The sequence below is a fragment of the Mycolicibacterium sp. XJ2546 genome (genome assembly GCF_053483195.1).
Genome location: NZ_JBEFRW010000007.1, coordinates 56,424 through 112,723 on the forward strand (window position 1 = coordinate 56,424; position 56,300 = coordinate 112,723).

At 67.5% G+C, this 56,300-nt stretch carries 61 protein-coding genes (2 of these 61 cut by a window edge); 45 read left to right on the forward strand and 16 right to left on the reverse strand.

Annotation, left to right across the window (positions count from 1 at the left end):
* Together efeO and ABQE44_RS13605 are read left to right on the forward strand one after the other, a co-directional pair.
* A protein-coding gene (gene efeO / locus ABQE44_RS13600) for an iron uptake system protein EfeO (protein WP_448392328.1) crosses the window boundary here: on the forward strand, positions 1–223 show its 3' portion. 701 nt of this gene lie to the left of the window's left edge; the window shows 223 of its 924 coding nt (coding positions 702–924); its start codon lies off the left edge, out of view; it ends in the stop codon at positions 221–223.
* Positions 220–1,479 (forward strand): Dyp-type peroxidase, encoded by a 1,260-nt coding sequence (locus ABQE44_RS13605; protein WP_448430293.1) that lies wholly within the window; start codon positions 220–222, stop codon positions 1,477–1,479. The genes efeO and ABQE44_RS13605 overlap by 4 nt, the downstream gene beginning before the upstream one ends.
* Here ABQE44_RS13605 and ABQE44_RS13610 read toward each other — a convergent pair.
* A complete protein-coding gene (locus tag ABQE44_RS13610; RefSeq protein WP_448392326.1) occupies positions 1,472–3,481 on the reverse strand; it encodes a prolyl oligopeptidase family serine peptidase in 2,010 nt (669 codons plus the stop codon). The genes ABQE44_RS13605 and ABQE44_RS13610 overlap by 8 nt on opposite strands.
* Before the next feature lie 64 nt (positions 3,482–3,545).
* Between ABQE44_RS13610 and adh the strand changes: the two genes are divergently transcribed.
* The 9 genes from adh (at position 3,546) to ABQE44_RS13655 (ending at position 11,201) form a co-directional block, all read left to right on the forward strand.
* Positions 3,546–5,081 carry an aldehyde dehydrogenase gene (gene adh / locus ABQE44_RS13615; RefSeq protein WP_448430295.1) on the forward strand — a complete coding sequence of 512 codons (1,536 nt, stop codon included), beginning with the start codon at positions 3,546–3,548 and terminating at the stop codon, positions 5,079–5,081.
* Positions 5,081–5,566: a DUF779 domain-containing protein gene (locus ABQE44_RS13620; RefSeq protein ID WP_448430296.1), complete on the forward strand. Its 486-nt coding sequence runs from the start codon at positions 5,081–5,083 to the stop codon at positions 5,564–5,566. The genes adh and ABQE44_RS13620 overlap by 1 nt, the downstream gene beginning before the upstream one ends.
* A 27-nt stretch (positions 5,567–5,593) precedes the next feature.
* Complete coding sequence (locus tag ABQE44_RS13625; RefSeq protein ID WP_448392323.1) at positions 5,594–5,872, forward strand: putative holin; 279 nt, start codon at positions 5,594–5,596, stop codon at positions 5,870–5,872.
* Positions 5,865–6,311 carry a hypothetical protein gene (locus tag ABQE44_RS13630; protein ID WP_448392322.1) on the forward strand — a complete coding sequence of 149 codons (447 nt, stop codon included), beginning with the start codon at positions 5,865–5,867 and terminating at the stop codon, positions 6,309–6,311. Before ABQE44_RS13625 ends, ABQE44_RS13630 begins: the two co-directional genes overlap by 8 nt.
* Before the next feature lie 74 nt (positions 6,312–6,385).
* On the forward strand, positions 6,386–7,984 hold the full coding sequence (locus tag ABQE44_RS13635) for an ABC transporter substrate-binding protein (RefSeq protein WP_448430298.1): 1,599 nt from the start codon (positions 6,386–6,388) through the stop codon (positions 7,982–7,984).
* Positions 7,968–9,008 (forward strand): ABC transporter permease, encoded by a 1,041-nt coding sequence (locus ABQE44_RS13640; protein ID WP_448430300.1) that lies wholly within the window; start codon positions 7,968–7,970, stop codon positions 9,006–9,008. Before ABQE44_RS13635 ends, ABQE44_RS13640 begins: the two co-directional genes overlap by 17 nt.
* Positions 9,005–9,829: an ABC transporter permease gene (locus tag ABQE44_RS13645; RefSeq protein ID WP_448430302.1), complete on the forward strand. Its 825-nt coding sequence runs from the start codon at positions 9,005–9,007 to the stop codon at positions 9,827–9,829. Before ABQE44_RS13640 ends, ABQE44_RS13645 begins: the two co-directional genes overlap by 4 nt.
* On the forward strand, positions 9,823–10,599 hold the full coding sequence (locus ABQE44_RS13650; RefSeq protein WP_448430523.1) for an ATP-binding cassette domain-containing protein: 777 nt from the start codon (positions 9,823–9,825) through the stop codon (positions 10,597–10,599). Before ABQE44_RS13645 ends, ABQE44_RS13650 begins: the two co-directional genes overlap by 7 nt.
* Entirely contained in the window at positions 10,596–11,201 is a 606-nt protein-coding gene (locus ABQE44_RS13655) for an ABC transporter ATP-binding protein (protein WP_448430304.1), read from the forward strand. The genes ABQE44_RS13650 and ABQE44_RS13655 overlap by 4 nt, the downstream gene beginning before the upstream one ends.
* Here the strand turns inward: ABQE44_RS13655 and ABQE44_RS13660 are convergent.
* Positions 11,198–11,860 carry a TetR/AcrR family transcriptional regulator gene (locus ABQE44_RS13660; protein ID WP_448430306.1) on the reverse strand — a complete coding sequence of 221 codons (663 nt, stop codon included), beginning with the start codon at positions 11,858–11,860 and terminating at the stop codon, positions 11,198–11,200. The genes ABQE44_RS13655 and ABQE44_RS13660 overlap by 4 nt on opposite strands.
* Before the next feature lie 132 nt (positions 11,861–11,992).
* Here ABQE44_RS13660 and ABQE44_RS13665 point away from each other — a divergent pair, with 132 nt between their 5' ends.
* Genes ABQE44_RS13665 through ABQE44_RS13680 form a run of 4 tightly spaced genes read left to right on the forward strand, consistent with a single transcriptional unit; the run spans position 11,993 to position 16,958 of the window.
* The gene (locus tag ABQE44_RS13665) at positions 11,993–12,379 is read left to right on the forward strand and encodes an MmpS family transport accessory protein (RefSeq protein ID WP_427072687.1); all 387 of its coding nucleotides are present in this window, start codon (positions 11,993–11,995) and stop codon (positions 12,377–12,379) included.
* Positions 12,376–15,288, forward strand: coding sequence for an MMPL/RND family transporter (locus ABQE44_RS13670; RefSeq protein WP_448430308.1), 2,913 nt, complete (start codon positions 12,376–12,378; stop codon positions 15,286–15,288). The genes ABQE44_RS13665 and ABQE44_RS13670 overlap by 4 nt, the downstream gene beginning before the upstream one ends.
* A gap of 9 nt (positions 15,289–15,297) precedes the next feature.
* On the forward strand, positions 15,298–16,692 hold the full coding sequence (lpdA, locus tag ABQE44_RS13675) for a dihydrolipoyl dehydrogenase (protein ID WP_448430310.1): 1,395 nt from the start codon (positions 15,298–15,300) through the stop codon (positions 16,690–16,692).
* Positions 16,689–16,958, forward strand: coding sequence for a hypothetical protein (locus tag ABQE44_RS13680; protein WP_448392314.1), 270 nt, complete (start codon positions 16,689–16,691; stop codon positions 16,956–16,958). Before lpdA ends, ABQE44_RS13680 begins: the two co-directional genes overlap by 4 nt.
* A gap of 64 nt (positions 16,959–17,022) precedes the next feature.
* Here ABQE44_RS13680 and ABQE44_RS13685 read toward each other — a convergent pair whose 3' ends face one another.
* Positions 17,023–17,574 (reverse strand): carboxymuconolactone decarboxylase family protein, encoded by a 552-nt coding sequence (locus ABQE44_RS13685; protein ID WP_448430312.1) that lies wholly within the window; start codon positions 17,572–17,574, stop codon positions 17,023–17,025.
* 10 nt (positions 17,575–17,584) lie between these two features.
* Complete coding sequence (gene ramB / locus ABQE44_RS13690; protein WP_448392312.1) at positions 17,585–19,000, reverse strand: acetate metabolism transcriptional regulator RamB; 1,416 nt, start codon at positions 18,998–19,000, stop codon at positions 17,585–17,587.
* Positions 19,001–19,101: 101 nt separating this feature from the next.
* On the opposite strand from ramB, the gene ABQE44_RS13695 reads away from it, so the two are divergent.
* Positions 19,102–19,920 carry an acyl-ACP thioesterase domain-containing protein gene (locus tag ABQE44_RS13695; RefSeq protein WP_448392311.1) on the forward strand — a complete coding sequence of 273 codons (819 nt, stop codon included), beginning with the start codon at positions 19,102–19,104 and terminating at the stop codon, positions 19,918–19,920.
* A 238-nt stretch (positions 19,921–20,158) separates the two neighbouring features.
* The gene (gene aceA / locus ABQE44_RS13700; RefSeq protein WP_448392310.1) at positions 20,159–21,445 is read left to right on the forward strand and encodes an isocitrate lyase; all 1,287 of its coding nucleotides are present in this window, start codon (positions 20,159–20,161) and stop codon (positions 21,443–21,445) included.
* A 74-nt stretch (positions 21,446–21,519) separates the two neighbouring features.
* Here aceA and ABQE44_RS13705 read toward each other — a convergent pair whose 3' ends face one another.
* Together ABQE44_RS13705 and ABQE44_RS13710 are read right to left on the reverse strand one after the other, a co-directional pair.
* Positions 21,520–22,356: a polyphosphate kinase 2 family protein gene (locus tag ABQE44_RS13705; protein WP_448430314.1), complete on the reverse strand. Its 837-nt coding sequence runs from the start codon at positions 22,354–22,356 to the stop codon at positions 21,520–21,522.
* Positions 22,353–23,069, reverse strand: a complete 717-nt coding sequence (locus tag ABQE44_RS13710; RefSeq protein WP_448392308.1) for a TetR/AcrR family transcriptional regulator — start codon at positions 23,067–23,069, stop codon at positions 22,353–22,355. The genes ABQE44_RS13705 and ABQE44_RS13710 overlap by 4 nt, the downstream gene beginning before the upstream one ends.
* Positions 23,070–23,171: 102 nt before the next feature.
* On the opposite strand from ABQE44_RS13710, the gene ABQE44_RS13715 reads away from it, so the two are divergent.
* The 8 genes from ABQE44_RS13715 to ABQE44_RS13750 all read left to right on the forward strand — a co-directional run bounded on the left by ABQE44_RS13715 (position 23,172) and on the right by ABQE44_RS13750 (position 30,532).
* Entirely contained in the window at positions 23,172–24,512 is a 1,341-nt protein-coding gene (locus tag ABQE44_RS13715; RefSeq protein ID WP_448392307.1) for a DUF445 domain-containing protein, read from the forward strand.
* A 90-nt stretch (positions 24,513–24,602) separates the two neighbouring features.
* The gene (locus ABQE44_RS13720; protein ID WP_448392306.1) at positions 24,603–25,016 is read left to right on the forward strand and encodes a helix-turn-helix domain-containing protein; all 414 of its coding nucleotides are present in this window, start codon (positions 24,603–24,605) and stop codon (positions 25,014–25,016) included.
* Positions 25,017–25,079: 63 nt separating this feature from the next.
* Positions 25,080–25,739 carry a heparin-binding hemagglutinin gene (locus ABQE44_RS13725; protein ID WP_448392305.1) on the forward strand — a complete coding sequence of 220 codons (660 nt, stop codon included), beginning with the start codon at positions 25,080–25,082 and terminating at the stop codon, positions 25,737–25,739.
* Between the two features lie 48 nt (positions 25,740–25,787).
* Positions 25,788–26,069: a DUF2516 family protein gene (locus ABQE44_RS13730; protein ID WP_448392304.1), complete on the forward strand. Its 282-nt coding sequence runs from the start codon at positions 25,788–25,790 to the stop codon at positions 26,067–26,069.
* The gene (locus ABQE44_RS13735) at positions 26,069–26,485 is read left to right on the forward strand and encodes a DUF2599 domain-containing protein (RefSeq protein ID WP_448430316.1); all 417 of its coding nucleotides are present in this window, start codon (positions 26,069–26,071) and stop codon (positions 26,483–26,485) included. Before ABQE44_RS13730 ends, ABQE44_RS13735 begins: the two co-directional genes overlap by 1 nt.
* 2 nt (positions 26,486–26,487) lie before the next feature.
* A complete protein-coding gene (gene deoC, locus ABQE44_RS13740) occupies positions 26,488–27,177 on the forward strand; it encodes a deoxyribose-phosphate aldolase (protein WP_448430318.1) in 690 nt (229 codons plus the stop codon).
* Positions 27,178–27,449: 272 nt separating this feature from the next.
* The gene (locus tag ABQE44_RS13745; protein ID WP_448430320.1) at positions 27,450–29,084 is read left to right on the forward strand and encodes a S53 family peptidase; all 1,635 of its coding nucleotides are present in this window, start codon (positions 27,450–27,452) and stop codon (positions 29,082–29,084) included.
* Positions 29,081–30,532 (forward strand): zinc ribbon domain-containing protein, encoded by a 1,452-nt coding sequence (locus ABQE44_RS13750; protein WP_448392300.1) that lies wholly within the window; start codon positions 29,081–29,083, stop codon positions 30,530–30,532. The genes ABQE44_RS13745 and ABQE44_RS13750 overlap by 4 nt, the downstream gene beginning before the upstream one ends.
* 4 nt (positions 30,533–30,536) lie before the next feature.
* Here the strand turns inward: ABQE44_RS13750 and ABQE44_RS13755 are convergent, their stop codons facing one another.
* The 4 genes from ABQE44_RS13755 to ABQE44_RS13770 are packed head-to-tail and all read right to left on the reverse strand — an operon-like array spanning position 30,537 to position 33,372.
* Positions 30,537–31,442, reverse strand: coding sequence for an LmeA family phospholipid-binding protein (locus ABQE44_RS13755; protein ID WP_448430322.1), 906 nt, complete (start codon positions 31,440–31,442; stop codon positions 30,537–30,539).
* Positions 31,439–32,266 carry a carbon-nitrogen hydrolase family protein gene (locus tag ABQE44_RS13760; RefSeq protein ID WP_448430324.1) on the reverse strand — a complete coding sequence of 276 codons (828 nt, stop codon included), beginning with the start codon at positions 32,264–32,266 and terminating at the stop codon, positions 31,439–31,441. Before ABQE44_RS13760 ends, ABQE44_RS13755 begins: the two co-directional genes overlap by 4 nt.
* A 58-nt stretch (positions 32,267–32,324) precedes the next feature.
* Positions 32,325–32,837, reverse strand: a complete 513-nt coding sequence (locus ABQE44_RS13765) for a DUF2505 domain-containing protein (protein ID WP_448430326.1) — start codon at positions 32,835–32,837, stop codon at positions 32,325–32,327.
* 22 nt (positions 32,838–32,859) lie between these two features.
* The gene (locus tag ABQE44_RS13770; RefSeq protein ID WP_448430328.1) at positions 32,860–33,372 is read right to left on the reverse strand and encodes a DUF2505 domain-containing protein; all 513 of its coding nucleotides are present in this window, start codon (positions 33,370–33,372) and stop codon (positions 32,860–32,862) included.
* Between the two features lie 26 nt (positions 33,373–33,398).
* Here ABQE44_RS13770 and ABQE44_RS13775 point away from each other — a divergent pair, with 26 nt between their 5' ends.
* Entirely contained in the window at positions 33,399–34,454 is a 1,056-nt protein-coding gene (locus tag ABQE44_RS13775; RefSeq protein WP_448392295.1) for a UDP-N-acetylmuramate dehydrogenase, read from the forward strand.
* A 15-nt stretch (positions 34,455–34,469) separates the two neighbouring features.
* Positions 34,470–35,765: a L,D-transpeptidase gene (locus tag ABQE44_RS13780; RefSeq protein ID WP_448392294.1), complete on the forward strand. Its 1,296-nt coding sequence runs from the start codon at positions 34,470–34,472 to the stop codon at positions 35,763–35,765.
* Between the two features lie 56 nt (positions 35,766–35,821).
* Here ABQE44_RS13780 and ABQE44_RS13785 read toward each other — a convergent pair whose 3' ends face one another.
* The 3 genes from ABQE44_RS13785 to ABQE44_RS13795 are packed head-to-tail and all read right to left on the reverse strand — an operon-like array spanning position 35,822 to position 37,273.
* Positions 35,822–36,568: an SDR family oxidoreductase gene (locus tag ABQE44_RS13785; protein ID WP_448392293.1), complete on the reverse strand. Its 747-nt coding sequence runs from the start codon at positions 36,566–36,568 to the stop codon at positions 35,822–35,824.
* A gap of 45 nt (positions 36,569–36,613) precedes the next feature.
* Positions 36,614–37,042, reverse strand: coding sequence for a TA system VapC family ribonuclease toxin (locus ABQE44_RS13790; RefSeq protein WP_448392292.1), 429 nt, complete (start codon positions 37,040–37,042; stop codon positions 36,614–36,616).
* Positions 37,043–37,273: a CopG family transcriptional regulator gene (locus ABQE44_RS13795; RefSeq protein ID WP_448392291.1), complete on the reverse strand. Its 231-nt coding sequence runs from the start codon at positions 37,271–37,273 to the stop codon at positions 37,043–37,045.
* A 99-nt stretch (positions 37,274–37,372) separates the two neighbouring features.
* Between ABQE44_RS13795 and mshA the strand changes: the two genes are divergently transcribed.
* From mshA to ABQE44_RS13820, 5 genes are all read left to right on the forward strand, one after another.
* Positions 37,373–38,704 (forward strand): D-inositol-3-phosphate glycosyltransferase, encoded by a 1,332-nt coding sequence (gene mshA / locus ABQE44_RS13800; RefSeq protein WP_448430330.1) that lies wholly within the window; start codon positions 37,373–37,375, stop codon positions 38,702–38,704.
* A complete protein-coding gene (locus ABQE44_RS13805) occupies positions 38,701–39,207 on the forward strand; it encodes a type III secretion system chaperone family protein (RefSeq protein WP_448392289.1) in 507 nt (168 codons plus the stop codon). The genes mshA and ABQE44_RS13805 overlap by 4 nt, the downstream gene beginning before the upstream one ends.
* 87 nt (positions 39,208–39,294) lie before the next feature.
* Positions 39,295–40,044 (forward strand): phosphoglyceromutase, encoded by a 750-nt coding sequence (locus ABQE44_RS13810; protein ID WP_448392288.1) that lies wholly within the window; start codon positions 39,295–39,297, stop codon positions 40,042–40,044.
* Between the two features lie 130 nt (positions 40,045–40,174).
* Positions 40,175–41,350 (forward strand): sensor histidine kinase, encoded by a 1,176-nt coding sequence (locus tag ABQE44_RS13815; RefSeq protein WP_448430332.1) that lies wholly within the window; start codon positions 40,175–40,177, stop codon positions 41,348–41,350.
* On the forward strand, positions 41,347–42,033 hold the full coding sequence (locus tag ABQE44_RS13820; protein ID WP_448392286.1) for a winged helix-turn-helix domain-containing protein: 687 nt from the start codon (positions 41,347–41,349) through the stop codon (positions 42,031–42,033). The genes ABQE44_RS13815 and ABQE44_RS13820 overlap by 4 nt, the downstream gene beginning before the upstream one ends.
* A 76-nt stretch (positions 42,034–42,109) precedes the next feature.
* On the opposite strand, the gene ABQE44_RS13825 is transcribed toward ABQE44_RS13820, so the two are convergent.
* The gene (locus tag ABQE44_RS13825; RefSeq protein WP_448430334.1) at positions 42,110–42,886 is read right to left on the reverse strand and encodes a DUF3109 family protein; all 777 of its coding nucleotides are present in this window, start codon (positions 42,884–42,886) and stop codon (positions 42,110–42,112) included.
* Between the two features lie 32 nt (positions 42,887–42,918).
* Here ABQE44_RS13825 and ABQE44_RS13830 point away from each other — a divergent pair, with 32 nt between their 5' ends.
* The 9 genes from ABQE44_RS13830 (at position 42,919) to ABQE44_RS13870 (ending at position 50,500) form a co-directional block, all read left to right on the forward strand.
* A complete protein-coding gene (locus ABQE44_RS13830; RefSeq protein ID WP_448392284.1) occupies positions 42,919–43,899 on the forward strand; it encodes a Ppx/GppA family phosphatase in 981 nt (326 codons plus the stop codon).
* Positions 43,900–43,924: 25 nt separating this feature from the next.
* A complete protein-coding gene (locus tag ABQE44_RS13835) occupies positions 43,925–45,022 on the forward strand; it encodes an Rv0497 family membrane protein (RefSeq protein ID WP_448392283.1) in 1,098 nt (365 codons plus the stop codon).
* A 17-nt stretch (positions 45,023–45,039) separates the two neighbouring features.
* Positions 45,040–45,885: a sugar phosphate isomerase/epimerase family protein gene (locus ABQE44_RS13840; protein WP_448392282.1), complete on the forward strand. Its 846-nt coding sequence runs from the start codon at positions 45,040–45,042 to the stop codon at positions 45,883–45,885.
* A gap of 28 nt (positions 45,886–45,913) precedes the next feature.
* Positions 45,914–46,723 carry a thioesterase family protein gene (locus tag ABQE44_RS13845; protein ID WP_448392281.1) on the forward strand — a complete coding sequence of 270 codons (810 nt, stop codon included), beginning with the start codon at positions 45,914–45,916 and terminating at the stop codon, positions 46,721–46,723.
* A gap of 29 nt (positions 46,724–46,752) precedes the next feature.
* Complete coding sequence (proC, locus tag ABQE44_RS13850; RefSeq protein WP_448392280.1) at positions 46,753–47,613, forward strand: pyrroline-5-carboxylate reductase; 861 nt, start codon at positions 46,753–46,755, stop codon at positions 47,611–47,613.
* A 142-nt stretch (positions 47,614–47,755) separates the two neighbouring features.
* Positions 47,756–48,019, forward strand: a complete 264-nt coding sequence (locus tag ABQE44_RS13855) for a helix-turn-helix domain-containing protein (RefSeq protein WP_427059206.1) — start codon at positions 47,756–47,758, stop codon at positions 48,017–48,019.
* A 150-nt stretch (positions 48,020–48,169) separates the two neighbouring features.
* Positions 48,170–48,271, forward strand: coding sequence for a 30S ribosomal protein bS22 (locus tag ABQE44_RS13860; protein WP_003402602.1), 102 nt, complete (start codon positions 48,170–48,172; stop codon positions 48,269–48,271).
* A 31-nt stretch (positions 48,272–48,302) separates the two neighbouring features.
* Positions 48,303–49,400, forward strand: coding sequence for an SDR family oxidoreductase (locus tag ABQE44_RS13865; protein WP_448430336.1), 1,098 nt, complete (start codon positions 48,303–48,305; stop codon positions 49,398–49,400).
* A gap of 38 nt (positions 49,401–49,438) precedes the next feature.
* On the forward strand, positions 49,439–50,500 hold the full coding sequence (locus ABQE44_RS13870; protein WP_448392278.1) for a lysophospholipid acyltransferase family protein: 1,062 nt from the start codon (positions 49,439–49,441) through the stop codon (positions 50,498–50,500).
* A 63-nt stretch (positions 50,501–50,563) separates the two neighbouring features.
* Here ABQE44_RS13870 and ABQE44_RS13875 read toward each other — a convergent pair whose 3' ends face one another.
* Positions 50,564–51,094, reverse strand: a complete 531-nt coding sequence (locus tag ABQE44_RS13875; RefSeq protein WP_448392277.1) for an FAS1-like dehydratase domain-containing protein — start codon at positions 51,092–51,094, stop codon at positions 50,564–50,566.
* A 14-nt stretch (positions 51,095–51,108) separates the two neighbouring features.
* Positions 51,109–52,023 (reverse strand): HAD family hydrolase, encoded by a 915-nt coding sequence (locus tag ABQE44_RS13880; RefSeq protein WP_448392276.1) that lies wholly within the window; start codon positions 52,021–52,023, stop codon positions 51,109–51,111.
* A gap of 39 nt (positions 52,024–52,062) precedes the next feature.
* Between ABQE44_RS13880 and ABQE44_RS13885 the strand changes: the two genes are divergently transcribed.
* The 4 genes from ABQE44_RS13885 to ABQE44_RS13900 all read left to right on the forward strand — a co-directional run.
* Positions 52,063–52,317 (forward strand): glutaredoxin family protein, encoded by a 255-nt coding sequence (locus ABQE44_RS13885; RefSeq protein ID WP_448430338.1) that lies wholly within the window; start codon positions 52,063–52,065, stop codon positions 52,315–52,317.
* A gap of 110 nt (positions 52,318–52,427) precedes the next feature.
* Positions 52,428–53,771, forward strand: coding sequence for a glutamyl-tRNA reductase (locus tag ABQE44_RS13890; protein ID WP_448392274.1), 1,344 nt, complete (start codon positions 52,428–52,430; stop codon positions 53,769–53,771).
* A gap of 3 nt (positions 53,772–53,774) precedes the next feature.
* Complete coding sequence (gene hemC / locus ABQE44_RS13895) at positions 53,775–54,725, forward strand: hydroxymethylbilane synthase (RefSeq protein WP_448392273.1); 951 nt, start codon at positions 53,775–53,777, stop codon at positions 54,723–54,725.
* A 16-nt stretch (positions 54,726–54,741) separates the two neighbouring features.
* On the forward strand, positions 54,742–56,300 hold the 5' portion of the coding sequence (locus ABQE44_RS13900; protein WP_448430340.1) for a bifunctional uroporphyrinogen-III C-methyltransferase/uroporphyrinogen-III synthase. 115 nt of this gene lie beyond the right edge of the window; only the first 1,559 of its 1,674 coding nucleotides appear in the window; it begins with the start codon at positions 54,742–54,744; its stop codon lies off the right edge, out of view.

Genomic DNA, 56,300 nt, shown 5'->3' on the forward strand with positions numbered 1-56,300 from the left:
ACTCGGCAAGATCGACGCGGGCATCAACTCGGTGTTCGACACCATGCGACCCCTGCGTCGCGGCGACGGCTGGGTGTTGTTCTGCACCGAGAACGATCCCTACCCGTCCCCGCGCTGCACCGGGGTGACCGTCGACCCGCCGACCATCGACAAGCTCAAGGCCGAGCTCGCCGGGCTCTCCGAGAACATGTCTCAAGTCGCGGGAGTACTGAAGCTGAAGTGAGCCCAGGGCCGCGCCGGCCAGGCATCTCGCGCCGGGCCTTCGTGACCGGGGCGCTTGGCACCGGCGCGGTCGTCGGCGCCGGCGCCGGGCTGGTCGGCTGCGCACGCGACGCCGGCCCCGCTGCCGCGCCGCAGCCGACGTTCGTGCCGTTCGAGGGCCCACACCAAACCGGCATCACCGCGCTGCCGGTGCCCGAGCAGGGGCTGGTGGCGTCGTTCAACGTGCTGTCCAAGGACCGTGCCGCGCTGGCGGACACGCTGGCCACGCTCACCGACGAGATCCGCGGCCTGATGGCGGGCAAACCGCCGGAGGTGCGCGACCCGGAATATCCGCCGGTGGACTCCGGCATCCTCGGGGACAAGCCGCCCGCCGACAACCTGTCCATCGTCGTCGGGGTGGGGGCGTCGCTGTTCGACGACCGGTTCGGGCTGGCCGACCGCAAGCCCAAAGAACTGGTCACCATGCCGTTTCTGGCCAACGACCGGCTGGACCCGACGCTGTCGCACGGCGATCTGTCGATCATCTTCGAGGCCGGCCACAACGACACCGTGCAGTTCGCGCTGCGTCAGTTGATGCGCCGCACCCGAAGCGATCTGGTGCTGCGCTGGATGGTCGACGGCTACGCCCGCGGCATCGGCGCGGGCCGGGCCTCGGAGGCGACGACGCCGCGAAACCTGTTGGGATTCAAGGACGGAACGTCCAACCTGGATGTGAACGACGCCGCTGTGATGGACCGGCACGTGTGGGTGGGGCCCGACGACGGCGAGCCGGCGTGGGCGGTCGGCGGGTCGTATCAGGCGGTGCGCATCATTCGGATGTTCGTCGAGTTCTGGGACCGCACCCAGCTGGTCGAGCAGGAGGCGATCTTCGGGCGCAGCAAGGTCAGTGGCGCGCCGCTGGGCATATCCGACGAGTTCGCCGATCCCGACTACCCTTCGGACCCCGACGGCGAGCGGATCCCGCTCGATGCGCACATCCGGTTGGCCAACCCGCGCACCACGCAGACGGACGAAAACCTGATCCTGCGCCGCGGATTCAACTACTCCCGCGGTTTCGACGGTGCCGGCCGGCTCGACCAGGGGCTGGCGTTCATCGCCTACCAGCGCAGCCTGCAGCAGGGGTTCCTGACCGTGCAGAGCCGGCTGAAGGGCGAACCGCTCGAGGAGTACATCCTGCCGGTCGGCGGCGGCTTCTACTTCGTCCTGCCCGGCGTCAGCGGCCCCGACCGGTTCCTCGGCGACCAGCTGGTCAGCTGAGCACCGACCACAGAAACTCATAGATCAAGGCCGAACGGAACGCGATCTGGGCGTTGTCCGCAGCACCCGCATGCCCGCCCTCGATGTTTTCGTAGTAGTGCACCGGATGGCCGGCCGCCTCCAGCGCCGCAGTCATCTTGCGGGCATGTCCTGGATGCACCCGGTCGTCGCGGGTCGATGTGGTGATCAACACCGGCGGATAACGCCGGCCCGCCGAAATATTCTGGTACGGCGAGTATTTGGATATGAACGCCCAGTCCTCCGGATCGTCGGGATCACCGTACTCGGCCACCCACGACGCACCGGCCAGCAGCAGATGGAAGCGGCGCATGTCCAGCAGCGGGACGCTGCACACCAGCGCGCCGAACAGCTCTGGGTACTGCGTCAACATCACCCCCATCAGTAGTCCACCGTTGCTGCCGCCCTGAGCGCCCAACTGGTCGACGGTGGTGATACCGCGCTCCACCAGATCCCGTGCCACAGCGGCGAAATCCTCGTACACCAGGTGCCTGTTCTCGCGCATCGCCTGGGTGTGCCAGCGCGGACCGTACTCCCCGCCACCGCGGATGTTGGCCAGCACATAGGTGCCGCCGCGGGCGAACCACAGCCGACCGAGTACCCCGCTGTAGCTCGGTGTGTTGGCGACCTCGAACCCGCCGTATCCGCCGAGCAGCGTCGGGCCCGACGCTTCGATGTGACGGTGGCCCACAACGAAATACGGGATCGCGGTACCGTCGTCAGACTGCGCGAAGTGCTGGGTGACCACGAGATCGGCCGCGTCGAAGAACGACGGGGCCCGCTTGATCTCGGTCAACTGGTCGCCGGCAGATCCGTGCAGCAGGCGTGATGGGGTATCGAATCCGCTTGAGTCCAGGAAGATCTCGTCGCCGACATCGTCGGCTGTGACGATCACCGTGTTGGTATTGGCGGGCAGGCCCGGCACCGGCTCGGCCTGCCACGTTCCCGGTGTCACGACCTCCACGCGGCTGGCGACGTCAGCCAAAGTCACCATGACCAGCTTGTCGCGCGTCCATGCGTACTGGTTCAGGCAGGTGTGCTCGTCGGGGGCGAACACGACCGTCAGTTCCGCAGTGCCCGCGAGGAACTCGTCGTAATCGGCGGCCAGCAGCGACCCGGCCGCATACTGCGCCGTGCCGGTGTACCAATCGGTGCGCAGCTCGATCAGTAGCCAGTTGCGGTGCGCCGAAACGGTCGCATCGGTAGGCGCGTCGATCCGAATCAGTTCCGCACCGCGCAGTTCGTAAACCTCGTCGTTGAAGAAGTCGATCGCCCTGCTGATCATGGTGCGCTCGAAGCCCGGCGTGCGGTCCACGGCCGCCGCGACGATGACGTCATCCCGGGCCCCGCTGAACACCGTCTCGGCCTCGGTGAGCGGCTGTCCCCGGCGCCAGCGCTTGACCTGGCGCGGATAGCCCGACTCGGTCAGCGAGCCCTCGCCGAAGTCGGTGCCGACCAGGACGGTGTCCTCGTCAGCCCAGGTGATCTGGGTCTTGGCCTCGGGCAGCTCGAACCCGCCGGTAACGAATTTCCGTGTCGTCATGTCGAATTCGCGCACCACCGCGGCGTCGGAGCCGCCGCGTGACAGCTCGACGAGCGCCAGCCTGTAATCGGGTTCGATCACGTCGGCGCCGGCCCACACCCAGTTCTCTTTGTCGACACGCGCAAGCTCATCAATGTCGATGAGCACGTCCCATTCGGGCTCCTCGCTGCGGTAGCTGGCCAGCGTCGTGCGCCGCCACAGCCCACGCGGGTTGGCCGCGTCGCGCCAGAAGTTGTAGAGGTGTTCGCCGCGCCGACGCACATAGGGGATGCGGGCGTCGGTGTCGAGCACCTCCAGCGCATCGACGCGCATCTGCTCGAAACGTTCGCCGCCGAACTCGGCGAGCGTCGGCTCGTTGCGCTTGCGCACCCAGTCCAGCGCGTCGTCGCCGGTGATGTCTTCCAGCCACAGGTACGGGTCATCGGTCACAGAGCCAGTCACAGATCCATTGTGGCCGCTCGGCGTAGTGTGAGGTCGGTTACACCGTCTGAGGAGGGAGTCGCTGATGACTGTTTACGCTTGTCCCGGTTCGGCGGACGCGCTGATGGCATACGAGTCGCGCTACGAGAACTTCATCGGTGGCCAGTGGGTGCCGCCCGTTGCCGGGGAGTACTTCGAGAACCCGACGCCGGTCACCGGCCAGCCGTTCTGCGAGGTCGCGCGCTCCACCGAGGACGACGTCAACAAGGCTCTCGACGCCGCCCACGGCGCCGCAGGGCAGTGGGGTAAGACCGCGCCCGCCGAACGCGCCAACATCCTCAACAGGATCGCCGACCGCATCGAAGCCAACCTCGAATCGATCGCGCTGGCAGAGTCGTGGGACAACGGCAAACCCATCCGCGAGACCCTCAACGCCGACATCCCGCTCGCCATTGACCACTTCCGCTACTTCGCAGGCGCGATCCGCGCCCAGGAGGGCTCGCTGAGCCAGATCGACGATGACACCGTCGCCTACCACTTCCACGAACCGCTCGGCGTCGTCGGCCAGATCATCCCGTGGAACTTTCCGATCCTGATGGCCACCTGGAAGCTGGCGCCCGCGCTGGCGGCAGGCAACGCCGTCGTGCTCAAACCCGCCGAGCAGACCCCGGCGTCGATCATGTACCTGATGTCGTTGATCGGCGACCTGCTGCCCGCCGGAGTCATCAACGTGGTCAACGGGTTTGGGTTCGAGGCCGGTAAGCCGCTGGCGTCCAGCAACCGCATCGCCAAGATCGCGTTCACCGGTGAGACCACCACCGGCCGGCTGATCATGCAGTACGCATCGCAGAACCTGATCCCCGTCACCCTGGAGCTGGGCGGCAAGAGCCCGAACATCTTCTTCGCCGACGTGCTGGCCAGTCCGAATGGGGAAGCCGACGACTACCAGGACAAGGCGCTGGAGGGCTTCACGATGTTCGCGCTGAACCAGGGCGAGGTGTGCACCTGCCCGTCGCGCAGCCTGGTGCAGGCCGACATCTACGACGAATTCCTGGAGCTGGCCGCGATCCGGACCAAGGCGGTGCGCCAGGGCGATCCGCTGGACACCGAAACCATGATCGGCTCGCAGGCGTCCAACGACCAGCTCGAAAAGGTGCTGTCCTACATCGACATCGGCAAGTCCGAGGGCGCCAAGGTGGTCACCGGCGGGGAGCGCGCGCAACTCGGCGGCGACCTCAACGGCGGTTATTACGTGCAGCCGACGATCTTCGAGGGCCACAACAAGATGCGGATCTTCCAGGAGGAGATCTTCGGCCCGGTCGTGGCCGTCACGTCTTTCCGCGATTACGACGACGCCATCGCGATCGCGAACGACACCCTCTACGGACTCGGCGCCGGGGTGTGGTCGCGCAACGGCAACACCGCCTACCGCGCCGGTCGCGACATCAAGGCCGGCCGGGTGTGGACCAACTGCTACCACGCCTACCCGGCGCATGCGGCGTTCGGCGGCTACAAGCAGTCGGGCATCGGCCGCGAGAACCACAAGATGATGCTCGACCACTATCAGCAGACCAAGAACCTGCTGGTGTCCTACAGCGACAAGGCGCAGGGCTTCTTCTGATGTCGGAGCGATTTCGGCGCGCAAACGCCCCCTCCGCGGCCGTTAGCGCGCCGAAATCGCCGCCAGGCTCGCCGCCGCGGGCGCTGATCACCGCCGCGGCCGCCGACCTGCTGACCAGGCTGCAGGCCAGACATGGCCCGCTGATGTTTCACCAGTCCGGCGGGTGCTGCGACGGGTCGTCGCCGATGTGCTACCCCGACGGCGAGTTCATCGTCGGGGACCGCGACGTCTTGCTCGAAATCCTCGACGTCGGCGACGGCGTGCCGGTGTGGATCTCCGGACCGCAGTTCGAGGCGTGGAAACACACCCAGCTGGTGATCGACGTCGTGGCGGGCCGCGGCGGCGGGTTCAGTATCGAAGCGCCCGAAGGCATGCGGTTCCTGACGCGCGGCCGAGCGTTCACCGACGAAGAGAACGCGCTGCTGGCCGAGCGGGCACCGGGCACCGGTGCCGAATATGCGGCAGGGCGTGCCTCAGAGGTTTGAGGCCCGATCGGAGTTAACCTGAAAAGCGTGTTACCGCTGCCGCGTCCGTGGCTGCTGACCAGCGCGATGCTGGTCGGGGCGGCGGTCGGCGTGATCGTTGGCATCGGCGCGATGCTGCTGGTCAGCGCCAGCATCCGGCCCGATATCGTGATCGGGCTCGTCATCGGCGTGCCCAGCGTGATCGGGGTGCTGACAATCCTGCTGTCGGGCCGACGCTGGGTCACCACGGTCGGCGCGTTCATCCTGGCCATCGCACCCGGCTGGTTCGGGGCGCTGGCGGCGATCCAGGTGGTGCACGGTGCGTGACACGCTGACGGGCGAACCGACCGAGCCCTACACGCCGATGTTCACCGGCGAACTGCCCGCCCAGCCGTCGGAGCCGTTGCCGGTGCCGCCCCCACCGCTCGTCGTACCCGGCAGCTACCAGTACCTCAAGCGCTGGACGTTCGTCGCGGTGGTGGCGTGCGTGTGGATCGCCGCGGCCGCAGCCGGGTGGGGCCTGTACTACTGGTGGTTTCACTCGATCGACAAGACGGCGCCAGTGTTTGTCGTGCTGATCTTCGTGGTGACCTGCACTGTCGCTGGCGTGCTGCTGGCGATGGTTCCGGATCGGCCGGCGGTCTCGGGGCTGGCGATCGCGGTGATGTCGGCGCCGTTGGCGGCGACCGCTGGCGCGGCGGTGCTACACGGCCTGAACTTCTGCGAATACGCCAGCCGATGCTTCGTCGGCCTGATCCCGTACTGACGACGGCGGCGTTGTAGAGTCGCATCCATCTGTTTACCTGTTCACTCGGACAGGCGTGGGAGGTGGGCGTCGTCGTGAATTGGGCCCCGTGGCGAGGGCTGGCCGTCGTTGTCACCGCCATCGTGATCACCGTCGCCGGTTGCTCCACGGCCCAGCCCGACGCGGAGTCCGACCAGATCGTGCTGGCCGAAGCGCAGCCGCTGGGCGACTACAACCCCGTTCTCGGCTACGGCGAAGCGGGCGTTTCCCCGATCTACGACGCGCTGTACCGCCCCGAGGCGCCCGATGACGAACAGGTGCCGGATCTGGTGCCCGCGTTGGCTTCCGCACCGCCCGAACTGGTGGAGCCGCGGCGCTGGCGGGTGCCGTTGCGCACCGATGTCACGTTCTCCGACGGCAGCGAGTTCGATTCGGCCGATGTGGTGGCCACCTACACCGCGATCAAGAACCCGGCGGTGGCATCGGAGATTTCCACACACGTCGCCCCGATCGCCGCGATCACCGCGGATGGGTCGCACGCCGTCAACGTCGAGGTCAACACCGACGCCGAGCCGACGCCGTACCTTCTTGTCGGCATCGCCCCATCGGAGGCGATCGAGAACCGGCCCGCCGCCGACTGGGCGCTGAACACCCAGCCCGTCGGCACCGGACCCTACCGTCTGGAGAGCCTGCGGCCCGATCAGGCCGTTCTGGTCGTCCGCGACGACTACTGGGGCCAGACACCGCAGGTGAAGCGCCTGGTCTACACCCACAACCCCGACGACAACGTCCGCGCCCAGCGCCTCGTGGCCGGTGAGGTCGACGGAGTCAACCTGCCGCCACGGCTCATCGACTCGATCAACGTCGAGAACGTCGCGACCGTGGCGGCCAAATCCGCGGACTGGCGCGCGGTCGCGCTGCCGGCGGGCAACGCGTTCACCTCCGATCCGCAGGCGAGGCTGGCGCTCAACATCGGCGTCGACCGCGACGCGATGATCCGTGACGTGCTGGCCGGCCACGGCCGCCCCTCGTACACCCCCGTCGCCGACGTGTACGGCGATGCGTACAACCCGGAGGCGACGTTCACCTTCGATCTGGAGCGCGCCAAGCAGATCCTGCAGGACGCCGCCTGGTCGCCCGGCGCCGATGGCATCCGCGAAAGGGACGGCGAGAGAGCGTCGTTCGCGCTGCTGTACAACGCGCAGGACTCGCTGCGCCAAGATCTCGCGGTGGCGTTCGCGGCTGCGGTCAGACCGCTCGGCGTCGACGTGCGGCCGCGCGGCACCAGCTGGGACGAGATCGACGACCGGTTCGGCGATTCCGCGGTCGTTCTCGGCGGCGGGTCGACCCCCTACAGCATCGACTCGCAGGTCTACGACACCCTGCACACGCGGGTGCCCGGCTCGTCGCCGTATTCGAACCCCGGCAACTTCACCGCGCCCGGACTCGACGAACTGCTCGAGCAGGCACGTGAATCGGCTTCGGGCCCAATTAAAGACACGCTCTACCGCGATGTCCAGGCCAGGTATGTGGCGGAGCCGTCCTACGTTTTCCTGACCTTCCTCGACCACACCTACGCGTATCGCGAACTCGGCTGGAACCAGTCCCCTCCGATCCTCGAGCCGCATTCGCACGGTGTGGCGTGGGGGCCATGGTGGGACATAGTTGCGTGGACACGTGACAGCAACAGTTGAGCGCGTCGTCGTCGAGGGGCCGGTCGAGTCCCGCGTCGACCGCCGCCGTCGACTGCGGGCTGCCGCCCGGTTGTTGGCGGTGCGCAGCGCGATCGCCGTGCCGGTGACTGCGGCGGTGTCGGTGGCGATGTTCTGGGTCGCCTCGCTGTCGCCGTTCGACCCGTTGGCGGCGTACCTGGGTAACAACTATCAATTCGCCACGCAGTCGCAGCGTGCGGCGTTCCGCGAGGCCTACCAGACCGATCTGCCGTGGTGGCAGGCGTGGTGGGACTGGGTCACCGGCCTGGCCCGCGGTGACCTCGGTTGGTCGTCGACCCAATCGCAGCCCGTCACAACGGTGTTGGCCGAGCGGGTGCCGTTCACGTTGGGGCTGTCGGGCGCCGCGTTGGTGGCTGCGGCCGTAATCGCGATCGTGCTGGGTTGCATCGCGGGTATGCGCCGCGGCGGCCTGATCGACAAGGCGTGCAACGTGTTCGCGGTGACGATGGCCGCGGTGCCGCCGTTCGTCGTCTCGCTGATGCTGGTGGCCGTTGCGGCCGTCGGCCTGCGCTGGTTTCCGACGTCGGGCGCCAGCGCGCCCGGTGCCGGCTACACCATGTCCGGCGTCCTCAATCACGCTGTGCTGCCGCTGATCGCGCTGACGGTATCGCAGATCCCGTGGCTGCTGTTGACCATGCGCACCGCCGTGGTTGACGCGTGCAGTTCCGACGCGGTGCGCGGCGCCCGCAGCCGCGGCGTCGACGGCTGGGCGCTGCTGCGCGGCCACATCGCGCCGGTGTCGGTGCTGCCGACGCTGGCCCTGCTGGGCACCCGGCTACCCGAACTGATCGCCGGTGCCGCGGTCGTCGAAACCGTGTTCGGCTGGCCGGGGATGGCTGCGGTGCTGGTGGACTCCGCTGCGGCGCTGGACTTTCCGCTGCTTGCCACGCTGACGGTGGGCGCCGCACTTGCGGTGCTGCTCGGCTCGGCGCTGTCGGATGCGGCGGCGGTGGCCGTCGACCCGAGAATCGAGATGACGGCATGACCATCGTGACCAGACCGCAGCGCCGGCTGCAGTGGCCGTGGCTGGTGCTGGCCGTCATCGCGGCGGCGGCCGTGGTGATCCCCGTTCTCGCGGGTAACCAGGTCGCCGACTTCTCCGCCGCGCTGCGCCCGCCGGGGCAGGCGCACCTGCTCGGCACCGATCACTCCGGATACGACCTTCTGATCAGATGCGCGCAGGCGCTACAGATCTCGTTGGTGGTCGCCGCGGTGTGCGCGGTCGCCGCCACCGCGCTCGGGGTGGTGATCGGTGTGGGTTCTGCGCTGATCGGCGGTTGGGTGGATTCGTTGGTGATGCGGATTGTCGACGGCTTCAACGCATTACCGCACCTGGTGCTCGGCATCGTCATCGCGGCGATGTGGCGGGGCGCGCCGTTGGCGATTATCGCCTCGATCGCGCTGACTCACTGGCCCGCGGTCGCGCGAGTGGTGCGCGCCGAACTGTTGTCGGTCTCGGAGTCCGGCTGGATCCAGGCCTCACGGTTGGCCGGGGCGTCGCGATGGTTCGTCGCGCGCCGCCACCTGCTGCCCGCGGTCAGCGGGCAGGCGCTGGTGGCGATGGTCATGTTGTTGCCGCACGCGGTCTGGCACGAGTCGACGCTGTCGTTCCTGGGTGTCGGGTTCTCCCCGGACCAGGCCAGTCTTGGCACCTTGCTGGGGCAGGCGCGCGGCGACGTGTTGCTCGGCGCCTGGTGGACACTGGCCGTTCCCGCGGTGGCGCTGATCGCTACGGCGCTGGCGTTCTCATCGGCGGGTTCGCTGATGCAACGCCGAACCCAACCGCCAGGAGGGCAGGTCTGGTGACCCCGCATTCCGTCGCGCAACTGTGCGGCCTGACCGTACACATCGCCACCCGCCACGGCAACACGTCACCGCAGGTACGCGTCCTGGACGCGGTGAACCTCAGCGTGCACGCCGGAAAGGTGACCGCGCTGATCGGCGAATCCGGATGCGGAAAGTCGTTGGCCGCGTTGGCCTTGTGCGGTCTGTTGCCGCCGGGGTCGAACGCGCGCGGTGACGTCGTGATCGACGGCGTCAGCCTCGCCGGCGCCGACGAGCGGCGCTGGTGTCAACTACGCGGCGCGCACATCGGTTTCATTCCGCAGTCCGCGGCGACGTCGTTCACCGCGGTGCGCACCGTCGGCTCACAACTCACCGAGGTCTGCCGACGCCTCGACGCGGACCGCAGCGTCGACGAGCTGCTCGCCGCGGTGCGCCTGCCCGCGGCGGTGGCGGACCGGTACCCGCACGAACTGTCGGGCGGCATGGCGCAGCGGGTGGCGATCGCCGCGGCCATCGCCGCGCGCCCGAAAGTCGTACTCGCCGACGAACCCACATCGGCGCTGGACCCCGACAACGCGGACATGGTGTGGCAGCTGCTCGGCGAGGCGGCCGCGGCAGGCGCCGGCGTGCTCGTCATCACCCACGAACTGCGGGGGCTGCTGAGCTCCGGGGTGTGCGACGACATCGCGCTGATGCGCAACGGCACTGTCGTGCAGCAGGATACGGCCGACGCCGTGACGGACAGCTCCGACGCCTACGTGCAGCGGTTCTTCGCGGGGGCGATCCGGTGACCACGCACGTCTTGGCGGCCCGGCACCTCACCGTGTGCTTCGACGCTCATCGGGTGCTCGACGACCTCGACCTCACCGTGCGCACCCGCGAGGTCGTCGGCGTTACGGGGCCGTCGGGCAGCGGGAAGACGACGCTGCTGCGGGTGCTCGCGGGTCTGCTGACGCCCGGTTCCGGTGAGGTCAGCTACGACGGCGCGCCGGTCGCGGCACCGGGGTCGATCGCCCTGGTGGCTCAGCATCCGCGCCTGGTGTGCAACCCGCGCTGGACGCTGCGTGCGCTGATCGCCGAGCCCGCGACCATCCGCCGCGAGCCGGTGGTGATCGACGAGGTGGCGCGCCGGGTCGGGCTGGCCGAACCGCTGCTGGACCGCTACCCCGGGCAGGTCAGCGACGGACAGTTGCAGCGCGCCTGCATCGCGCGAGTCCTGGTGCAGCGGCCAATGTTCGTGCTGTGCGACGAGCCGACCGCGATGCTCGACCCGATCGCTACTGCCGACGTGGTGGAGATGCTGCGTGAGATCAGCACGTATGCCGGCATCGCGCTGGTGAGCCACGACGAGTCACTGGTGGATACGTTGAGCCACAGCGTGTTCGCACTCTAGCGGCTGGCGGGCTCCCACGTGCGCATCGCCGCGTCGAGTCCCTGGTCGTCCAACGCGTCGACCGGTAACGCCGACTGGCTGCCGCCGCAACGCATCCCGTCGAGCAGGATCGCAGTGAACCGACGCCACAGACTGCTGTCGACGTGGCCCGCGAACTGGCTGACCGTGCCACCGATCAAGCTGATGATCGGCATGTCCGTGGCCGAGATTTCGGGGCGCAGGTGCCCGTCGTGCTGTGCTCGCGCAACCAATTCGGCGACCACCGGGCCGAGCCGGTCCTGTGCGGCGATCACGCGATCTCCGCCGTATGCCTTGCTGAACGCGATTTCGCGTAGGCCACGATCGGTCGCGGTCAACTCACACATCTGCTCGACGAACCACGCGAAGCCCTCCCAGGAGTCGTCGTACTTCAGCCCGGCCTGCGCCAGAGCCGTGAGTTGATCCAGCGCGTCGACGAAGATCGCCTCGAGAAGTTCGTCCTTGGTGGCGAACCGCCGGTACACCGTCCCCACCCCCACGCCGGCGTGGCGGGCGACGTCATTCAGGTTGGGCTCCAGGCCTTCCGACGCGAACAGGTCACGGGCCGCCTCGAGGACCCGCGCCCGGTTACGCTCGGCGTCCTTGCGCAGCGGGCGCCCCGTCGGCTCATGCGCGGTCACCGAACCGAGTGTAATGCAGCGCACAGATAAGCGGATTGACCTGATCCGCTTAATTCGTTAGCTTCTCTGACTAGCCCAGCCGGAAGGACGCCAACGACGATGAAGACGATCAGGCGTATCTGGCTGCCTACCATGATCGTTCTCGCCGTGGCTGTGGGTGTTCTGGTGGTGTCGCAGCTTCGGACGGTTTTCGGTTCCGAGCCTGTCCTGGTGACGCCGATCGGCGCGGATACCGCCGAGAAGTTCATTCCCAAGGTTGTGACCTATGAGGTGCTGGGTACGGGCAGCGCCGTCGTCAACTATCTCGATCTCGACGGCAAGCCGGTGCGCGCGGGGACCGTAAGCCTGCCCTGGACACTGACATTGGAGACCACGGCGCCCTCGGTGGCACCGAACATCATCGCCCAGACCGACGGTTCGTCCATCACGTGCCGGATCACCGTCGATGACGAGATCAAAGACGAGAACACCGCCACCGGTATGAACGCGCAGACCTTCTGTCTGGTGAAGTCGGCATGAGCGTTCCGGTTGACGACGCGCCGACGGCTCCGAACCCGCTCGCGCGCCCGAGACGGCCGTGGCTGCCGCGGTTGATCCGACTCTTCGCGCTGCCGATCATCCTGGCGTGGGTCGTCATCGTCGGCCTGCTCAACACCACGGTGCCGCAGTTGGAGGTGGTCGGCAAGCAGCGCGCGGTGTCGATGAGCCCGCAGGACGCGCCGTCGATGATCGCGATGAAGCGCATCGGCACCACGTTCGACGAGTACGACACCAGCAGCTCGGTGATGGTCGTGCTCGAAGGCGAGAACAAGCTCGGCGCAGAGGCGCTCGAGTTCTATGAGCAGATGGTGGCCGACCTGCGCGCCGACACCGAACACGTGCAGTACGTCCAAGACCTCTGGTCTGACTCGTTCACCGCGGCGGGCGCACAGAGCGTCGACGGCAAGGCCGCCTACACCCAGGTCTACATCGTTGGCGATCAGGGCGAGAGATTGGCCAACGAGTCGGTGGAGGCCGTCCGCGACATCGTCGACAGGCATCCCACACCGCCGGGTGTCGACGTGTACGTGACCGGTGCGGCGGCGACGACGACCGATCAGAATGCGGTGGGCGACAAGAGTATGCGCACCATCGAGCTGCTCACCTTCGGGGTCATCATCGTCATGCTGCTGGTGATCTACCGGTCCGTCGTCACGACGCTGGTGCTGCTCAGCATGCTGGGGATGGGTCTGCTGGGCAACCGCGGGCTGATCGCGTTTCTGGGCTACCACAACGTCTTTGGCCTCACAACCTTCGCCACCAACCTGGTCGTCACGCTGACCATCGCCACGGCGGTCGACTACGGCATCTTCCTGATGGGCCGGTATCAGGAGGCGCGCCGGTCCGGTGAGGACCGGGAGTCGGCGTACTACACCATGTTTCATGGGACCGCGCATGTGGTTGCGGCATCCGGGTTGACGATCGCGGGCGCCACCTTCTGCCTGAAGTTCACCCGGCTGCCCTACTTCGAGAGCATGGGCTACCCGATGGCCGTGGCGATGGTGTTCGGCATCACGGTGGCCCTGACGTTCGGTCCGGCGATGATCTCGGTGGTCAGCCGTTTCGGTAACTTGCTGGAACCCAAGGGCAACTCGTCCACCCGGGCGTGGCGGCGGGTCGGCACCTCGACCGTCCGCTGGCCGGGGGCGTTCCTGGTGGTCGCGTTGGCGGCCTGCATGGTGGGTCTGCTTGCGCTGCCCGGCTATCACACCACTTACAACGACCGCCTCTACCTGCCCGACGACATCTCGGCCAACATCGGTTACGCCGCCGCGACCCGGCACTTTTCCGAGGCCAGGATGAACCCGGATGTGCTGATGGTCGAGACCGACCGCGATCTGCGAAACGCGGCCGGGTTCTTGATGATCGACAAGATCGCGAAGGCGCTGGCAAGAGTCGACGGAGTCGCCCAGGTGCAGGCCATCACCCGGCCCGACGGCAAGCCGATCGAACACACGACGATCCCGTACATGATCGGCCAGCAGGGCGTCGGCCAGCTCATGGCCAACGACTACCAACAGGGCGTCATCGACAACATCTTGGCCCAGGCCGACGAGATGGCCCACACCATCGAGTCGATGGAGAAGATGAACGCGATCACCCAAGAGCTGTCGGTGGTGTCGCGCAGCATGGCCGACAAAATGGGCGACACGTCGGCGACCCTGCAGGATGTGCGCGATCACATGGCCGACTTCGACGACTTCTTCCGGCCGTTGCGCAACTACTTCTACTGGGAGCCACACTGTTTCAACATCCCGGTGTGCTGGTCGCTGCGTTCGATCTTCGACAGCCTGGACGGCATCGCGACCATGTCCGACGACTTCCAGGACATGGTTCCTGACATCAACCGGATGGCCGATCTGACGCTGGAGATGACCGCGGTGATGCCGGGCATGATCCAGTCGATGAAGAACCAGCGCCAGATGATGTTGAACCAGTATCAGGTGCAGCGGGCGCAGCAGGACCAGACCATCGAGCAGCAGGCAGACAGCTCTGCGATGGGGGAGGCGTTCGACGAAGCGCTCAACGACGACTCGTTCTACGTGCCGCCCGAAGCGTTCGACAACGCGGACTTTAAGCGCGGCATGGAGTTGATGATGTCGCCCGACGGTCATGCGGTCCGGTTCACGATCATCCACCAGGGCGACCCGTTGACCGAGGAGGGCATCTCCCGCATCGAGCCGCTCAAGAAGGCGGCGGCGGCCGCGATCAAGGGGACACCGCTGGAGGGCTCCCTGGTCTACGTCGGCGGTGCCGCGGCGATGTTCGACGACATGCAGGAAGGCGCCGACTACGACCTGCTGATCGCGGTGACGGCCGCGCTGTTGTTGATCCTCGTCATCATGATGATCATCACCCGGGCCCTGGTCGCCGCCCTGGTCATCGTCGGCACGGTGGCACTGAGCCTGGGCAGCGCGTTCGGGATGTCGGTGGTGCTGTGGCAACACGTCATCGGGATCCCGTTGCACTGGATGGTGCTACCGATGGCGATCATCGTCCTGGTGGCGGTCGGCGCGGATTACAACCTGCTACTGGTGTCGCGGATGAAAGAGGAGATCCACGCCGGTCTGCGCACCGGCACCATCCGCGCCATGGCCGGTAGCGGTCCCGTGGTCACGGCCGCCGGGCTGGTGTTCGCGTTCACCATGGCGACGATGGCGGTCAGCGATCTGATCGTCATCGGCCAGGTCGGAACCACGATCGCGTTGGGCCTGATCTTCGACACCTTCGTGATCCGCGGGTTGATGACACCGTCGGTGGCCACCCTGCTCGGCCGCTGGTTCTGGTGGCCGTTGGCGGTGCGCCCGCGGCCGCGCCCGGCGCCGTGGCCCAAGCCGATCCAGCGCGATCCCGCAGGACATGGCGGGCCGTTCGGCGATGCCCATTAGTGTGGGGGCGTGACCCACTATGACGTCGTCGTTCTCGGAGCCGGCCCCGGCGGATACGTCGCGGCCATTCGCGCCGCCCAACTCGGGCTGAACACCGCAGTCGTCGAACCCAAATACTGGGGCGGGGTATGCCTCAACGTCGGCTGCATCCCGTCGAAGTCGCTGCTGCGCAATGCGGAGCTGGCCCACATCATCACCAAGGAAGCCAAGCTGTTCGGCATCAGCGGTGAGCCCACCATGGACTACGGGGTGGCCTTCGACCGCAGCCGCAAGGTCGCCGACGGCCGCGTCACCGGGATCCACTTCCTGATGAAGAAGAACAAGATCACCGAGATCCACGGTTACGGGAAGTTCAAGGACGCCAACACCCTCGAGGTCGACCTGAACGAGGGCGAAAACGAGACGGTCACCTTCGACAACGCCATCATCGCCACCGGCGCCAGCACCCGGCTGGTGCCGGGCACGTCGCTGTCGGACAACGTCGTCACCTACGAAGAGCTGATCATGACGCGCGAGCTGCCGTCGTCGATCGTCATCGCAGGTGCCGGCGCGATCGGCATGGAGTTCGGCTACGTCCTGCGCAACTTCGGCGTGGACGTGACGGTCGTGGAGTTCCTGCCGCGCGCGCTGCCCAACGAGGACGCCGAGGTCTCCAAGGAGATCGAGAAGCAGTTCAAGAAGCTGGGCGTGAAGGTCCTCACCGGCACCAAAGTGGAGTCCATCCGGGATGACGGCTCGACGGTGACGGTGCAGGTCAGCAAGGACGGCAAGTCCGATGAGCTCAAGGCCGACAAAGTGCTGCAGGCCATCGGCTTTGCGCCCAACGTCGAGGGCTACGGGCTCGACGCCGCCGGGGTCAACCTCACCGAGCGCAAGGCGATCGGCATCGACGACTACATGCGCACCAACGTGCCGCACATCTACGCAATCGGTGACGTCACCGGGCTGCTGCAGCTGGCTCACGTCGCCGAGGCACAGGGTGTGGTGGCCGCCGAAACCATCGCCGGCGCAGAGACTTTGGCGCTCGGCGACTACCGGATGATGCCGAGGGCAACGTTCTGCCAGCCGCAGGTCGCCAGCTTCGGCCTCACCGAGGAGCAGGCCCGCGACGAGGGCTACGACGTCAAGGTCGCCAAGTTCCCGCTCACCGCCAACGCCAAGGCGCACGGCCTCGGTGATCCCAGCGGCTTCGCCAAGATCATCGCGGACGCCAAGTACGGTGAACTGCTCGGCGGGCACCTGGTCGGACACGACGTCTCCGAGCTGCTGCCCGAGCTGACCCTGGCCCAGAAGTGGGACCTGACCGTCAACGAGCTGGCCCGCAACGTGCACACGCACCCGACGCTGTCCGAGGCGCTGCAGGAGTGCTTCCACGGTCTCGCCGGCCACATGATCAACTTTTGAGAGCCATCTGGGTCGCCGGCATCGGCGGACTGGTGGTCGGCCACATGCTGTGGCTAGCCGGCATCTCCCTTGCCACCGCCTCCAGCACGGTCAGCACCTGGGTGCTGGTGGTGGCCGCGGCGTCGTTCGTTCTGGGCGCGGTTTGTGGCGTGCTGGGCTGGCGGGCGTATCAAGACAAGGCCGAGGTGCGGGCGGCATTCTTGTGCGCCCTGCCGGTCTCGCCGGTGCTGCTGTCGCTGGTGGTGCTTGGCGTCACCCACCTCTAGCCTCTAGTCCGGGCGATTTCGGCGCGCTTTTGGCCCCTGGCGGGGCGTCAGCGCGCCCAAATCACTAGTCGGGGAAGTCGAGCGGCACGTTGAGTGTGGTGATCGTGGCGGCCAGCCCGTCGTATTGGGCCGCCAGCAGGCAGAACTCGATCAGCTGCGGTTTGGTGAGGTGGCGAGCCAACGTCGACCAGGTTTGCGACGACACCCCGCGGGTGACGACGAACTCATCGGTGGCGGTGATGAGCGCGCGCTGACGGTCCGTCAGCCCGTCGGCGTCGGGGCCCTCGAAGATCTTGGCCTGTAACTCCGGGCTGAGGCCGCGGGTGCGGGCCAGCCGGCGGTGCTGCTGCAACTCGTACTCGCAATTGCGCAGGTGACCGACGCGCAGGATGACGGTTTCGGCGTCTTTCACCGGAAGCTTGCTCAACAGCCCGAGCAGCATTCCGCTGTAGGGCAGCCAGGCCAGAAACAGAAGCCGATGCTGGCCAAGGACATTGAACAGGCTGAACCTCGGCGCCCGGATCGCACGGGCGCCGAGCTTGGCGATGGCCCAGTTGAGCGGGCCGAGTTCCTTGAATCCGCCGGGCGCGATGCGCGCGGGTTCGATTGCGCTCATCGAAGCGAGTCTAGGGCTGTTTCACCAGATAGGGCGACACGGTGCTGCGGTGCTCGTCGAGGTCCAGTGCGCGGCCCAGCGCGGGGAAGGCGCGCTGTGGGCAGTTGTCCCGCTCGCAGACCCGGCATCCGGCACCGATCGGTGTCGCGTTGTCCCCGGACAGATCCAGCCCCTCCGAGTAGACCAGCCGGTGTGCGTGCCGCAGCTCGCAGCCCAGCCCGATCGCGAACGTCTTGCCGGGCTGGCCGTAGCGCCGAGCGCGGCGCTCGACGGTTCGCGCCACCCATAGGTAGTTACGCCCGTCGGGCATCTGCGCGATCTGCACCATGATCTTGCCCGGGTAGGCGAAGGTTTCGTAGACGTTCCACAGCGGGCAGGTGCCACCGCTGGATGAAAAGTGAAACCCGGTGGCGGACTGGCGCTTCGACATGTTCCCGGCTCGATCCACCCGGACGAACGACAACGGCACCCCGCGCATCGACGGCCGCTGCAGCGTCGAGAGCCGGTGCGCGATGGTCTCGTAGGAGACCGAGTAGTACGCCGACAACCGTTCCACGTCATAGCGGAAGTTCTCGGCCACCTCGTGGAAATGCCGGTACGGCAACACGGTTGCGGCCGCGAAGTAGTTGGCCAGGCCGAGCCGGGCCAGGATCGCGGACTCCTCGCTGGTGAACTTGCCGTCGGCGACCAGCTTGTCGATCAGGTGGCCGAACTCCAGGTAGGCCAATTCGGTGGCCATCTTGAACACCGTCTGACCGGACGACAGGTGGTTGCTGATCTGCAGGGCTCTGGTGGTCGGATCGAAGCGGTGCAGCACCGTGTCGCCGAGATCGCTTCGCCGCACGATGTGCACACCGTGCACCATGGTGAGTCTGTCGGAAAGTTGCCGGCCCAGCTCGGAGCGGTGCATTCCCATGCGGACGGTGAAATCCTCTGCAGCGGTGTCGAGTTCGTGTATGTAGTTCTGTCGCTCGTAGAAGTAGTCGCGGACTTCCTCGTGCGGCATGGTGATCGACCCTCGACCGCTGCCGTCGGAGTAGCGGTCCTCGGTTGCGGCGGCCAACTGGGTGGTGGTCAACCGGTAGCGCCGGTGCAGGTTCACCATCGCGCGGGCCAGGGCCGGATGCGCATTGACCATGTCGGCCACCTCCGTGAGGTCGACGTCGACGTCGACGTCGCGGTCGATGGTGACCTCGCGCAGTTCGGCGACCAACCGGGTGTCGTCCTCGGAGGCGAAGAACGTTGCATCCACTCCGAACACCTCGGTGATGCGCCGCAGCACCGCCACCGTCAGCGGCCGCACGTCGTGCTCGATCTGGTTGAGGTAGCTGGGCGAGATCTCGAGCATCTGCGCGAGCGCGGCCTGGCTGAACCCGCGTTCGCTACGAAGTTGACGGACCCGCGAACCGACGAACGTTTTCGCCACGTCACCACCTTAACCTCGGTGTGAAGTCCGTCTTCGCATTGTTGGCAACTTCGTCGCTATGGGAGGATTTAGCGGGGTCGGAATCAGGGGAGAACTCGAGCATGGCGGCTGACGCAGACAAGACCGGGTTGGCGAAGGTGATGATGCCGGTGCCCGACCCGCACCCCGACGTCTTCGACAGGCAGTGGCCGCTGCGGGTCGGCGACGTCGACCGGTACGGCCGGCTGCGCTTCGACGCCGCGACCCGCCATATCCAGGACATCGGCTCAGACCAACTGCGCGAGCTTGGCTACGAAGCCACGCATCCGCTCTGGATCGTCCGGCGCACGATGATCGACCTGATCAAACCCATCGAGTTCCAGGACATGCTGCGGCTGCGACGCTGGTGTTCGGGCACGTCGAACCGGTGGTGCGAGATGCGGGTACGCATAGATGGGAAGCGCGGGCGCGGATTAATGGAATCCGAGGCGTTCTGGATCAACATCAACCGGGAGACCCAGGGGCCTGCGCGCATCGCCGACGACTTCATCGAGGGCCTGCAGCGAACCACCGACGTCGACCGGTTGCGCTGGAAGGCCTACCTGAAGGCGGGCAGTCGCGAGGACGCCACGCAGATCCGCGAGTATCCGGTGCGCGTGGCCGACATCGACATCTTCGACCACATGAACAACTCGGTGTACTGGACGGTCATCGAGGACCATCTGTTCTCCACGCCCGAACTGCAGGGCAAGCCGATCCGGGTGACGATCGAACACGACGCCGCCGTCGCGCTCGGCGACAAGCTGGAGATCATCTCGCATGTGCACCCGGCCGGATCGACCGATCAATTCGGCCCGAACCTGACCGATCGCACTGTTACAACGCTCACATACGCGGTCGGCGACGAGACCAAAGCCGTCGCCGCCATCTTCGAACTCTGAGCCCGCGCGTTCAAACAGTACGTCCGTACTGACCTGCGGAAATCGGTTACCGATCGGTAACTACTGAACCGGTTCAGTGCCCCATGTGATTTGCAAACTTCGCAAATTATCGCGCGGCGTTAACGGAACTTGACAATGGAATCGACTGGACCTGCGGTTATGACGTAGGGCATGCTCGAATCATTGCGGCCGTAAGGTCGCTCGATAGTTAACAACTCTCACACATATGGAGGGGACCATGTCAACGGTCGGTAAGCCGAGGACTCCGGAAGAGATCCAGAAGGATTGGGACACCAACCCGCGGTGGAAGAACGTCACCCGGGAGTACTCCGCCGCCGACGTCGTAGCGCTGCAGGGCTCCGTCGTGGAGGAGCACACCCTGGCCCGCCGCGGCGCCGAGGTGCTGTGGAACCAGCTGCACGATATGGAGTTCGTCAACGCCCTTGGCGCCCTGACCGGCAACATGGCCGTGCAGCAGGTGCGTGCCGGCCTGAAGGCCATCTACCTGTCGGGCTGGCAGGTCGCCGGGGATGCGAACCTGTCGGGTCACACCTACCCGGACCAGAGCCTGTACCCGGCCAACTCGGTGCCGCAGGTGGTGCGCCGCATCAACAACGCGCTGCTGCGCGCCGACGAGATCGCCAAGGTCGAGGGCGATACGTCCGTCGAGAACTGGTTGGCTCCGATCGTCGCCGACGGCGAGGCGGGCTTCGGTGGTGCGCTCAACGTCTACGAACTGCAGAAGGCGATGATCGCCGCCGGTGTCGCCGGTTCGCACTGGGAGGACCAGCTGGCCTCGGAGAAGAAGTGCGGCCACCTGGGTGGCAAGGTGCTCATCCCGACCCAGCAGCACATCCGCACGCTGACCTCGGCGCGGCTGGCAGCCGACGTCGCCGACGTGCCCACGGTCGTCATCGCGCGCACCGACGCCGAGGCCGCCACGCTGATCACCTCCGACGTCGACGAGCGTGACCGCCCGTTCATCTCCGGGGAGCGCACTTCGGAGGGCTTCTACCGGGTCAAGAACGGTCTGGAGCCGTGCATCGCGCGGGCCAAGGCCTACGCGCCGTACGCCGACCTGATCTGGATGGAGACCGGCACTCCGGATCTGGACCTGGCCCGTAAGTTCGCCGAGGGCGTCAAGTCCGAGTTCCCCGACCAGATGCTGGCCTACAACTGCTCACCGTCGTTCAACTGGCGCAAGCACCTCGACGACGCGACGATCGCCCGGTTCCAAAAAGAGCTTGGCGCAATGGGATTCAAATTCCAGTTCATCACGCTGGCCGGCTTCCACGCGCTGAACTACTCGATGTTCGATCTGGCCTACGGCTACGCCCGCAACCAGATGAGCGCCTACGTCGAGCTGCAGGAGCGCGAGTTCGCCGCCGAGGAGCGCGGTTACACCGCGACCAAGCACCAGCGTGAGGTCGGCGCCGGTTACTTCGACCGGATCGCCACCACGGTGGACCCGAACAGCTCGACCACCGCGTTGCGGGGCTCCACCGAAGAGGGCCAGTTCCACTGATCTAGTACCGCCGAGCGCACGGTTGTTGCACGCAAACGTCGAGTAGACGCGTCAACAACCGTGCGCTCGGCGCGCTAGGAGTCCAAGAGCCGGCGCTTTTCGGCCTCGATGTCGAAATCGGCGGGCGGCCAGGACAAGTCGAGTCCTTCCAGCGCCGCGATCATCAGCTCGGTGACGGCCAGCCGGCTGTACCACCGCCGGTCGCAGGGCAGCACGTGCCACGGCGCGTAGTCGGTCGATGTGCGGTCCAGCATCACCTGGTAGGCCTCCTGATACGCCGGCCATTTGAGGCGTTCGTCGATGTCGCCGGGGTTGTACTTCCAGTACTTGGTCGGATCCTCGAGCCGTTCGAGCAGTTGCTCCTTCTGCTCGTCGAGCGAGATGAACATCGCGACCTTGACCAGAGTCGTTCCGGCGTCTACGAGTTCACGTTCGAACGCGTTGATTTCGTCGTAGCGCTTCTCCCACACCTCCGGCGGCACCAGGTTGTGCACGCGGACGATCAGCACGTCCTCGTAGTGAGACCGGTCGAACACCCCGATGTGCCCCGGCGGCGGCAACGCCCGCCGAATCCGCCACAGGTAGTGGTGAGCGAGCTCCTCCTTGGTCGGCTTGCCGAAGGCGGTGTAGCGCACACCCATCGGGTTGACCGCTCCCACAACGTGTTTGACGATGCCACCCTTGCCCGCGGCGTCCATACCCTGCAGCACCAGCAGCACCGAACGCTGGTCGTCGTTGGCCTTCCAGTTGGCGTAGAGCAGTGCCTGGAGGTCGGCCAGCCGCTCGCTGAGCGACGCCTGCACCGGCGCGGCATCCGACTTGGACCCGACAAAGCCCGGGGTGGCGTTGGTGTCGACGTCGGCGACCGTGACACCGGGGCGGAACCGCACAAGTGCCGGGATTTCGCTCATATGTCGTGCGGCTGCGACGGCGGCGTGGGCAGCACGGGGGACGGGTGCGGCTGCTCGCGGAACCGCTGCAACGACCCGCCGACCTCGACGATGCCGCACAGCGCGTTCCAGGACAGCATCGTCAGGTAGTCGATCAGCTCGTCGGCACTCATCCGCCGGTCGCTCATCCACGAGTGCGTGGCCAACTGCACACCGCCGACGGTGTGATAGGCCCACGGCTCGACGCCGCCGACGTCCATCCCGAACGCCAGCATCCGGCGACGCAACATCACCGCCAGCATCCGCGCGATGATCTGTTCGGACGCCGCGACCGCCTTGCTCTTGCTCGCGGAGTTGTTCGCCATGACGAACTGGTAGGGCTCGGGCTCGGCGGCCACCGTCTCGACGTAGACCCGGATGATTTCCCGGGTCAACTCGTAGCCGTCGAGGTCCGACGACAACGCCGCCGCCATGTTCGGGATCAGCGTGGTCTGCGCGAACCGCATCATCACCGCGGTGGTCAGATCGTTCTTATCGACGAAGTAGCGGTACAGCACCGTCTTGGAGACACCGATCTCGGCCGCGATCTCATCCATGCTGACATTGCTTCCGCGGCGCCGGATAGCCTCCAGGGTGCCGTCGACCAGCTCGTTTCTGCGCTCCACCTTGTGTCGATGCCAACGCCGCTTACGCCCGTCGGTCTTGACCGCAAGGGCTTCGCTCTGCTGTGTCACTTTCTCCTGGATCCGTTCCCTAGTTGCCCTCGATAGTACGGCTGATCTTGGTCCCGGGCGCTGCGATGGGTCGCCGTGGCTGTCATAGCGGATGATGGTGGGGTGGCACACAGACCCGCGCCAGGGCTCGCGGCTGGCCGACGCGCCGTAACCCGGGATCGCCCCAGTTTCGCCGAGTCGCTCGCGGGTGTCGACAGCGTCGCCGACGCCGAGCGGCGCCGCAGCCTGCGTCGGATGAAGGTCGTCGCGCTGTCGTTCCTCATCGGCGCCACGGTGATCTTTCTGGTCTGCACCTGGGCGCAGTCACGCGGCGCACCCGGCTGGGTCGGCTACGTCCGCGCCGGCGCGGAGGCCGGCATGATCGGCGCGTTGGCAGACTGGTTCGCGGTCACCGCGCTGTTCAAGCACCCACTGGGCATCCCGATCCCGCACACGGCGATCGTCAAGCGCAAGAAGGACCAGCTCGGCGAGGGCCTCGGCAACTTCGTTCGGGAGAACTTCATGTCGCCGGACGTCGTGGCGACCAAACTGCGCGACGCCGAGATCGCCGGCCGGCTGGGCAAGTGGATGTGTGAACCGGCCAACGCCGAGCGCGTCGCCGCCGAAACCTCCAGGGTGCTGAGGGTTTTGGTAGAAATGCTGCGCGACGACGACGTCCAGCAGGTGCTCGACCGGATGATCGTCAAACGCATCGCCGAACCGCAGTGGGGTCCGCCGATTGGTCGGGTGCTGGCCACGCTGCTCGCCGAGCACCGTCAGGAAGCGCTGCTGCAGCTGCTCGCCGACCGGGCCTTCCAGTGGTCGCTGAACGCCGGCGAGATCATCGAGCGCGTCGTCGAACGCGATTCGCCGACCTGGTCGCCGCGGTGGATCGACCATCTCGTCGGCGACCGCATCCACCGCGAGTTGATGGACTTCACCGACAAGGTGCGCCGCGACCCCGACCACGAGTTGCGCCGCTCGGCCACCCGGTTCTTGTTCGAGTTCGCCGACGACCTGCAGCACGACGTGACGACGATTCAGCGCGCCGAGAACGTCAAGGAACAGCTCATGGCGCGCGACGAGGTCGCCAGGGCCGCCGAGACCGCCTGGGCCGCGGCCAAGCGGATCATCCTCGAGTCGGTCGACGACCCGTCCTCGGCGCTGCGCGAACGCATCGCGGAGTCGGTGGTGCACATCGGGGACAGCCTGCGCGACGACGCCGAACTGCGTGACAAGGTCGACGGCTGGATCATCCGCGCCGCGTCGCACCTGGTCGGCGAGTACGGGGTGGAGATCACCGCGATCATCACCGAGACGGTCGAGCGCTGGGACGCTGACGAGGCCAGTAAACGCATCGAATTACACGTCGGTCGCGACCTGCAATTCATCCGGATCAACGGCACCGTGGTGGGTGCAATGGCGGGCCTGGTGATCTATTCCGTAGCCCAGCTATTCTTCTGACCTGCGCTAACTGCTGCTTGCAAAAGTTAGCACTCCGTCGTACGGTAGTGGTGTCGCAATTCGGATACCCAACGCACGAGGGGGCCTCGCATGACGCAGGATGACAACCTTGCCGTCGTCGTGTCCAGCGCTGCCCAGAGCGCTGCTCAGGACATCGGTAGCTTCATCCGCGCCCAACGTGAGGCTGCACAGGTGTCCGTGCGTCAGTTGGCCGAGAAGGCCGGTGTCAGCAATCCCTACCTCAGCCAGATCGAGCGGGGATTGCGGAAACCCTCTGCCGACGTGCTCAACCAGATCGCCAAGGCGCTGCGCGTGTCCGCGGAAGTGCTCTATGTGCGAGCCGGGATTCTCGAGCTGAGCGAGACCAGCGACGTCCGCGACGCCATCATCACCGACTCGGCGATCACCGAGCGGCAAAAGCAGGTGCTGCTCGACATCTACACGTCGTTTTGCCAGCAGAACGAAGCCGAAGCTACCCAGGCAGACGAGGAGCCGACTGATTGAGACATTCCGACTGACCATCCCACACCCCCATTGACAAGCCACTTTTCGAAAGGAACACCGACGATGGCCAAAAACACCCCGGCCAAGAACCAACCGACCGCCGATGACCTCATGGCTCCGCTGCTCGCTGCGGTGGGCGCCGCCGACCTGGCGCTGGAGCGCGTCAACGAGATCGTCGCAACCCTGCGCGAGCGCGCCGACGACGCCCGCACCGATGCCCGCAGCGCCGCCGAGGAGCGCCGTGCGCGCATCAACAAGCTGCAGGAAGAGCTGCCGTCGCAGTTCGGTGAGCTGCGCGAGCGGCTGAGCAGCGACGAACTGCGCAAGTTCGCCGAGACCTACGCCGAGGCCGCCCAGAGCACCTACAACAAGCTCGTCGAGCGTGGCGAGGTCGCACTGGAGCGGTTGCGCAGCCAGTCCGGCTTCTCCGACGCCGCAGACCGCGTCGAGGGCTACACCGACCAGGCCGTCGAGCTGACCCAGGGCGCGCTGGGCAACGTGGCCGCGCAGACCCGCGCCGTCGGTGAGCGTGCCGCCAAGCTGGTCGGCGTCGAGCTACCGAAGAAGGCCGAACAGGGCGCCGCGAAGGGCCAGGAGAAGACGCAGGCGGCGGCCAAGAAGACCCCCGCCAAGAAGGCTCCGGCCAAGAAGGCCGAGAAGCAGGGGCCGGCCAAGAAGGCACCGGCCAAGAAGGCTCCGGCCAAGAAGGTCACCCAGAAGTAGTTCGCGAGAAATTCGCCCAGAGGGCGTAACCCGCATAGGCTTGGGCTCGTGCAGCTCGAAGGCCTAGTGGGTTACGTCCTCTTCTTTTTGCAGATCGCCGTGTTGGTGACGGTGGTGTACGCGTTCGTGCACGCGGCCATGCAGCGTCCCGACGCCTACACGGCCGTCGACAAGCTGACCAAGCCGGTGTGGCTGGTAATCCTCGGCGTCGGGGGTCTGCTGTCGCTGGTGCTCGGCATCTTGGGCACGGCCATCGCCGCCGTGGCCGCCGGCGTCTACCTGGTGGACGTGCGGCCCAAGATCCTGGAAGTCCAGGGGAAGTCCCGGTAGTGCGTCCACTGTTGACGCTGGCCGTCGCGGTGGCCGGTGTGCTGGGCTGCGTCGGGTTGGCGCCGACGGTGTCGGCCGACCCCGCAGTGCCCGTTGCGCCCTATGTCGACGACGCCGAGTGGGCGAAGTGGGGGGATCTGTCGAGCCTGCGGGTCTATCCCACCGACTCCGGCCGCGAGGCCACCGGCCTGACCAGCCCCGTCGGCCCTGACGCGGCGTGGTCTGAGGTGCTGGCGCTGTCGCCCGACGCCGATCTTCCCGGCATGCGGGCGCAGTTCGAATGTCATTGGTACTACGCCGAAATCATCGAGCCGGGCAAGGCGAGTTGGAACCTGGAACCGTGGCGACCCGAGGTCAGCTTCGACGACATGATCGTCGCCGGCTGCAATCCGGGCGGCACCGAAGAGCCATTCTGACGGTGGGCAACTACAGTCGCGCGGACGTCGCCGCGCTGGTCGACCACACGCTGCTCAAACCCGAAGCCACCGAAGCCGACGTCGTGCGGTTGGCCGATGAGGGCGCACAGTTGGGGGTGTACGCGCTGTGCGTGTCCCCGTCGATGGTCGCGGTGGCGGCGCGGACGCGATCGAGTGCCCAGAAGATCTGCGCGGTGGTGGGGTTCCCGTCCGGGAAACACGTCTCGGCCGTCAAGGCCGAAGAGGCGCGCCTGGCGGTGGCCGCAGGCGCCGACGAGATCGACATGGTGATCGACGTCGGCGCCGCGGTGTCCGGTGATCTCGCGGCCGTGCGCGCCGACGTCGCAGCGGTGCGCGCGGCGGTCGGCGAATCGGTCCTTCTGAAGGTGATCGTCGAGTCCGCAGCGTTGCTGGAGCTCGGCGGAAAGGGTGTGCTCAGCGATACTTGCGTGGCGGCCGCCGAGGCCGGTGCGGAGTTCGTCAAGACCTCCACCGGTTTCCACCCGGCGGGCGGTGCGTCGGTGATTGCCGTGGCGGCCATGGCCGCGGCGGTGGGGCCGAAGGTCAAGGTGAAGGCCAGCGGAGGGATCCGTACGGCCGCTGATGCCACCGCGATGCTCGATGCGGGCGCGGAGCGACTGGGCTTGTCCGGTACGCGCGCGCTACTCGACGACATCAAGTACGATCAATGAAGCTTATTTACGCTAGCAACAATTTGCTGCCTAAGGATGGGACCAGCGCATGACCGAACTGAATCGTCGGCCCAGGCAGCTTGCTGCTGTCCTCGGCATGGGTGCCCTCATCGCCATGGGAGCGTTGACAGCAGGTTGCGCCAGCGAGGAGGAAAGCGCGCCCGAGACGACGACTCCGACGACGACCTCCGCCCCGGCGGAGACTGTTGCGCCGACCGAGAAGGCTCCTCGCATCGACCCGAGCAACCCGAATCCGTTTACCCCCACCGTCCATGCTCCGCCGCCTGAAGGCCCCACACCTGGCCGCCATCACGGTCCTCGGGGGCAGTAGCCGCCGGGTTTCGGCCCTCCTCCTCGCCGCGCTGCTGATCGCGGCGTCTGCCGCGTGTGCTACGCCCCCGTCGGCGGTGATCACCGGCCCCTATGCGGCATTGCTGGCCAGTTCGACCGATCTGGGTCCGTCACGTTCGGCCGACGTCCAGCTCACCGTCACGCTCGATGGCACGCGCCGACCCGACGCGTTGATGGACTGGGCGCAGGCCCGCGGCCTGTGGGTGCGGTGGCGCCTCGGTGACGGCTGGGCGATCGTCGAGGGCGCCGCCGAGAACGTCGCGCGTGCGTTCGACGTGCCCGTGCGCGACTACCGCGGCCCGAAGGGGCAGGTGTTCTACGCATCGGCGATGCAGCCGCCGGTGCCGCCGTCGCTGCGCGGACCGGTCACCGAAGTCGGCCGCATCATGAGCTACACACCGCATTACCCGAAGACGCCCGACTTCGTTCCGCTCGACGTGCCCATGGGCGGGTTGACGCCGCGGGGTCTGCTCGAGGCGTACAACGCGACGCCGTTGGCCGACGCGGGCTTCACCGGTGCGGGCGCGACGCTCGTGTTCTTCGCGTTCGACGGCGCCGATCAGGACGACCTCGACCTGTTCGCGGACACGTCGGGGCTGCCGCGGTTCACCCCGATCTGGGTCGGCGGGCAACCTGAAGAGTCGCATGGTGAGACGGCGATGGATTTGCAAGTGGCACACGCGATCGCGCCCGATGCGCAGCTTGTCGTGGTCAACGCCCGCCCGACCATAGTGGGCGACGGCGCCTACGAGAAGATCGGTCAGCTGTTCGAATCGGTCGATCAGCAGTTCCCCGGCGCGGTCTGGAGCCTGTCGATCGGGTGGGGCTGCGAGAAGCTCGTCACCGCAGCGGATCTCGCCCCGGTGCAGGCGGCGTTGACGGCCGCCCAGGAACGCGGGACGTCGGCCTTCGACGCCAGCGGCGACAACGGTGGGCTGGAATGTAAGGGCGGCGACGAGTGGTCGTCGCCGCCGGGCGCCGACGACGTCGGGCTGGACTCCGTCTCGTCGCTGCCCACCATGACCGCGGTCGGCGGAACCACCCTGTCGACCGGGCCGCGCGGGCAGTGGCGCGGCGAGCACGCCTGGGTGGATTCACCGCTGTCGCACGGCAGTAGCGGTGGGGTATCGCAGTTGTTCGAGCGCCCGCAGTGGCAGCAGCGGTTGTCGGTGGAGCGCGACACCGCGTTCAAGCGGCTCTCACCCGACGTCGCCGCCGTCGCGGATCCGTTCACCGGGGTGCGGTTCATCTACGGCGGGCAGGAGGTGCTCGGCGGCGGCACATCGCAAGCGGCACCGATCTGGGCCGCGTTGACCGTGCTGATGAACCAGTACGTGGTGGCCAACGGCGGCCACCAGCTCGGCAACCTCAACCCGCAGCTGTACCGGGTTGCCGCCGGATCCAACCTGCCGGGCTTTCGCGATGTGCGCCGCGGCGGCAACGCCGTCGACCTGACGCAACCCGGCTACGACCTTGTCACCGGCCTCGGCAGCCCCAACATCTACAACCTGGCGCGCAACCTCCTCGACCTGCAGAGGGGGACGGCCCCGCGGTGAGTGAGCGTCGCCGTCTGTTGAGCGCCGCGTTGGCGATCCTGGTGGTGACCGCGATCGTGTTGGCGCTGTTGCGGTTACCGGCCCCGTTGATCATGGTCAGCGTGGTTGGGGTGCCGCTCGTGTTGGCGCTGTATCTGTACGAGGCGGACGTCCACCGCGATCTGCCGGCGCGCTGGCTGGCGGTGACGACGGTGTTGGCGGTGGTCATCGGTGCCGGCTGGGCGTGGCTGATCGGTGTGGTCTCCGCGGATGCGTATGACATCGCGGTGTTCGGACCGCAGACCGACGAGCAGGCCTACCTGGTCGGCGTCGCAATACCCACCGTCGGCGCTGTTTTCATGCTTGTGCCGGTCGCGGCGGCTCGGCTGATCCGCCAACCCGACAGGAAGCCACTGGACGGCTTCGCGCTCGGCGCGTCGAGCGCGGTCGTGTTCAGCGCAGCGGCCGCCATGATCCGGTTGGCGCCGCAGTTGACGATGGGTATCACCGCACAGGACCGGCCGGTGAGCGCCCTGCTGGCGCAGGCCGGGATCGTGGGCGCGGCGATCCCGGTGACCGCCGCGGCGATCGGTGGCTTGGTCGGCGCCGCGCTGTGGTCGGGTCGACGGCGGCTGATCGCCGTCAGTGTGGTTGTGGCGCTGGGGCTTTACGCGGCTACGGGCCTTCTCGAGGTTTCGCCGCTGTTGCACGGCCAGCATTTCGCCCTGCACGCGGTGATCGCGGTGCTCGCCCTGCTGGCGCTGCGGATCGGGCTGCGGGACATGCTGCAGCACCAACCTGACGCCGCGGATCCTGACCGGCGGGTGCGCCACCTGAACCCCGCCAGGGTGCTCACGGTGCTGGGTGCGGGCGTCGGCGTCGCGGCCGCAGGCGGGGTGGCCGCCGCGGCGTTGCTGACCCCGCCGCCTGCGCCGTTCGCCTGCCCACCGGACTGCGGCATTCCGCCGTTCGGCGAGGAAGTCGAGTCCAACCCGCGCTTCGTATCCGGCGACGGCGCGTTCACCGTCCAATACCCCGGCCCCGGAACGGCTTACGAGGCGACGCTGAACCCCGACGGCGTGCAGCTGGAGTTCGTGGCCGGCGACACCGGCACGATGCACCTGTTCGGGATGCCCGCACACGAGCAGTCGGCCAAACAGATCGCCGAGGACCTGATCAGCGAGCACTTTCCCGACGCGGTAACCGATTACGAGATCCCCAACGCCATGGTGGGCTACGAACCCGGCTACGGCGTCGTCGTCGACGACTACGGACCCTTCAACCGGACACGGGCGATCGTGATGGTCGCCGTCAAGTACGACTACGCGTTGGTGGCCGCCGCGATCGGCCCCTACCGCGAGTTCACCCCCGACGATGGCCCAGGGCATCCGTCAGCGGCCAACCTCCAGCTGGCCATGGATATGGGCAAGTATGTCAACAGCTTCCGGTGGCGCGACCTGTCCGGCTGAACCGTTAGAGTTCCGCGAAACAGGGGTCTTCTTCGCCCTTCGGCATCGACGCGTTCTGCGTGGAGAACTGGCTCACCACACCGGAATCGGTGACCTGCACCGAGTCGGCGGAGATGCCCATCGGGTAGTTCTCCGTCAGCTGGGCGGTGAAGGCGTCCAGTGCCGGCTGCACCGCTTCGCGCGGCAGGGTGAAGCCCAGCCCGGTGAGCTCGGTGACCTGTAGCGAGAGCCCGTCGTCGACCACGACCGGCTTGGCCTTGATGCTGCCCAGCGTGCCTTCCAGTTCGATGGTGCCCTCGGACGGATTGGTCGTCACCCCGTTGATGAATGCGCCGACGAGCGGTACCGAATCGGCGATCGTCTGCCGGATGCCGTCGGCCGACCAGGTGATGTGGGCGACCAGCGAGCCGACCGAACCGCTGGAAGTGGCGGTGTCCTCGAGCCGCACGTCGTTGATCTCCAGGACCACCTTCATCCCCTTGGCGTCGCGGATCTGGTTGCCTGCCGTCTCGATGTGGATGTTGGTGTAGTGCCCGGTCATGTGCTGCCACAAAAACGGGGGCATGACGCCGAACGACGCGCTCGCCTTGTCCTCGACCACGCATTCCACGACGCCGGCCACCACGGTGTTGGCCCGGTTGCGTGCGTAGAGCTCACCGGCGAGCACCCCGGCGAACGTCAGGGCCAGCACGATGACGATGACGAGCACGATCGACAGCGGATCGCGCAACAGGCTGGTCAGCTTGCCCAGGATCGACGGGTCCTCATCTCCGGGGGGCGGCGGCCCGGGTGGGCCGGGTGGCGGTGGCCCGGGTGGGCCGGGTGGCGGTGAGCCCGGCGGCACGCCGGGCTGTTGCGGTGGCGGGCCGGGCTGCGGTGGCGGCTCCGGGCGGGACCACGGATCAGTCATTTGCGCGATTCTGCCTTACCCGAGGAGTTGAACTCCGCGCGGTTGTTCATCACCGCGATCGTCTCGCGGGCCTGGCGCGCGGCGGCCGGGTCGATGTCGGTGACGAGCAGCTGCGGGTCGGCGCCTGCCGACGCGATGACCTGGCCGACCGGCGAGGCAACCAGGCTGCCGCCGACACCGGTGGGACCGGCGGCAGCGATCTCGTCACCCGGGTAGGCCTGGTCGACGGCGGCGACGAAGCCGGTGGTGTCGATCGCGCGGGCCCGGGCCAAGAGCGTCCACTGGTCGAGCTTGCCGTCGCCGCTGCCCCACGAGGCGTGCACGGTGATCAGTTGTGCTCCGCGGCGGGCCAATTCCACGTAGAGCTCGGGGAAGCGGACGTCGTAGCACAGGGTGAGGCCGACGATTACACCGTCGACGTTGATCGTCACCGGCTCACGGCCGGGCGCGACGGTTCTGGATTCGGCGAACCCGAACGCGTCGTAGAGATAGATCTTGTCGTAGTGCGCATCGACGAGCCCGTCGGTGCTGGGGCCCGTCGCGATCAACGTGTTGGTCACCCGCCCGTCGGGGGCCGGTACGAACATGCCCGCGACCACGACGATGCCGGCCCGTTCGGCGATGGCCCGCACGCCCGCGGCCCACGGCCCGTCCCGCGGTTCGGCGATCGGGCCGAGCGGCACCCCGAACCGGCACATCGTGGCCTCGGGAAACAACACCATCCGCGCGCCGGCGTCGGCGGCGCGGCGGGTGTACTCCTCGACCAGCCCCAGGTTTGCCGCCGGTTCGGCGCCGCTGAGGATCTGCGCCAGCGCAATCCGCATGGTGCCGAGCCTAGACGGGCCGCCGTCGCCCAAATGGTGCGCTCGGCGGCCAGCGCGCTCAATGATGCCGCGAGATCCAGTGCGCGGCGAACTCCTCCTCCGCGTCGAAGAGGTACTTGATGTGGTGCAAGATCAGGTCCTCGAGCGCACCGCCGACCAACGGAATCGACACCTTGCAGACGCTGGCCAACCGCAACTGGCTGCCGGCGTCGGTGTCGGTCAGAACGTACTGGCCGCCGAACCGGCCGGGCCCACGCGGTATGGACGCCGCGTAGTGGCCCTTGGCCCGATTGTTCGCGTGGTCGAACGGGTCGAAATGCTGCTTGCGGGTGATGACCATGTCGGAGGGCACCACCGACCGCGCGATCGCAGGCAACTCCGAGCGCGGCACCTCTTGCACAAACACGATGTCGGTGCCCCGCTCATCGGAGGCGAACGACGTGATCTCCGACGGGCTCAGCCGCCGATAGGCGCCCATCAGGCTTTGCCAGTAGTCGCGGCTGGTGAAATCCTGATACATCTTCTCCGCGGGCACGTCGAACGCGATGGTGTACTCCATGCGACGCGACATGGCGCCTAAGTCTACTTATTGACTAGGCGTTTTCGGTGATCCACATGGTGGTGAAGCGTTGTTCGGCGATGAGCAGCTCCGTCAGCTGAGAGCCGATGAAGTTCTCGATCTTGCCGCCCACCAGTGGCACCCGAACCTCGACAGCGACGCTGAACTCGAGCCGCGAGCCGCTGCCTGAGGTTGCCGGCTTCAACACGGCGGTGCCGGACAGGCTGGCAGGGGCGCCCCCGATCGAACCGTTGACCGTCGCGCCGGCGCGTCCGTCGTGCACCGGGCTCCACGTCTCCTCGCGGATGACGCTCAGATCGCCGCGGTGAAACTGCGTGACCAGGCCGGGCAACCGGTCGGCACGCAACATCTGGGTGGTGACCACGTCGATTCCGCCGTCCTCGGTGACCGCCATCGAGTCCAGCGAGTAGTCGTCGGCGCCGGAATCGGCCAGCCGAGCCCACCAATACCGCTCGTCGCGGAAGGCCCGGTGCACCTGTTCGACGCTGCCCCCGTATTCGGCGGCCATGTCGAATGAACGCGGCATAGCTGGCCACGCTACCGTTACCGCCCGTGGTCACATCGGTCATAGGGGGCGCGTCCGTCGCCGAGGCGGTGCCGCTGGGCCCGCTGACCACGCTGCGGGTCGGTGGGGTCGCACAGCGCCTCATCACCTGCGACACCACTGAAAAAGTGGTGGACGTCGTACGTGCCCTCGGACCCGACGACGACGCGCTCGTCCTCGCCGGCGGATCCAACGTCGTGCTGGCCGATGACCTCACCGACCTGACCGTGATCCTGCTCGCCAACACCGAGGTGACCGTCGAAGACAACGTGGTGCGCGCCGAGGCGGGTGCGGTGTGGGACGACGTCGTCGTGACATCGCTGGCACATGGTCTCGGCGGGCTCGAATGTCTTTCCGGCATACCGGGTTCGGCGGGCGCCACCCCGGTACAGAACGTCGGCGCATACGGCGCCGAAGTCGCCGACACCTTGCGTCGCGTGCGGCTGCTGGACCGTCGCACCGGCGAGGACCGGTGGGTCGCCGCGCACGCGCTGCAGTTCGGGTACCGCACCAGCGCCCTCAAGCACTCGCACGACGCGATCGTGCTCGAAGTGGAGTTCGCGCTCGACACCAACGGCCGCAGCGCCCCGATGCGCTACGGCGAACTGGCCACTGCTCTGAAAGTGGAGGCCGGGGCGCACGTCGACCCCGTGCGGGTGCGGGACACGGTGCTGGAGTTGCGGGCGCGCAAGGGCATGGTGCTCGATGAGGCCGACCACGACACCTGGAGTGTGGGGTCCTTCTTCACCAACCCGGTGGTGTCACGCGCGGAGTTCGAGCGGCTGCGCACCAGCGTCGACAGCCCCGTGCCCAACTACCCGGCCGCCGACCAGGTGAAGCTCGCCGCCGGCTGGCTCGTCGAACGCGCCGGCTTCGCGAAAGGCTATCCGGGCGACGACGCCCCGGCGCGGCTGTCCACCAAGCACGCGCTGGCGATCACCAACCGGGGCGCGGCCACGGCGGCCGACGTGATCGCGCTGGCACGGACCGTACGCGACGGTGTCAGAACGACATTCGGGATCGAACTCACACCCGAGCCTGCGCTGGTCGGCTGCCGTATCTAGGTACGCTGGGAACGCGTGAGCCCCAGCCCGATTTTCGACGCCTGGCCGCCGCAGATCAGCCGGCGGCGCGCCCTGACCGCGCTGGTGGTCGGTGTCGTCGCGCCCGGGACGCTGGCGGCCTGTGCCGGGTCCAGCACGACATCGGGGGAGGCGGCCGCACCTCCGGCGCCGACGGTGACGTCGGAACCGGCCGACGCGGCCACCGACGTCTCACCGGTCGCACCGGTGCGTGTCGCGGTCACCGACGGCTGGTTCCAGCGGGTCGCGCTGACCAACGCGGACGGCAAGGTGGTCGCGGGCACGCTCAACCGGGATCGCACCGAGTTCACCGTGTCCGAGCCGCTCGGTTACGGCTCGCGGTACACCTGGAGCGGTTCGGTCGTCGGCCGCGACGGCAAGGCCGTTCCGTTGGCAGGCGCGTTCACCACGCTGGCCCCGACGAAACAGGTCAACGGCCGGTTCCAGCTCGCCGACGGTCAGGTCGTCGGCGTAGCGGCGCCCATCATCCTGCAGTTCGACGCGTCGATCAGCGACAAGGCCTCCGTCGAGGAAGCCGTCACCGTGACCACCGACCCGCCCGTCGAGGGCAGTTGGGCGTGGCTGCCCGATGAGGTCGGCGGCTCGCGGATGCACTGGCGCCCCCGGGACTACTTTCCAGCCGGCACCAAGGTCAACGTCGACTCGCGCCTCTACGGTGTGCCGTTCGGCGACGGCGCCTACGGCGCGCAGGATGCGACTCTGCACTTCGAGATCGGCCGCCGGCAGGTGGTGCGCGGGCACGCGCCGTCGCACCGCATCCAGGTGCTCGACGCCGACGACGCGGTGATCATGGACTTCGCCTGCAGCTACGGCGAGGGCGATCTGGACCGCAACGTCACCCGCAGCGGTATCCACGTCGTCACCGAGAAGCATCTGGACTTCTACATGAGCAACCCGGCCGCCGGCTACTCCAACGTGCACATGCGCCATGCCGTGCGCATCTCCAACAACGGCGAGTTCATCCACGCCAACCCGGGCAGCCTGGGCTCGCAGGGCAGCAGCAACGTGACCAACGGCTGCATCAACCTGTCGCCGGGCGACGCCGAGCAGTACTACAACAGCGCCATCTACGGGGACCCGGTCGAGATCACCGGCACCCGCCTGGAGTTGTCCTACGCCGACGGTGACATCTGGGACTGGGTGGTGCCGTGGGACGAGTGGGTCGCGATGTCGGCGCTGGACGAGAAGCCCGCACCCGAGGCGATTCCCGATTCCGCTCCCGCGACGCCCTCGGGTGGCCCGACGGGTGCGCCGCAACCGGCCGGCCGCTGAGCGGTTTGTGTGCGGTTTGTTGCGCTCACCGCGCCTAAACGCACACAAATCACCCGTCAGCGGCGGTTGAAGCGGGTGGCGCTGGCCTGATCGCGCGGGCGGATCACGATCGAATCCAGGTTGACGTGCGAGGGCCGTGACGCGACGAACCCGATCACCTCGGCGACGTCCTCGGCCACCAGCGGCGTCACCCCCTGGTACACCTTCTCGGCGCGCTGCACGTCGCCTTCGAACCGGCGCAGCGAGAAATCCGTCTTCACCATGCCCGGCGCGATCTCGGTGAGCCGCACCGGTTTTCCCAACAGCTCCCCGCGCAGCGTGCGATGCAGCGCGGCCTGTGCGTGTTTGGCCGACGTGTACCCCGACCCGTTGTCGTAGGTCTCGAACGCCGCGATCGAGGTGACGGTGACGATCAGCCCGTCGCCGGAGTCGATCAGCTTCGGCAGCAGCGCCCGCGTGACCCGCAGCGTGCCGAGCACGTTGGCCTCCCACATCCACCGCCAGTTGTCGATGTCGGCCTCGGCCACCGACTCCAGTCCGCGGGCGCCGCCGGCGTTGTTGACCAGCACATCGACGCGGTCCAGGGCCTCGGCCAGCGCCGCCACATCCTGCTCGGACGCGACGTCCGTCACGCTCGCGGTACCGCCGATCTCGTTGGCCAGCGCCTCGACACGCTCCGCCCGACGCGCCACGCAGACCACGTGAAATCCTTGTGCCGCAAGAGTTCTCGCGGTTGCCTCGCCGATGCCGGCGCTCGCACCGGTGACCACCGCGACCCGACTCCCGGTCTGTGGTGTCGTCATCTGCCCAACCTTAGTTGTCGTGCTGTTCCCACCGCATGAGCCCGATCAGCGCGCGACCGGGTTCACCCAGCGGATCTCGGTGAAGCGGGCGAAGTCGCTGTCGGCGCTGATCATCGTGAGGCCGTGCTCGATGCACAGCGCTGCCAGTACGGCGTCGGCGATGAGGTTGGCCCGAAGGTCGAGGTCGCGCACCAGCCGGCCGAGGATCTCCCGGTGCGTCCGCCCGGCCTGGGGAATCCAGGTGGTCGGCGCGTCGAGCCAGTCCTCGACAAAAGACCACGCCTCACCGGGCGTCATCGGGTTGCGGAGCGCCCGAGGATGGGTGCCGATGCGGACGAAGGCCGTCAGCGACTGCCACGGTATGGCCACCCGGCGCGTGCCGTTGAGCGCCTGCTCGAGCCAGTCGCGTGCCGGTTCATGGAAGGGGCTGTCGGTGTCATGCGCGTATAGCAGCACGTTGGCGTCGACGAGCACTCAGCGCGCCTCGACGCCTTCGAGGTCTTCTAGAGCGGCGGCCACGTTGGAGACATCGATTCGGATACCGGAGGCCCGGGTGCGCTGCTGGAACTGCGGAGCGTCGGGTCGAGGCATCAGGCCGCGACGGATCAGTTCGTTCACCGCTTGGCTGACGCCGATTCCGAGCTCCTGGCGCAGCTGCTCGACAGCCTTGGCGGTGTCCGGGTCGAACTCCACTGTCGTACGCATGGGTAAATCTTAACATCAGCGTGTAGCCGACCACGCATACGAATGCGCAGACCGACCGCCCTTGGAGGCATCCCGCGCCCGCGGTGTAGACATGAGTGTGTGCGTCTAGTCACCGATGTGCCCGGAGACGATGTCGCCGGCGGCCCGGCTCCGCGACGCGTCGCAGTTCTGTCGGTGCACACGTCGCCGCTGGCCCAGCCCGGTATGGGCGATGCCGGCGGCATGAATGTCTACGTCTTGCAGACCGCTCTGCAGATGGCGCGGCGCGGTGTCGAGGTGGAGATCTTCACGCGTGCGACCTCCTCGGCCGACGCGCCCGTCGTGCCGGTGGCGCCCGGTGTGCTGGTGCGCAACGTCGTGGCCGGGCCGTTCGAGGGCCTCGACAAATACGATCTGCCCACCCAGCTGTGCGCGTTCACCGCGGGCGTGCTGCGCGCCGAGGCCACCCACGAGCCCGGCTACTACGACATCGTGCACTCCCACTACTGGTTGTCGGGTCAGGTCGGCTGGCTGGCCCGCGACCGGTGGGCGGTGCCGCTGGTGCACACCGCGCACACGCTGGCGGCGGTCAAGAACGCCGCGCTGGCCGACGGTGACGCGCCCGAACCGCCGCTGCGCGCGGTCGGTGAACAGCAGGTGGTCGACGAGGCCGACCGGTTGATCGTCAATACCGAACTCGAAGCCCAACAACTGATTTCGTTGCATTCGGCCGATCCGGACCGCATCGACGTCGTGCACCCTGGCGTTGACCTGGACACGTTCACCCCGGGTGACCGGCGCGCAGCCCGCGCCGCGCTGGGCCTGGATCTCGATGCGCCGACGGTGGGTTTCGTCGGGCGCATCCAGCCGCTTAAGGCACCCGATGTGGTGCTGCGCGCGGCGGCCAAGCTGCCGGGGGTGCGGGTGCTGGTGGCCGGCGGGCCGTCGGGCACGGGGCTGGCGGCGCCCGACGGGCTGATTCGGCTGGCCGACGATCTGGGTATCGGCGACCGGGTGACGTTCCTGCCGCCGCAGTCGCGCGAGCAACTGGTCAACGTGTACCGGGCCGCCGACCTGATCGCGGTGCCGAGCCATTCGGAGTCGTTCGGTCTGGTCGCCGTCGAGGCGCAGGCATGCGGCACCCCGGTGGTGGCCGCCGCGGTCGGCGGGCTGCCCGTGGCCGTGCGCGACGGGGTCAGCGGCACCCTGGTGCATAGCCACGACATCGACGACTGGTCCGCGGCCCTCGGGGCGCTGTTGGAGCGGGACCCGGCCACGTTGAGCAGCGCGGCCGTCGCGCACGCCTCGACGTTCTCCTGGTCGCACACCGTCGACGCGCTGCTGGCCAGCTACGGCCGCGCGATCAGCGACTACCGCGCACGGCATCAACCCCGCGACGCCGCCGCGCGTCGCAACGGACGCATCTTCACCAGACGACGGGTACGGGCATGAACAGCGCAGACGTCGAGCAGATCATCGAGGACGCCTGCAAGGAGAGCCAACTGGTCTGTACCCGCCACGAGGGCGCACACGGCGGACTGCCCGGGATCATCGTCGAGCTGCCCGGTGAGCGTCGCCTGGTGACCAACACGATCCTGTCCATCGGTGAGCACTCGGTGCGCGTCGAGGCGTTCGTGTGCCGCAAACCTGACGAGAACCACGAGGGCGTCTACCGCTTTCTGCTCAAGCGCAACCGCCGGATGTACGGTGTGGCCTACACCCTCGACAACGTCGGCGACATCTATCTGGTCGGCCGCATGGCGCTGCATTCGGTGACCCACGACGAGATCGACCGGGTGCTGGGTCAGGTGCTCGAAGCCGTCGACTCCGACTTCAACACGTTGCTGGAGTTGGGTTTTCGTTCGTCGATCCAGAAGGAATGGGAGTGGCGGGTGTCGCGCGGTGAGTCGCTGAAGAACCTGCGGGCCTTCGAACACCTCATCGACGACGACTGATTTTCCCGCCCAAATGCCCCTTTGGGCGGGTTTGTGCGAGTCGATCCCACCATTTCGTCGAACTCGGCGCGGGCTAGTCTCGGTGCCATGGGTAACTCCACGCTCATCCTGCTGCGCCACGGCGAAAGCGAATGGAACGCCAAGAACCTGTTCACCGGATGGGTCGACGTCGACCTCACCGAAAAGGGACGCGCCGAAGCCGTCCGCGCCGGCGAGTTGATGAAGGAGCTCGACCGCAAACCCGACGTGCTCTACACGTCGCTGCTGCGCCGCGCGATCAGCACCGCCAACCTCGCGCTGGACACCGCCGACCGGCACTGGATCCCGGTGCACCGCGACTGGCGACTCAACGAACGCCACTACGGCGCGCTGCAGGGCCTGAACAAGGCCGAGACCAAGGACAAGTACGGCGAAGAGCAGTTCATGACGTGGCGGCGCGGCTACGACACCCCACCGCCGCCAATCGAACCGGGCAGCACCTACAGCGAAGACGGCGACCCGCGCTACGCCGACATCCCCGGCGGCCCGCCGCGCACCGAATGCCTCAAAGACGTCGTGGAACGCTTCGTGCCGTACTACACCGAGGTGATCGAACCCGATCTGCGCGCAGGTAAGACGGTGCTGATCGCCGCACACGGCAACTCGCTGCGCGCGCTGGTCAAGCACCTCGACGGCATGTCCGACGAGGAGATCGTCGGCCTCAACATCCCCACCGGCATCCCGCTGCGCTACGACCTGGACTCCGACCTCAAGCCCACCGTCATCGGCGGGCAGTACCTCGATCCTGAAGCCGCCGCGGCCGGTGCGGCCGCCGTCGCCGCCCAGGGCGCCAAATAGTCTGCCGAGCGGCCGTTTCGGGCGAACACCGGGTGAACAGCAGTCGAATACCTCAGATTTGCTGTGTGACTTATCCCGTTTACGCCGCACGCTGCTGGGATGACGTTCACCGAATGCGTACGCTTCTCGCGTGAGTGTCGTATCGGCGCTACTGCTTGGCGCGGTGGCGTTGCTCGCACTGGTGATCGGTGTCGGGCTCGGGGCGGGCTTTGCTCCCCGCCTGGTGGAGCGTCGACGCCGCAGGACCGCCCAACAAGCCGGCATCACCGTCTCGCAGATGCTCGAACACGTGATCTCGCAGTCTCCGGTGGGCATCGTCGTGGTCGACACCTTCCGTGACGTCGTCTACACCAACGACCGGGCGCGCAAGTTGGGTCTGGTAACCGACCGGCTGCTCGACGACCGAACGTGGCTGGCCGCGCAGCGCACGCTGACCACGGGGGAGGATGTCGAGGTCGACCTGTCGCCGCGTCGACGCAGCACGCCGGGACGGACGGCGCAGTCCATCCGCGGCCATGTGCGGCTGCTGACCGAGGAGGACCGCCGGTTCGCCGTGGTGTACGTCGACGACCAGTCCGAGCACGCACGGATGGAGGCCACCCGCCGAGATTTCGTGGCCAACGTCAGCCACGAACTCAAGACGCCCGTCGGCGCGATGAGCGTGCTCGCCGAGGCGCTGCTGGCATCGGCCGACGACCCCGAAACCGCACGCCATTTCGCCGAGAAGATGCTCACCGAGTCGAAGCGGCTGGGCAACATGGTCGGTGAGCTGATCGAACTGTCACGGCTGCAGGGCGCTGAACGGCTTCCGGATCTGGAAGCCGTCGACGTGGACACCGTGGTGTCGGAGGCACTTTCGCGCTACAAGGTGGTTGCCGACAACGCCGACATCGCGATCACCACCGACACCCCGACCGGCTACCGGGTGCTCGGCGATCAGCCGCTGCTGGTCACCGCGCTCGCCAACCTGGTGGCCAACGCAATCGCATACTCGCCCAACGGATCATCGGTGTCGATCAGCCGACGCCGACGTGGGGACAACATCGAGATCGCGGTCACCGACCGCGGTATCGGCATCGACCGCGACGACCAGGAGCGTGTCTTCGAACGCTTCTTCCGCGTCGACAAGGCACGCTCGCGAGCTACCGGTGGCACCGGACTCGGGCTTGCCATCGTCAAACATGTCGCCGCCAACCACAACGGATCCATCCGACTGTGGAGCCAACCAGGCACGGGATCGACGTTCACGCTGTCGATTCCGGCCTATCCCGATCACGAAGACGAGAGGACCGACGAAACGATATGACCAGCGTGTTGATCGTGGAGGACGAGGAGTCCTTGGCTGATCCCCTGGCCTTTCTGCTCCGCAAGGAGGGCTTTGAAGCCACCGTGGTGACCGACGGACCCTCGGCGCTGGCCGAATTCGAGCGGGCCGGTGCCGACATCGTGCTGCTCGACCTGATGCTGCCGGGGATGAGTGGAACCGACGTGTGCCGGCAATTACGTTTGCGCTCAAGTGTTCCCGTCATCATGGTGACGGCCCGCGACAGCGAGATCGACAAGGTCGTCGGCCTCGAGATCGGTGCCGACGACTACGTCACCAAACCGTACTCGGCGCGTGAGTTGATCGCCCGCATCCGGGCGGTGCTGCGCCGCGGTGCCGAGGTCGAGGATTCCGCTATCGGTGAAAGTGTGCTGGAGGCTGGTCCGGTGCGGATGGACGTGGAACGGCACGTGGTCACCGTCAACGGCGAAACGGTCACCTTGCCGCTCAAGGAATTTGACCTTCTGGAGTACCTGCTGCGCAACAGCGGCCGGGTGCTCACCCGCGGCCAGCTCATCGACCGGGTGTGGGGTGCGGACTATGTCGGTGACACCAAAACCCTTGACGTGCATGTGAAACGACTGAGATCCAAGATCGAGGCCGACCCCGCCAACCCGGTGCATCTGGTCACGGTGCGTGGCCTCGGTTACAAGCTCGAGGGCTAGCGATAACTCCCGTGAGCAGACGTGAAAGCCCCCGAAATGCCGCGAAAATGGGGGTGTTCGCGTCTGCTCGCGCTGATTACTCGGCAGCGCGGGTCGCAGGATGGATGGCGATGAGGCCTAATGCGCTGCGCCGCTTGCACATCGCGGCCAGCTCGGCGTAGGCCTTCTCGCCGAGCAGTTCGGTCAGCTCGGGTGCGTAGGACTCCCACACCGGTCGGGCGCCGACGTGAGCGTTCGGGTCGCCGGTGCAGTACCAGTGCAGGTCGGCGCCGCCCTCGCCCCAGCCCCGGCGGTCGTATTCGGTGATCCAGGTCTTGAGGATCTCCGAACCGTCGGGGCGCTCCACCCACTCCTGCACCCGCCGGATCGGCAGCTGCCAGCACACGTCGGGCTTCATCGTCAACGGCTCCACACCCAGCTTCAACGCCTTGCTGTGCAGCGCGCACCCGATGCCGCCCGAAAAACCCGGCCGGTTCAGAAAGATGCAGGCACCCTTGTACTTTCGAGTGCGAAGGTTGGGTTCGCCGTCGTACTCGTCTTCCTCGAGGTAACCCTTCTTGCCCAGCCCTTTGTCCCGGAACTGCCAGTCCTCGTCGGTGAGCTGTTTGACGGCGTCGTCGAGGCGGGCGCGGTCGTCGTCGTCGGACAAAAACGCGCCGTGCGAACAACACCCGTCGTCGGGCCGGCCTTCCACCGTGCCCTTGCAGGCGGGCGTGCCGAACACACAGGTCCACCGCGACAGCAGCCAGGTCATATCGGCGGCGATCAGATGCTCGGGGTTGTCGGGGTCGTGGAACTCGACCCACTCACGGGCGAAATCAAGTTCGACCTCTCCGGGGTGCGTGCCAGTCACGTATCCAACGGTAGACCGATTAAGTTGGGTGGGTGCGATTAGGCGTGCTCGACGTGGGCAGCAATACCGTTCACCTTTTGGTGGTGGATGCCCGCCGCGGCGGCCACCCGACGCCGATGAGCTCGACCAAGGCATCGTTGCGGCTCGCCGAAGCAATGGACAACTCCGGCAACCTGACCCGCAGGTGCGCCGACAAGCTGGTCCGCACCGTCGACGAGTTCGCCAGGATCGCGACCAGCTCCGGCTGCGCGGAGCTGATGGCCTTCGCCACCTCCGCGGTGCGCGACGCCACCAACTCCGAGGCGGTGCTCGCGCGGGTGTACGCCGAAACCGGGGTGGAGCTCCAGGTGCTGGGCGGTGTCGAGGAGGCGCGGCTGACGTTTCTGGCCGTGCGCCGCTGGTACGGCTGGAGCGCCGGACGCATCGTCAACATCGACATCGGCGGCGGGTCGCTGGAGCTGTGCAACGGCGTCGACGAGGAACCGGATGTCGCGCTGTCGCTGCCGCTGGGCGCGGGGCGGCTGACCCGCGAGTGGCTGCCCGACGACCCGCCGGGCCGACGCCGGGTCGCGATGCTGCGCGACTGGCTGGCCACCGAACTCGCCGACGCCGGGGCCGAAGTGCTCAAGGCCGGCGCCCCCGACCTGGCCGTGGCCACTTCCAAGACGTTTCGCTCGCTGGCTCGGCTGACCGGAGCGGCACCTTCGGGAGCAGGGCCGAGGGTGAAAAGGACCCTCACCGCGACCGGCCTTAGGCAGCTCATAGCTTTCATCTCTAGGATGACCGCTGCTGACCGCGCGGAGTTGGAAGGGGTGAGCAGCGACCGGGCGCCGCAGATCGTGGCCGGGGCGTTGGTGGCCGAGGCAAGCATGAACGCGCTTGCTGTGGAGACCGTGGACATCTGCCCGTGGGCGTTGCGAGAAGGGCTTATTCTGCGGAAACTCGACAGCGAAGCCAACGGGAGCGACAGTCCGACCACACTGGAAACGTCCGGACGACATGTTGGACGATAGTGACGAGGCCCAGAGGCGACAGACGATGACAGGACCAGACGACAGCAGCAGCAACACGCGACCGATCTCGGTTGCGGAGTTGCTCGCGCGCAACGGCACCATCGGGGCACCACCGCTGGGTGGGCGGCGCAGGCGCCGCCGCGGCGACACGGGTTCGATCACGGTCGCCGAGTTGACCGGCGAGATCCCGATCATCCGCCCCGACGGGGACGTCGACACCGACACCGTCGCGGCCGCAGCGCCGGACACCGGGGCCGATTCCGAGGCTGTGGAGACCGACGGCGCCGTCGCCCAGGCGGTCGAGACCGAAGCTGAAGACGCCGACGTCGCCGAAGTCGCGGAACCCGAAATCGAGGACGAAGCAGCCGACGTTGATGTCGCTGACGCCGAAGACACCGTCGCCGGGGACGCCGCCACCGACGACGACGTCGACGACGATTACGCCGACGCGGTCGCCGACTACGCCGCCTACGTCGAACACCGCGAACAGGACGACGACCTGGACTTCTTCGCACCGTCGCGGCGCCCCGCGTCGGGCCAGCCGACCGACGAGGTGGGCGCCGAGCAGATGAGCCCGGACCCGGTTGTCGGTTGGGCCGACACCGAGACCGACCTGGACGACGCGGACTCACCGACCGAACACGCCGAAACCGACGTCGACGAGGCCGCCGAGGACGACGACGAGCTGCCGTCGTACCTGCGCTCCACGGCCGGACCGCTGTTCGGCGGCCAGACGGTCGCCGACGACCTCGCCCGGCGCGGTACGCGCCCCGGTCCCGAAGACATCGACCTCGACGACCGCGAGGAAGAGGAGGCCGACGAGGTCGACGAGGTTGATGCGGCCCCGGCGGGCAGCCGGATGTCGTCGATCCTGCGGGCGGCCTGGGTGGTCGGGCAGTGCGTCGTCGCGGTCGCGTTCGGCGCGGGCCTGTTCATCGCGTTCGACCAGCTGTGGAAGTGGAACAACATCGTCGCGCTGATGCTGTCGGTGCTGGTGATCCTCGGCCTCGTCGTGGGTGTGCGGGTGGTGCGCAAGACCGAGGACATCGGCAGCACGCTGATCGCGGTGGCGGTCGGCGCCCTGGTCACGCTCGGCCCGCTGGCACTGTTGCAGTCGGGCTAGGCGCCGGCCGATAACCTGTGCGCCCCGCCATCAAGGTCGGTCTGTCGACGGCCTCGGTCTATCCGCTGAGAACCGAGGCCGCGTTTGAGTACGCCGCACGGCTCGGCTACGACGGTGTCGAGCTGATGGTGTGGGCCGAAACGGTCAGCCAGGACGTCAAGGCCGTCGCGAAGCTGTCGGAGCGCTACGGGGTGCCGGTGTTGTCGGTGCACGCGCCGTGTCTGCTGATCTCGCAGCGGGTGTGGGGCGCCAACCCGATCCCCAAACTGGAGCGCAGCGTGCGCGCCGCCGAGGACCTGGGCGCCCAGACCGTCGTCGTGCACCCGCCGTTTCGCTGGCAGCGCCGCTACGCCGAAGGGTTCAGCGAACAGGTCGCCGAACTCGAGGCGTCCAGCGACGTGCTGGTCGCGGTCGAGAACATGTTCCCGTTCCGCGCCGACCGGTTCTTCGGCGCCGGCCAGACGTCGATCGAGCGGATGCGCAAACGCGGCGGAAGGCCCGGACCCGGCATCTCGGCGTTCGCGCCGTCCTACGACCCGCTGGACGGCAACCACGCCCACTACACGCTGGACCTGTCCCACACGGCCACGGCGGGCACCGACGCGGTCGACATGGCCCGCCGGATGGGGGACGGGTTGGTGCACCTGCACCTGTGTGACGGCAGCGGCGCCTCCACCGACGAGCATCTGGTGCCCGGCCACGGCACCCAGCCCGCCGTCGAGATCTGCGAGATGCTGGCGGCCAGCGACTTTGCCGGGCATGTGATCCTTGAGGTGACCACGTCGGGCGCGCGCACCGCCGCCGAGCGTGAAGCGCTGCTGACGGAGTCGCTGCAGTTCGCTCGCGCGCACCTGCTGCGCTGACATTCCCGCTGACGGAGGAAAACCGCACATGGCTGGCTCCACCCTGTTCACCGATGCGATGGCGCTCACCGCGGCCGGTGACGGTGTCTACGACGGTGAGCTCAACGAGCACTGGACGATCGGACCCAAGGTGCACGGCGGCGCGATGCTGGCGTTGTGCGCCAACGCCGCGCGCACCGAGTTCGGGCCGGGCGCCGAGCCGATCGCAGTCTCGGGCAACTTCCTGTGGGCGCCGGACCCCGGGCCGCTGCGGTTGGTCACCACCGTCCGCAAACGCGGCCGCCGGGTCAGCCTGATCGACGTCGAACTCAACCAGGGCGACCGAACCGCCGTGCATGCGGCGGTGACGCTGGGTGTCCCCGAACACCACGTCCCGCCCCTGTTATCGGTCAACCCGGTGATCCCGTTGATGCAGCCCGAGCCGCCGCCAGGCCTGGAGCCGATCGGCCCCGGCCATCCGATGGCCGACATCGTGCACCTGGCCCGCGGCTGCGACATCCGGCCGTCGCTGACCAGCTTTGAGCCCCGCACCGACGGCGGACCGCCGATCATCGAGTACTGGGTGCGGCCCAAGGGCACCGCGCCCGACGTGCTGTTCGCGCTGCTGTGCGGTGACGTGTCGGCTCCGGTCACGTTCGGCGTCAACCGGTTCGGGTGGGCGCCGACGGTGCAGTTGACGGCCTACCTGCGCACCCTTCCTGCCGACGGCTGGTTGCGGGTGATGTGCACGACGGTGCAGATCGGTCAGGACTGGTTCGACGAAGACCACATCGTCGTCGACAGCGAGGGCCACATCGTGGTGCAGACCCGCCAACTCGCGCTGGTGCCCGCCGAATAGCGCGACCCGCATCTGCCATGCTTTGCGGCATGGCGAGAATCGCGATCGTCGGCGGCGGAGGCATGGGTGAGGCGTTGCTGTCCGGGCTGCTGCGCGCCGGACGGCAGGTCAAGGATCTGGTGGTGGCCGAAAAGGACCCCGACCGCGCGAAGTACCTGGCCGACAAACACTCCGTGTTGGTGACGTCGGTCGCCGACGCCGTGGACACCGCCGAGTACGTGATCGTCGCGGTGAAGCCGTTCGACGTCGAAGGTCTGGTCGCCGAGATCGGGGAGGCCGCGGCGCAGGCCGACAGCGACACGGCCGAACAGGTTTTCGTCACGGTGGCGGCCGGGGTGACCACGGCGTTCTTCGAAAACAAGCTGCCCGCCGGTGCACCGGTGATCCGGGTGATGCCCAACGCGCCGGTGGTCGTCGGCGGCGGGGTGAGCGCGCTGGCGCCCGGCCGGTTCGCAACCGCAGCCCACCTCAAGGAGGTGTCGTCGATCTTCGACGCGGTCGGCGGTGTGCTGACCGTGCCCGAGTCGCAACTGGACGCCGTCACCGCGTTGTCGGGCTCGGGCCCGGCGTATTTCTTCCTGATGGTCGAGGCGATGGTGGACGCGGGCGTCGACGCGGGGTTGTCGCGTGCGGTGGCCACCGAGCTGGTCGTGCAGACCATGGCCGGGTCGGCGGCGATGTTGCTGGATCGGCTCGACCAGACCCAGGCGGTAGGCGGTCCGGAGACCGACACCTCGGCCGCACAGCTGCGCGCGACCGTTACCTCGCCCGGTGGTACCACCGCTGCTGGTCTGCGGGAACTCGAAAAGGGAGGTTTGCGGGCTGCCGTGGCCAACGCCGTCGAAGCCGCAAAAACCCGCTCTGAGCAGCTAGGAATTACATCTCAGTAATTCAATTAATTCTGGTCGATTAACCCACACCCGTCGCAGTAACCCCACAAGCCACGCTATTCTCCTGGTTGTAAGCACAGGTCGGTGTGCCAGCGGTGGGGAAGCCGCTGGAACGGCCTGTGCACGACTGGATTGGGTTGCGATGACGTCTATGAACGGGCCATCGGCGCGGGATTCGGCTAGTGGCAAGTCGGCACGCGAAACCGGCTCCGCCGACAGCCAACCGCCACGAGCTCAATTTCTCACCGTCGCCGAAGTGGCCAGCCTGATGAGGGTCAGCAAGATGACGGTGTACCGGCTGGTGCACAACGGAGAGCTGCCTGCCGTGCGGGTCGGCCGCTCGTTCCGGGTGCACGCCAAGGCTGTCCACGACATGCTGGAGAGTTCGTACTTCGACGCCGGATAGCTTGCAGGACGGGCCCGCGCCGCGCACGCGGCGACGGGCGCTGCCCGACCGGGCGTGAGCCGGTCTGCTGACGGAGCCGTTTTCCGTTCTCCGAGGTAACCCCGGTAAGGTAACGGGGTCAAGGTAAAACACCTCGAGGTAGCGGAGTTCATGGGTTCAGTCATCAAGAAGCGGCGCAAGCGGATGTCGAAGAAGAAGCACCGTAAGCTGCTTCGTCGCACCCGGGTGCAGCGCAGAAAGCTCGGCAAGTAACTTTCGCGCGGCCTCGCTAGGCTGACCCGATATGGATTTCGAGGGTCGCTCCGCTGGGCACGTCGACGGGTCTGATGCACGCGACAGTGTGCACTATCCGAAGGTCGTACTGGTTACTGGGGCATGCCGGTTCCTCGGCGGGTACCTCACCGCCCGGCTGGCGCAGAACCCGCTGATCAACCACGTCATCGCCGTCGACGCGGTCGCGCCGAGCAAGGACCTGCTGCGCCGGATGGGCCGCGCGGAGTTCGTGCGCGCCGACATCCGTAACCCCTTCATCGCCAAGGTGATTCGCAACGGCGACGTCGACACCGTGGTGCACGCCGCCGCGGCGTCCTACGCCCCGCGCTCGGGACGGGCCACGCTCAAGGAACTCAACGTGATGGGCGCGATTCAGCTGTTCGCCGCCTGCCAGAAGGCACCGTCGCTGCGCCGCGTGATCCTCAAGTCGACATCGGAGGTCTACGGCGCCAGCGCGCACGACCCGGTGATGTTCACCGAGGACACCAGTGCCCGCCGACCACCGCGCGACGGGTTCGCCCGAGACAGCATCGACATCGAGGGCTACGCGCGGGGTCTGGGCCGGCGCAGAACCGACATCACGGTCACGATCCTGCGACTGGCCAACATGATCGGCCCCGCGATGGACACCGCGTTGTCGCGCTACCTCGCCGGGCCCGTGGTGCCGACGGTGGCCGGGCACGACGCACGGCTGCAGCTGCTGCACGAGCAGGACGCGCTCGGCGCGCTGGAGCGGGCCACGATGGCCGGTAAGCCGGGCACGTTCAACATCGGCGCCCCCGGGATCGTCATGATGAGCCAGGCGATCCGGCGAGCCGGCCGGATACCGCTGCCGTTGCCCCGGCCGGCGCTGGCCGCTGTGGATTCGGTGTGGCGCGCAACTCGCTACACTGAGCTAGATCGCGAGCAATTGAACTATTTGAGCTACGGCAGGGTCATGGACACCTCGCGGATGCGAAATGACCTCGGCTTCAGCCCAAAATGGACGACCGCCGAGGCCTTTGACGATTACGTCCGGGGTCGAGGCTTGACCCCGATCGTCGACCCCGGCTGGGTACGCTCAATGGAGAGTAAAGCCGTGGCAGCGGCGCAACGGTGGGGAAGGTAGTCGCAAAACTTTACATCCGGTGGGAAGAGGGTACCAGCGTGGCGGGCGAGCCGAAGGCGAAAGTCATTCCGCTGCATAAGAATCCGAGTCGTGCAGCGGCGCAGCGGCGATCTGCTGCGCGGGCTGAAAGCGCTCGCCGTCGACATCCCTCGGTGCTCTCCGATCCGCCCGGCAACGCGTCGGCCGAGCAGATCGCGGCCGTCATCCACGAGATCGACGAGCATCGCGGGGAGGCGTCCGGCAGCGAGCAGGTCCCCAACGAACTCGCCAAGCGCATCGCCGACGTCGCTGAATTCCTCCGCAAGCGGATGACCGGTGACTACAACGTCGACGAGTTCGGCTTCGACTCCCATCTCAACGACGCGCTGTTTCTGCCGCTGATGCGGGTGTTCTTCAAGTCCTGGTTCCGGGTCGAGGTCAGCGGGATCGAAAACCTGCCGATCTCCGGGCCGGCGCTGGTGGTCGCCAACCACGCGGGCGTGCTGCCGTTCGACGGGCTGATGGCGTCGGTGGCAGTGCACGATCACCACCCGACCAACCGCGATCTGCGCCTACTGGCCGCCGACATGGTGTTCGACCTGCCGGTGCTCGGCCACGCCGCGCGCAAGGCCGGCCACACCATGGCCTGCACCGCCGACGCCCACCGGTTGCTGGCCGCCGGCGAGCTCACCGCCGTGTTCCCGGAGGGCTACAAAGGCCTGGGCAAGCACTTCAAGGACCGCTACAAGCTGCAGCGGTTCGGCCGCGGCGGGTTCGTCTCGTCGGCACTTCGTGCCAAGGCGCCCATCGTGCCGTGCTCGATCGTCGGCTCCGAGGAGATCTATCCGATGATCGCCGACGTCAAGCTGCTGGCCCGCCTGCTCGGGCTGCCGTACTTCCCGATCACCCCGTTCTTCCCGCTGGCCGGGCCGGCCGGGATGGTGCCGCTGCCGTCGAAGTGGCACATCCAGTTCGGCGAGCCGATCGAGACCGCCGACTACGACGAGTCGGCCGCCGACGATCCGATGGTCACCTTCGAGCTGACCGACCACGTGCGCGAAACCATCCAGCAGACGCTGTATCAGCTGCTGGCCAACCGCCGCAACACGTTCTTCGGTTAGGCCGAGTGGCCAGTTAACGCCCACTTTGCGCGGCTTCGCGTGCCATAACTGGCCGCTCGCGGGTTAGCTTTTTTGGTTGGCGATCATATTCTTGATGGCCTCGTCGCGGGCCGCGGCGATCTTCGCACTGACCTCGTCGGCCTCGGTGTCCGACGCGGCCTCACCCATCACGGTGATGACGCTGGTGATCACCGGCTTGCCCTCGGCGTCGGTCACCTCGCCGCGGACCTCGGTCACCACCGCGCCGTGCGACTCGGTCACCGAATCGAGGTAGGAGTCGAAGTACAGCTTGTCGCCGGCGACGATGGGCCGGTGAAAGGTCAGCTTCTGGTCGCGGTGCAGCATCCGCTCCATGTTGATCGGGATGTCGAACTGGTTGAAGATCTCCAGCTGCACCCGCCGGCCAGCGACCGCCAGGAAGGTCAGGGAGGCGATCAACGCGTCGTAGCCGCACTCCTTGGCGGCGTCCTCCGAATAGTGCGCCGGATGTTCGTCTTTGACCGCCCTGGCGAACTCACGGATCTTCTCCCGGTCCACCTCGAAGTGATCGGGGTAGCGGTAGTGAGTCCCGATGATGTTTTCGGCGATGGCCATGACGCGCGAGCCTATCAGCGCTCTTGGCGCCGGGACGCGATGGCGGCCAGCGCACCGCCGGCCGCGCCGAGCGCAAGCGCCGACGGCACACCGATGCGCGCGGCCTTGCGGGCGGTGCGGAAATCGCGGATCTCCCAACCCCGTTCGCGGGCGAGCTCACGAAGGTCGGCGTCGGGGTTGATGGCCACGGCCGTGCCGACCAGCGACAGCATCGGCACGTCGTTGAAGCTGTCCGAGTAGGCCGTACAGCGCCTCAGGTTGAGCCCCTCACGGATGGCCAGCGACCGCACCGCGTGCGCCTTGCCGGTGCCGTGCAGAATGTCGCCGACCAGCCGACCGGTGAATACCCCGTCGACCGATTCAGCGACGGTGCCCAGCGCACCGGTCAGCCCCAGCCGTCGCGCGATCGTCGCGGCGAGCTCATACGGCGTCGCGGTGACCAGCCACACCTGCTGGCCGGCGTCGAGGTGCATCTGCGCCAGCGCGCGGGTGCCGGGCCAGATCTTGTCGGCGATGATCTCGTCGTAGATCTCCTCGCCGAGCGCCTCCAGTTCCGCGGTGGGCCGGCCCTCGATGAACGCCAGCGCTTTGCGCTTACCCGCCGCGACGTCATCGCTGTTCTCCCGGCCGATGAGCTGAAACTTGGCCTGCGCGTAGATGAACTTCGCGATATCGCCGTAGGTGAAGTACTTGCGTGCGGCCAGTCCGCGAGCGAAGTGCACCATCGACGACCCGTGCACCAACGTGTTGTCCACGTCGAAGAACGCCGCAGCGGTCAGGTCGGGCGGCGGTGGCGGCGGAGCGCCGTACTCCTCGCCGGCCAGCTCCGTTACGGCCGCTTTGGCGCTGGCTTCACCGGCAGCCTGCTGCGCTTCGGGCGTCGACGGCCCCGCCAGCTGTTCCGTATCAATGCGACCGGATTCGGACACGGTTTCAACCCTAAGTCACCTGGCGGCGATACTTGCGATATGGACCGGCGGGTGGAGCTGCTGACGCGGGACGGCTGTGTGATCTGCGAGGGGGTGGCCACCCAGCTGCGCAGCCTGGCCGACGAGCTGGGCTTCACGCTGACGGTCACCGACGTCGACGCCGTCGCGGCGGCCGGGGATGCCGCGTTGCGCGCGGAGTTCGGCGACCGGCTGCCCGTGGTGCTGCTCGACGGCAGCGAGCACAGCTACTGGGAGGTCGACGAAACCCGGCTGCGCGCCGACCTGGCGATGTGAGCCACGCAATCCCGGCGGGACCTGCCGGAATATCGATTTCAGTGCAGAAATCGCGAAATTTGGTTACCTAAGTGTTCACCGACTACCTTGGATGACATGGTGATGCGGCCGTGAGCGTATTGCTTTTCGGTGTTTCGCACCGCAGTGCGCCGGTGTCGGTCCTCGAGCAACTGAGCACCGACGAGGGCGACCAGGCAAAGATCGTCGACCAGGTGCTGCAGTCCGAGTTGGTGACCGAAGCCATGGTGCTGTCCACCTGCAACCGGGTCGAGGTCTACGCCGTCGTTGACGCGTTCCACGGCGGCCTCTCGGCCATCGGACAGGTGCTCTCCGACCATTCCGGCATGTCGCTGGGTGACCTGACCAAATACGCCTACGTGCGCTACGCCGAAGCCGCCGTCGAGCATCTGTTCGCGGTGGCCAGCGGCCTGGATTCGGCGGTGATCGGCGAACAGCAGGTACTCGGGCAGGTCCGCCGCGCGTACGCCGCCGCGGAGGCCAACCACAGCGTCGGCCGCACCCTCCACGAGCTGTCCCAACGCGCGCTTTCGGTCGGTAAGCGGGTGCACTCGGAGACGGGCATCGACGCCGCGGGCACGTCGGTGGTGTCGGTGGCGCTGGGCATCGCCGAAAGCAAGCTCGGCTCGCTGGCCGGACGCACCGCGGTCGTGGTCGGCGCCGGCTCGATGGGTTCGCTCACGGCTAAACACCTGATCCGCGCCGGCATAGAGAGCGTGCACGTGGTGAACCGGTCGCTGGAGCGGGCCCGTCTACTCGCCCAGCATGTCCGCGACCAGGGCGTCGTCGCCGAGGCCTATCCGCTCGACCACATGGCGGGCGTGCTCGGCAACGCCCACGTCGTGATCTCTTGCACCGGCGCGGTGCGGCCGGTGGTCTCGCTGGCCGACGCGCACCGCGGGCTGGCCGGCCGCAGGCAGCCCGACCAGCTGGTGATCTGCGACCTCGGTATGCCGCGCGACGTCGACCCGTCGATCTCGGGTCTGCCTGACGTCTACGTCGTCGACATGGAGCGCATCCAGCGCGAGCCCTCGGCGCGCGCCGCGGCCTCCGACGCCGAAGCCGCCCGCACGATCGTCGCCGCCGAGGTTGCCAACTACCTGGCCGGGCAGCGCATGTCGGAGGTCACCCCGACCGTCACCGCGCTGCGGCAGCGGGCCGCCGACGTCGTCGAAGCCGAGTTGCTGCGCCTGGACAACCGGCTGCCCGAACTGAACGCCGCGCACCGCGCCGAGGTCGCCAAGACCGTGCGGCGGGTGGTCGACAAGCTGTTGCACGCGCCGACCGTGCGGGTCAAACAACTAGCCAGTGCACCGGGCGGCGACAGCTACGCCGAGGCGCTGCGCGAGCTCTTCGAGCTCGACCAGCAGGCCGTCGACGCTGTCGCCGCTGGTGAATTGCCCTTGCGGGCAACCGACTTCGACAAAACCGAGTAACGCTTGACGAATCGTCGCCCCAAACTTCGGATCGGCACCCGCGGCAGCCTGTTGGCCACCACCCAGGCGGGTACCGTGCTGGACGCCCTGACCGCGCGCGGGCACGATGCCGAGCTGGTCATCATCTCCACCGAAGGTGACCGCAACATGGGCCCGATCGCCGACATCGGGGTGGGGGTGTTCACCGCGGCGCTGCGCGAGGCCATCCACGACGGCCGGGTCGATCTGGCCGTGCACTCCTGTAAAGATTTGCCCACGGCCGTCGACCCGCGGTTCACGATCGCTGCAACACCCCCGCGCGAGGACCCTCGCGACGCGTTGTGCGCCCGCGACGGGTTGGTGCTGGGGGAGTTGCCGGCCGGCTCGACCATCGGCACATCGAGCCCGCGGCGGATCGCGCAGCTTAGGGCATTGGGTCTCGGTTTGGAAATCCGCCCCCTAAGAGGCAACCTAGATACCAGGTTGAACAGGGTTAGCAACGGTGATCTCGACGGCATCGTGGTCGCACGGGCGGGACTGGCCCGCATCGGGCGACTGGCCGATGTCACCGAGGCTCTCGAGCCGGTGCAGATGTTGCCAGCGCCGGCTCAGGGTGCGCTCGCGGTGGAGTGCCGCGCAGACGACACCGAGCTTGCCGCGCAGCTGGCGGAGTTGAACGACGCCGACACCCGCGCAGCAATCACCGCTGAACGAGCCCTGCTCGCCGAACTGGAGGCGGGTTGTTCCGCACCGGTGGGCGCGATCGCCGAGGTGGTCGAGTCCATCGATGAGGACGGCCGGGTCTTCGAAGAGCTGTCGCTGCGCGGCTGCGTGGCGGCGCTGGACGGATCCGACGTGATCCGCGCGTCCGGGATCGGAACTCCCGATCGGGCACGAGAGGTGGGGCTCTCGGTGGCCAGGGAGCTGTTCGAGCTCGGGGCGCGCGAAATCATGGCGGATCGCACTGAGCTGTAGAGCGGAGTGACGAGAGATGACAGGCCAGAGTAGCGGGCGAGGTCGCAAGCCGACGCCGGGCCACATCACATTCGTCGGCTCAGGCCCGGGAGATCCCGGCCTGCTGACGTTGCGGGCCCGCGCGGTGTTGGTCAACGCCGCCCTGGTGTTCGCTGACCCCGACGTGCCGGAGGCCGTTCGTGCCCTGGTGGGGGCGGAGTTGCCGCCGCCGGCGGGTCCCGAGCCTGCTGAGGCGGCTGCGGATGGCGATGGGGAAACCTCGGCGATTCCCGGTGGCCCGGACGTCCGGTCGGCGGTCGGCGAACCGGCCGAGGTCGCCAAGGCGCTGGCCACCGAGGCCCGCACAGGTGTCGACGTGGTGCGGCTGGTGGCAGGTGACCCGCTGTCGACCGATGCGGTGATCACGGAGGTGTCGGCGTTGGCCAAGACGCAGTTGAGCTTCGAGGTCGTGCCGGGGCTGCCCGACACCACCGCGGTGCCGACGTATGCGGGTCTTCCGCTGGGTTCGGCGCACACCGTCGCCGACGTCCGCGACCCCAACGTCGACTGGGCGGCCTTGGCGGCCGCGCCCGGCCCGCTGATCCTGCACGCCACCGCGTCGCATCTGCCCGACGCGGCGCGCACGCTGATCGAGTACGGGCTGGCCGAAGCCACCCCGGCCGTGGTGACCGCCAACGGCACCACGTGCCAACAGCGTTCGGCGGAAACCACATTGGTCGGCCTGCTCGACAAGACGGCGCTGGACAAGCCCTCCGGCATGGAGCCGGCCCCGCCGAACGGCGAGTGGGCCCAGGGCGTTCCGCTGGTGGTGACGATTGGTAAGACCGTGAACCACCGCTCCAAACTGAACTGGTGGGAGAGCCGCGCCCTGTACGGCTGGACGGTGCTGGTGCCCCGCACCAAGGACCAGGCCGGCGAGATGAGCGAAAAGCTGGTCGGCCACGGCGCAACGCCGGTCGAGGTGCCGACCATTGCGGTCGAACCGCCGCGCAGCCCGGCGCAGATGGAACGCGCGGTCAAGGGGCTGGTCGACGGCCGGTTCCAGTGGGTGGTGTTCACTTCGACCAACGCGGTGCGCGCGGTGTGGGAGAAGTTCAACGAGTTCGGCCTTGACGCGCGGGCGTTCTCCGGTGTGAAGATCGCCTGCGTCGGTCAGGCCACCGCGGACCGGGTGCGTGCCTTCGGCATCGAACCCGAGCTGGTGCCGTCCGGTGAGCAGTCCTCGTTGGGTCTGCTCGACGACTTCCCGCCGTACGACGACGTTTTCGACCCGGTGAACCGAGTGTTGTTGCCGCGCGCCGACATCGCCACCGAGACGCTGGCCGAGGGGCTGCGTGAGCGCGGCTGGGAGATCGAGGACGTCACCGCGTACCGCACGGTGCGCGCCGCACCGCCGCCGGCGCACACCCGCGAGATGATCAAGACCGGCGGGTTCGACGCGGTGTGCTTCACCTCGAGCTCGACGGTGCGCAACCTGGTCGGCATCGCGGGTAAACCGCATGCCCGCACCATCGTCGCCTGCATCGGGCCCAAAACAGCCGAAACCGCAGCGGAATTCGGTCTGCGCGTGGACGT

Bases quoted from the DNA above. Each gene is read 5' to 3' on its own strand.
- ABQE44_RS13795 (WP_448392291.1), bottom strand. From the start codon at position 37,273: ATGCGTACGACAGTGGAGTTCGACCCGGACACCGCCAAGGCTGTCGAG.
- ABQE44_RS13820 (WP_448392286.1), top strand. From the start codon at position 41,347: ATGACCAGCGTGTTGATCGTGGAGGACGAGGAGTCCTTGGCTGATCCC.
- ABQE44_RS13620 (WP_448430296.1), top strand. From the start codon at position 5,081: ATGTCGGAGCGATTTCGGCGCGCAAACGCCCCCTCCGCGGCCGTTAGC.
- ABQE44_RS13765 (WP_448430326.1), bottom strand. From the start codon at position 32,837: ATGTCGCGTCGCATGGAGTACACCATCGCGTTCGACGTGCCCGCGGAG.
- ABQE44_RS13785 (WP_448392293.1), bottom strand. From the start codon at position 36,568: ATGACGACACCACAGACCGGGAGTCGGGTCGCGGTGGTCACCGGTGCG.
- ABQE44_RS13685 (WP_448430312.1), bottom strand. From the start codon at position 17,574: ATGAGCGCAATCGAACCCGCGCGCATCGCGCCCGGCGGATTCAAGGAA.
- proC (WP_448392280.1), top strand. From the start codon at position 46,753: ATGGCGAGAATCGCGATCGTCGGCGGCGGAGGCATGGGTGAGGCGTTG.
- ABQE44_RS13695 (WP_448392311.1), top strand. From the start codon at position 19,102: ATGGCGGCTGACGCAGACAAGACCGGGTTGGCGAAGGTGATGATGCCG.
- ABQE44_RS13760 (WP_448430324.1), bottom strand. From the start codon at position 32,266: ATGCGGATTGCGCTGGCGCAGATCCTCAGCGGCGCCGAACCGGCGGCA.
- ABQE44_RS13670 (WP_448430308.1), top strand. From the start codon at position 12,376: ATGAGCGTTCCGGTTGACGACGCGCCGACGGCTCCGAACCCGCTCGCG.
- ABQE44_RS13810 (WP_448392288.1), top strand. From the start codon at position 39,295: ATGGGTAACTCCACGCTCATCCTGCTGCGCCACGGCGAAAGCGAATGG.
- ABQE44_RS13725 (WP_448392305.1), top strand. From the start codon at position 25,080: ATGGCCAAAAACACCCCGGCCAAGAACCAACCGACCGCCGATGACCTC.
- ABQE44_RS13875 (WP_448392277.1), bottom strand. From the start codon at position 51,094: ATGGCCATCGCCGAAAACATCATCGGGACTCACTACCGCTACCCCGAT.
- ABQE44_RS13705 (WP_448430314.1), bottom strand. From the start codon at position 22,356: ATGAGCGAAATCCCGGCACTTGTGCGGTTCCGCCCCGGTGTCACGGTC.
- ABQE44_RS13755 (WP_448430322.1), bottom strand. From the start codon at position 31,442: ATGACTGATCCGTGGTCCCGCCCGGAGCCGCCACCGCAGCCCGGCCCG.
- ABQE44_RS13860 (WP_003402602.1), top strand. From the start codon at position 48,170: ATGGGTTCAGTCATCAAGAAGCGGCGCAAGCGGATGTCGAAGAAGAAG.
- ABQE44_RS13720 (WP_448392306.1), top strand. From the start codon at position 24,603: ATGACGCAGGATGACAACCTTGCCGTCGTCGTGTCCAGCGCTGCCCAG.
- ABQE44_RS13845 (WP_448392281.1), top strand. From the start codon at position 45,914: ATGGCTGGCTCCACCCTGTTCACCGATGCGATGGCGCTCACCGCGGCC.
- ABQE44_RS13835 (WP_448392283.1), top strand. From the start codon at position 43,925: ATGACAGGACCAGACGACAGCAGCAGCAACACGCGACCGATCTCGGTT.
- ABQE44_RS13665 (WP_427072687.1), top strand. From the start codon at position 11,993: ATGATCGTTCTCGCCGTGGCTGTGGGTGTTCTGGTGGTGTCGCAGCTT.
- adh (WP_448430295.1), top strand. From the start codon at position 3,546: ATGACTGTTTACGCTTGTCCCGGTTCGGCGGACGCGCTGATGGCATAC.
- ABQE44_RS13885 (WP_448430338.1), top strand. From the start codon at position 52,063: ATGGACCGGCGGGTGGAGCTGCTGACGCGGGACGGCTGTGTGATCTGC.
- ABQE44_RS13645 (WP_448430302.1), top strand. From the start codon at position 9,005: ATGACCATCGTGACCAGACCGCAGCGCCGGCTGCAGTGGCCGTGGCTG.
- ABQE44_RS13745 (WP_448430320.1), top strand. From the start codon at position 27,450: ATGCTCCGCCGCCTGAAGGCCCCACACCTGGCCGCCATCACGGTCCTC.
- ABQE44_RS13865 (WP_448430336.1), top strand. From the start codon at position 48,303: ATGGATTTCGAGGGTCGCTCCGCTGGGCACGTCGACGGGTCTGATGCA.
- ABQE44_RS13805 (WP_448392289.1), top strand. From the start codon at position 38,701: ATGAACAGCGCAGACGTCGAGCAGATCATCGAGGACGCCTGCAAGGAG.
- ABQE44_RS13855 (WP_427059206.1), top strand. From the start codon at position 47,756: ATGACGTCTATGAACGGGCCATCGGCGCGGGATTCGGCTAGTGGCAAG.
- aceA (WP_448392310.1), top strand. From the start codon at position 20,159: ATGTCAACGGTCGGTAAGCCGAGGACTCCGGAAGAGATCCAGAAGGAT.
- ABQE44_RS13770 (WP_448430328.1), bottom strand. From the start codon at position 33,372: ATGCCGCGTTCATTCGACATGGCCGCCGAATACGGGGGCAGCGTCGAA.